At 71.1% G+C, this 52,940-nt stretch carries 60 protein-coding genes and 3 pseudogenes (2 of these 63 only partly in view); 31 read left to right on the top strand and 32 right to left on the bottom strand.

From position 1 onward, the window contains the following. A protein-coding gene (locus QF032_RS02010) for an AfsR/SARP family transcriptional regulator (protein WP_307054604.1) crosses the window boundary here: on the top strand, positions 1-863 show its 3' portion. Its footprint begins 2,266 nt before the window's first position; 863 of the gene's 3,129 nt are visible here — the last part of the coding sequence; the start codon falls outside the window, past its left edge; it ends in the stop codon at positions 861-863. A gap of 99 nt (positions 864-962) precedes the next feature. Here the strand turns inward: QF032_RS02010 and QF032_RS02005 are convergent, their stop codons facing one another. After that, a complete protein-coding gene (locus QF032_RS02005) occupies positions 963-1,892 on the bottom strand; it encodes a hypothetical protein (protein ID WP_307039444.1) in 930 nt (309 codons plus the stop codon). 253 nt (positions 1,893-2,145) lie between these two features. Between QF032_RS02005 and QF032_RS02000 the strand changes: the two genes are divergently transcribed. Beyond that, entirely contained in the window at positions 2,146-2,418 is a 273-nt protein-coding gene (locus QF032_RS02000) for a DUF3253 domain-containing protein (RefSeq protein WP_307039443.1), read from the top strand. Positions 2,419-2,706: 288 nt separating this feature from the next. Here the strand turns inward: QF032_RS02000 and QF032_RS01995 are convergent, their stop codons facing one another. From QF032_RS01995 to QF032_RS01985, 3 genes are all read right to left on the bottom strand, one after another. Continuing rightward, the gene (locus tag QF032_RS01995) at positions 2,707-3,156 is read right to left on the bottom strand and encodes a spore-associated protein (protein ID WP_307039441.1); all 450 of its coding nucleotides are present in this window, start codon (positions 3,154-3,156) and stop codon (positions 2,707-2,709) included. Positions 3,157-3,367: 211 nt separating this feature from the next. Then, entirely contained in the window at positions 3,368-4,030 is a 663-nt protein-coding gene (locus tag QF032_RS01990; RefSeq protein WP_307039439.1) for a response regulator, read from the bottom strand. Further along, positions 4,027-5,154 carry a sensor histidine kinase gene (locus QF032_RS01985; RefSeq protein ID WP_307054601.1) on the bottom strand — a complete coding sequence of 376 codons (1,128 nt, stop codon included), beginning with the start codon at positions 5,152-5,154 and terminating at the stop codon, positions 4,027-4,029. The genes QF032_RS01990 and QF032_RS01985 overlap by 4 nt, the downstream gene beginning before the upstream one ends. 228 nt (positions 5,155-5,382) lie before the next feature. Here QF032_RS01985 and QF032_RS01980 point away from each other — a divergent pair, with 228 nt between their 5' ends. From QF032_RS01980 to QF032_RS01975, 3 genes and pseudogenes are all read left to right on the top strand, one after another. Continuing rightward, on the top strand, positions 5,383-5,832 hold the full coding sequence (locus QF032_RS01980; protein ID WP_307039435.1) for a DUF6223 family protein: 450 nt from the start codon (positions 5,383-5,385) through the stop codon (positions 5,830-5,832). A 149-nt stretch (positions 5,833-5,981) separates the two neighbouring features. After that, positions 5,982-6,086 (top strand): annotated as a pseudogene (locus tag QF032_RS40540) (IS5/IS1182 family transposase); the annotation flags it as partial. After that, positions 6,071-6,184: pseudogene (locus tag QF032_RS01975) on the top strand (IS5/IS1182 family transposase); the annotation flags it as partial. The pseudogenes QF032_RS40540 and QF032_RS01975, both read left to right, overlap by 16 nt. Before the next feature lie 69 nt (positions 6,185-6,253). On the opposite strand, the gene QF032_RS01970 reads toward QF032_RS01975, so the two are convergent. Next, positions 6,254-6,682: a VOC family protein gene (locus QF032_RS01970; RefSeq protein WP_307039433.1), complete on the bottom strand. Its 429-nt coding sequence runs from the start codon at positions 6,680-6,682 to the stop codon at positions 6,254-6,256. A 176-nt stretch (positions 6,683-6,858) separates the two neighbouring features. Between QF032_RS01970 and QF032_RS01965 the strand changes: the two genes are divergently transcribed. From QF032_RS01965 to QF032_RS01955, 3 genes are all read left to right on the top strand, one after another. After that, complete coding sequence (locus tag QF032_RS01965; protein WP_307039431.1) at positions 6,859-7,032, top strand: hypothetical protein; 174 nt, start codon at positions 6,859-6,861, stop codon at positions 7,030-7,032. Between the two features lie 7 nt (positions 7,033-7,039). Beyond that, positions 7,040-7,666 (top strand): class I SAM-dependent methyltransferase, encoded by a 627-nt coding sequence (locus tag QF032_RS01960; RefSeq protein WP_307039429.1) that lies wholly within the window; start codon positions 7,040-7,042, stop codon positions 7,664-7,666. A gap of 106 nt (positions 7,667-7,772) precedes the next feature. Beyond that, positions 7,773-8,717, top strand: coding sequence for a hypothetical protein (locus QF032_RS01955; RefSeq protein WP_307054599.1), 945 nt, complete (start codon positions 7,773-7,775; stop codon positions 8,715-8,717). Positions 8,718-8,749: 32 nt separating this feature from the next. Here the strand turns inward: QF032_RS01955 and QF032_RS01950 are convergent, their stop codons facing one another. The 3 genes from QF032_RS01950 to QF032_RS01940 form a co-directional block, all read right to left on the bottom strand. Continuing rightward, entirely contained in the window at positions 8,750-9,190 is a 441-nt protein-coding gene (locus QF032_RS01950; RefSeq protein WP_307039425.1) for a hypothetical protein, read from the bottom strand. Further along, positions 9,187-9,681, bottom strand: coding sequence for a hypothetical protein (locus tag QF032_RS01945; RefSeq protein WP_307039423.1), 495 nt, complete (start codon positions 9,679-9,681; stop codon positions 9,187-9,189). Before QF032_RS01945 ends, QF032_RS01950 begins: the two co-directional genes overlap by 4 nt. Positions 9,682-9,768: 87 nt before the next feature. After that, positions 9,769-10,803 carry a L,D-transpeptidase gene (locus QF032_RS01940; protein WP_307039421.1) on the bottom strand — a complete coding sequence of 345 codons (1,035 nt, stop codon included), beginning with the start codon at positions 10,801-10,803 and terminating at the stop codon, positions 9,769-9,771. Positions 10,804-11,136: 333 nt separating this feature from the next. Between QF032_RS01940 and QF032_RS01935 the strand changes: the two genes are divergently transcribed. Both QF032_RS01935 and infA read left to right on the top strand, forming a co-directional pair. Continuing rightward, complete coding sequence (locus QF032_RS01935) at positions 11,137-11,928, top strand: GNAT family N-acetyltransferase (RefSeq protein ID WP_307039420.1); 792 nt, start codon at positions 11,137-11,139, stop codon at positions 11,926-11,928. Next, positions 11,925-12,152, top strand: coding sequence for a translation initiation factor IF-1 (infA, locus tag QF032_RS01930; protein WP_307039418.1), 228 nt, complete (start codon positions 11,925-11,927; stop codon positions 12,150-12,152). The genes QF032_RS01935 and infA overlap by 4 nt, the downstream gene beginning before the upstream one ends. A 248-nt stretch (positions 12,153-12,400) precedes the next feature. Here infA and QF032_RS01925 read toward each other — a convergent pair whose 3' ends face one another. Then, on the bottom strand, positions 12,401-13,018 hold the full coding sequence (locus QF032_RS01925; protein ID WP_307054598.1) for a TetR-like C-terminal domain-containing protein: 618 nt from the start codon (positions 13,016-13,018) through the stop codon (positions 12,401-12,403). 67 nt (positions 13,019-13,085) lie between these two features. On the opposite strand from QF032_RS01925, the gene QF032_RS01920 reads away from it, so the two are divergent. Together QF032_RS01920 and QF032_RS01915 are read left to right on the top strand one after the other, a co-directional pair. Then, entirely contained in the window at positions 13,086-14,441 is a 1,356-nt protein-coding gene (locus QF032_RS01920) for an alpha/beta fold hydrolase (RefSeq protein ID WP_307039414.1), read from the top strand. A 157-nt stretch (positions 14,442-14,598) separates the two neighbouring features. Beyond that, positions 14,599-15,510, top strand: a complete 912-nt coding sequence (locus tag QF032_RS01915) for an SGNH/GDSL hydrolase family protein (RefSeq protein ID WP_307039412.1) — start codon at positions 14,599-14,601, stop codon at positions 15,508-15,510. A gap of 175 nt (positions 15,511-15,685) precedes the next feature. Here the strand turns inward: QF032_RS01915 and QF032_RS01910 are convergent, their stop codons facing one another. Continuing rightward, positions 15,686-16,003 (bottom strand): hypothetical protein, encoded by a 318-nt coding sequence (locus QF032_RS01910; protein WP_307039409.1) that lies wholly within the window; start codon positions 16,001-16,003, stop codon positions 15,686-15,688. A gap of 216 nt (positions 16,004-16,219) precedes the next feature. On the opposite strand from QF032_RS01910, the gene QF032_RS01905 reads away from it, so the two are divergent. After that, positions 16,220-17,566 carry a hypothetical protein gene (locus QF032_RS01905; protein ID WP_307054595.1) on the top strand — a complete coding sequence of 449 codons (1,347 nt, stop codon included), beginning with the start codon at positions 16,220-16,222 and terminating at the stop codon, positions 17,564-17,566. Positions 17,567-17,836: 270 nt separating this feature from the next. On the opposite strand, the gene QF032_RS01900 is transcribed toward QF032_RS01905, so the two are convergent. Next, complete coding sequence (locus tag QF032_RS01900; protein WP_307039405.1) at positions 17,837-18,241, bottom strand: hypothetical protein; 405 nt, start codon at positions 18,239-18,241, stop codon at positions 17,837-17,839. Between the two features lie 119 nt (positions 18,242-18,360). Beyond that, the gene (locus tag QF032_RS01895) at positions 18,361-19,668 is read right to left on the bottom strand and encodes an NlpC/P60 family protein (RefSeq protein ID WP_306955457.1); all 1,308 of its coding nucleotides are present in this window, start codon (positions 19,666-19,668) and stop codon (positions 18,361-18,363) included. Positions 19,669-20,293: 625 nt separating this feature from the next. Between QF032_RS01895 and QF032_RS01890 the strand changes: the two genes are divergently transcribed. Further along, positions 20,294-20,848 (top strand): GtrA family protein, encoded by a 555-nt coding sequence (locus tag QF032_RS01890; RefSeq protein WP_307054593.1) that lies wholly within the window; start codon positions 20,294-20,296, stop codon positions 20,846-20,848. Between the two features lie 170 nt (positions 20,849-21,018). Here the strand turns inward: QF032_RS01890 and QF032_RS01885 are convergent, their stop codons facing one another. Together QF032_RS01885 and QF032_RS01880 are read right to left on the bottom strand one after the other, a co-directional pair. After that, the gene (locus QF032_RS01885) at positions 21,019-21,390 is read right to left on the bottom strand and encodes an MOSC domain-containing protein (protein ID WP_307054591.1); all 372 of its coding nucleotides are present in this window, start codon (positions 21,388-21,390) and stop codon (positions 21,019-21,021) included. Beyond that, positions 21,390-21,872, bottom strand: a complete 483-nt coding sequence (locus tag QF032_RS01880; RefSeq protein ID WP_307054589.1) for an MOSC N-terminal beta barrel domain-containing protein — start codon at positions 21,870-21,872, stop codon at positions 21,390-21,392. The genes QF032_RS01885 and QF032_RS01880 overlap by 1 nt, the downstream gene beginning before the upstream one ends. 135 nt (positions 21,873-22,007) lie before the next feature. Between QF032_RS01880 and QF032_RS01875 the strand changes: the two genes are divergently transcribed. Next, positions 22,008-22,298 carry a hypothetical protein gene (locus tag QF032_RS01875; protein WP_307054587.1) on the top strand — a complete coding sequence of 97 codons (291 nt, stop codon included), beginning with the start codon at positions 22,008-22,010 and terminating at the stop codon, positions 22,296-22,298. Positions 22,299-22,441: 143 nt separating this feature from the next. Here QF032_RS01875 and QF032_RS01870 read toward each other — a convergent pair whose 3' ends face one another. The 7 genes from QF032_RS01870 to QF032_RS01840 form a co-directional block, all read right to left on the bottom strand. Further along, on the bottom strand, positions 22,442-22,675 hold the full coding sequence (locus tag QF032_RS01870; RefSeq protein WP_307054585.1) for a hypothetical protein: 234 nt from the start codon (positions 22,673-22,675) through the stop codon (positions 22,442-22,444). A 128-nt stretch (positions 22,676-22,803) separates the two neighbouring features. Then, a complete protein-coding gene (locus tag QF032_RS01865; RefSeq protein WP_307054584.1) occupies positions 22,804-23,301 on the bottom strand; it encodes an RICIN domain-containing protein in 498 nt (165 codons plus the stop codon). A gap of 174 nt (positions 23,302-23,475) precedes the next feature. Continuing rightward, a complete protein-coding gene (locus QF032_RS01860; protein ID WP_307039393.1) occupies positions 23,476-24,198 on the bottom strand; it encodes a VOC family protein in 723 nt (240 codons plus the stop codon). A gap of 148 nt (positions 24,199-24,346) precedes the next feature. Beyond that, positions 24,347-26,608, bottom strand: a complete 2,262-nt coding sequence (locus tag QF032_RS01855; protein WP_307054582.1) for an ATP-binding protein — start codon at positions 26,606-26,608, stop codon at positions 24,347-24,349. A gap of 255 nt (positions 26,609-26,863) precedes the next feature. Then, the gene (locus QF032_RS01850; protein ID WP_307039389.1) at positions 26,864-27,313 is read right to left on the bottom strand and encodes a spore-associated protein; all 450 of its coding nucleotides are present in this window, start codon (positions 27,311-27,313) and stop codon (positions 26,864-26,866) included. 254 nt (positions 27,314-27,567) lie between these two features. Further along, positions 27,568-27,792, bottom strand: a complete 225-nt coding sequence (locus QF032_RS01845; RefSeq protein WP_307039387.1) for a helix-turn-helix domain-containing protein — start codon at positions 27,790-27,792, stop codon at positions 27,568-27,570. Beyond that, complete coding sequence (locus QF032_RS01840; protein ID WP_307039385.1) at positions 27,792-28,277, bottom strand: DUF2975 domain-containing protein; 486 nt, start codon at positions 28,275-28,277, stop codon at positions 27,792-27,794. Before QF032_RS01840 ends, QF032_RS01845 begins: the two co-directional genes overlap by 1 nt. Positions 28,278-28,591: 314 nt before the next feature. Here QF032_RS01840 and QF032_RS01835 point away from each other — a divergent pair, with 314 nt between their 5' ends. Further along, positions 28,592-29,581, top strand: coding sequence for an aldo/keto reductase (locus QF032_RS01835; RefSeq protein ID WP_307039383.1), 990 nt, complete (start codon positions 28,592-28,594; stop codon positions 29,579-29,581). A 65-nt stretch (positions 29,582-29,646) separates the two neighbouring features. Here QF032_RS01835 and QF032_RS01830 read toward each other — a convergent pair whose 3' ends face one another. Beyond that, positions 29,647-31,602 (bottom strand): amino acid transporter, encoded by a 1,956-nt coding sequence (locus QF032_RS01830; RefSeq protein ID WP_307039381.1) that lies wholly within the window; start codon positions 31,600-31,602, stop codon positions 29,647-29,649. A gap of 145 nt (positions 31,603-31,747) precedes the next feature. Further along, a complete protein-coding gene (locus QF032_RS01825) occupies positions 31,748-32,023 on the bottom strand; it encodes a hypothetical protein (RefSeq protein ID WP_307039379.1) in 276 nt (91 codons plus the stop codon). Positions 32,024-32,151: 128 nt separating this feature from the next. On the opposite strand from QF032_RS01825, the gene QF032_RS01820 reads away from it, so the two are divergent. From QF032_RS01820 to QF032_RS01805, 4 genes are all read left to right on the top strand, one after another. Beyond that, on the top strand, positions 32,152-32,670 hold the full coding sequence (locus tag QF032_RS01820; RefSeq protein ID WP_307039377.1) for a toxin-antitoxin system HicB family antitoxin: 519 nt from the start codon (positions 32,152-32,154) through the stop codon (positions 32,668-32,670). 110 nt (positions 32,671-32,780) lie between these two features. Beyond that, entirely contained in the window at positions 32,781-33,623 is an 843-nt protein-coding gene (locus QF032_RS01815) for a DUF4097 family beta strand repeat-containing protein (protein ID WP_307054580.1), read from the top strand. Positions 33,624-33,713: 90 nt separating this feature from the next. Beyond that, positions 33,714-34,700 carry an ATP-binding cassette domain-containing protein gene (locus tag QF032_RS01810; protein ID WP_307039375.1) on the top strand — a complete coding sequence of 329 codons (987 nt, stop codon included), beginning with the start codon at positions 33,714-33,716 and terminating at the stop codon, positions 34,698-34,700. Beyond that, entirely contained in the window at positions 34,697-35,488 is a 792-nt protein-coding gene (locus QF032_RS01805; protein ID WP_307054579.1) for an ABC transporter permease, read from the top strand. Before QF032_RS01810 ends, QF032_RS01805 begins: the two co-directional genes overlap by 4 nt. Positions 35,489-35,681: 193 nt before the next feature. Here the strand turns inward: QF032_RS01805 and QF032_RS01800 are convergent, their stop codons facing one another. Further along, positions 35,682-36,119: a RidA family protein gene (locus tag QF032_RS01800; RefSeq protein ID WP_307054577.1), complete on the bottom strand. Its 438-nt coding sequence runs from the start codon at positions 36,117-36,119 to the stop codon at positions 35,682-35,684. A gap of 62 nt (positions 36,120-36,181) precedes the next feature. On the opposite strand from QF032_RS01800, the gene QF032_RS01795 reads away from it, so the two are divergent. Further along, on the top strand, positions 36,182-37,150 hold the full coding sequence (locus QF032_RS01795) for a helix-turn-helix transcriptional regulator (protein ID WP_307039371.1): 969 nt from the start codon (positions 36,182-36,184) through the stop codon (positions 37,148-37,150). A gap of 134 nt (positions 37,151-37,284) precedes the next feature. Here QF032_RS01795 and QF032_RS01790 read toward each other — a convergent pair whose 3' ends face one another. Then, positions 37,285-37,455 carry a hypothetical protein gene (locus tag QF032_RS01790; RefSeq protein ID WP_057577173.1) on the bottom strand — a complete coding sequence of 57 codons (171 nt, stop codon included), beginning with the start codon at positions 37,453-37,455 and terminating at the stop codon, positions 37,285-37,287. A gap of 143 nt (positions 37,456-37,598) precedes the next feature. On the opposite strand from QF032_RS01790, the gene QF032_RS01785 reads away from it, so the two are divergent. Next, positions 37,599-38,090 (top strand): hypothetical protein, encoded by a 492-nt coding sequence (locus QF032_RS01785; RefSeq protein WP_307054575.1) that lies wholly within the window; start codon positions 37,599-37,601, stop codon positions 38,088-38,090. 8 nt (positions 38,091-38,098) lie between these two features. After that, positions 38,099-38,434 carry an alpha/beta fold hydrolase gene (locus QF032_RS01780; protein ID WP_307054573.1) on the top strand — a complete coding sequence of 112 codons (336 nt, stop codon included), beginning with the start codon at positions 38,099-38,101 and terminating at the stop codon, positions 38,432-38,434. A gap of 112 nt (positions 38,435-38,546) precedes the next feature. On the opposite strand, the gene QF032_RS01775 is transcribed toward QF032_RS01780, so the two are convergent. Then, complete coding sequence (locus QF032_RS01775; protein WP_307054571.1) at positions 38,547-39,458, bottom strand: DUF4436 family protein; 912 nt, start codon at positions 39,456-39,458, stop codon at positions 38,547-38,549. Positions 39,459-39,631: 173 nt separating this feature from the next. Between QF032_RS01775 and QF032_RS01770 the strand changes: the two genes are divergently transcribed. After that, complete coding sequence (locus QF032_RS01770; RefSeq protein ID WP_307060558.1) at positions 39,632-40,051, top strand: hypothetical protein; 420 nt, start codon at positions 39,632-39,634, stop codon at positions 40,049-40,051. 378 nt (positions 40,052-40,429) lie between these two features. On the opposite strand, the gene QF032_RS01760 is transcribed toward QF032_RS01770, so the two are convergent. From QF032_RS01760 to QF032_RS01740, 5 genes are all read right to left on the bottom strand, one after another. Beyond that, positions 40,430-40,915: a VOC family protein gene (locus QF032_RS01760; RefSeq protein ID WP_307054569.1), complete on the bottom strand. Its 486-nt coding sequence runs from the start codon at positions 40,913-40,915 to the stop codon at positions 40,430-40,432. A gap of 118 nt (positions 40,916-41,033) precedes the next feature. Then, positions 41,034-41,780, bottom strand: coding sequence for a hypothetical protein (locus tag QF032_RS01755; protein ID WP_307054567.1), 747 nt, complete (start codon positions 41,778-41,780; stop codon positions 41,034-41,036). A gap of 100 nt (positions 41,781-41,880) precedes the next feature. Next, positions 41,881-42,783: a hypothetical protein gene (locus tag QF032_RS01750; protein ID WP_307039361.1), complete on the bottom strand. Its 903-nt coding sequence runs from the start codon at positions 42,781-42,783 to the stop codon at positions 41,881-41,883. Then, positions 42,776-43,396, bottom strand: a complete 621-nt coding sequence (locus QF032_RS01745) for an RNA polymerase sigma factor (protein ID WP_306955502.1) — start codon at positions 43,394-43,396, stop codon at positions 42,776-42,778. Before QF032_RS01745 ends, QF032_RS01750 begins: the two co-directional genes overlap by 8 nt. 41 nt (positions 43,397-43,437) lie before the next feature. After that, on the bottom strand, positions 43,438-43,827 hold the full coding sequence (locus QF032_RS01740; RefSeq protein WP_307039359.1) for a hypothetical protein: 390 nt from the start codon (positions 43,825-43,827) through the stop codon (positions 43,438-43,440). Positions 43,828-44,161: 334 nt separating this feature from the next. Between QF032_RS01740 and gdhA the strand changes: the two are divergent. After that, a pseudogene (gdhA, locus tag QF032_RS01735) lies at positions 44,162-45,509 on the top strand (NADP-specific glutamate dehydrogenase). Positions 45,510-45,705: 196 nt separating this feature from the next. Here the strand turns inward: gdhA and QF032_RS01730 are convergent. Continuing rightward, positions 45,706-46,386 carry a ScbR family autoregulator-binding transcription factor gene (locus QF032_RS01730; protein WP_306955508.1) on the bottom strand — a complete coding sequence of 227 codons (681 nt, stop codon included), beginning with the start codon at positions 46,384-46,386 and terminating at the stop codon, positions 45,706-45,708. A 125-nt stretch (positions 46,387-46,511) separates the two neighbouring features. Here QF032_RS01730 and QF032_RS01725 point away from each other — a divergent pair, with 125 nt between their 5' ends. The 6 genes from QF032_RS01725 to QF032_RS01700 all read left to right on the top strand — a co-directional run. Next, positions 46,512-47,498: a ScbA/BarX family gamma-butyrolactone biosynthesis protein gene (locus QF032_RS01725; RefSeq protein ID WP_307054565.1), complete on the top strand. Its 987-nt coding sequence runs from the start codon at positions 46,512-46,514 to the stop codon at positions 47,496-47,498. Further along, complete coding sequence (locus tag QF032_RS01720; protein WP_307054564.1) at positions 47,492-48,607, top strand: oxidoreductase; 1,116 nt, start codon at positions 47,492-47,494, stop codon at positions 48,605-48,607. Before QF032_RS01725 ends, QF032_RS01720 begins: the two co-directional genes overlap by 7 nt. 285 nt (positions 48,608-48,892) lie before the next feature. Next, positions 48,893-49,879: a helix-turn-helix transcriptional regulator gene (locus tag QF032_RS01715; protein ID WP_307039351.1), complete on the top strand. Its 987-nt coding sequence runs from the start codon at positions 48,893-48,895 to the stop codon at positions 49,877-49,879. Positions 49,880-50,211: 332 nt separating this feature from the next. Further along, on the top strand, positions 50,212-51,237 hold the full coding sequence (locus QF032_RS01710; protein ID WP_307039348.1) for an enolase C-terminal domain-like protein: 1,026 nt from the start codon (positions 50,212-50,214) through the stop codon (positions 51,235-51,237). Positions 51,238-51,616: 379 nt separating this feature from the next. Then, positions 51,617-52,798 carry a LeuA family protein gene (locus QF032_RS01705; RefSeq protein ID WP_306955517.1) on the top strand — a complete coding sequence of 394 codons (1,182 nt, stop codon included), beginning with the start codon at positions 51,617-51,619 and terminating at the stop codon, positions 52,796-52,798. A gap of 92 nt (positions 52,799-52,890) precedes the next feature. Then, on the top strand, positions 52,891-52,940 hold the beginning of the coding sequence (locus QF032_RS01700; RefSeq protein ID WP_307054562.1) for a response regulator transcription factor. It continues 676 nt past the right edge of the window; the window shows 50 of its 726 coding nt (coding positions 1-50); it begins with the start codon at positions 52,891-52,893; the stop codon falls past the right edge of the window.

The raw sequence follows: 52,940 nt of genomic DNA, 5'->3' as shown, positions 1-52,940 counted from the left end.
GCGTCGGCGCGGTCCACCGGCGGCTCGGCGACTACGAGAGCGCCCACCGCCACCACGCGGACGCGCTGACGCTGTGCCGTCGGGTGGGATACCGGGCCGGGGAGGCGCGTCACCTCACCAACGTGGGCGTACTGCACGAGCTGCAGGGCCGGTACCAGGACGCGGCCGACCACCACGAGCAGGCGGTCGAGCTGTTCCGCGCGGTCGGTGACGTCCACGGCGAGGCCGACGTACTGAACAACCTCGGCATCGTCCAGGAGTTGCTCGAGGACTACCAGGCGTCCATCGAGCGGTATCAGCAGGCCCTGGCGCTGTACCGGCAGACGGGTCACACGGTCGGGGAGGCCAGTGCCCTCGGCAACCTCGGGATCGTGCTGGCGCGACTCGGCGACCACGCGGCCGCGGCCGCACGCTTCGAACAGACGCTCGCTCTCTTCCGGCGGCTCGGGCACACGGGCGGAGAGGCCCACGCCCTGTCCAACCTCGGGGACGCGCTGTGTCACCAGGGCGAGTACGAAAAGGCCGCCGAGCACCAGCGGCAGGCCCTCGGCCACTTCCGGCGGACCGGGGAACCCTACGGCGAGGCGGGCGCCCTCAACGGCCTCGGCGAGGCTCTGCACGGCGCCGGACGGTACACCGAGGCCCTGGACGCTCACGCGTCGGCGCTGGAAGTGGCCCGCGGGATCGGCGAGCAGGAGGAGCAGGCCCGCGCACACATCGGCGCGGCGCTCGTCCGGCAGGGCGGTGGGGAGCGGGCGCAGGCCGTCGACCACCTCCGCCAGGCCCTGTCCCTGTACACCGCGCTGGGATCCCCGCGTGCGGAGGAGGCGCGCAAGATGCTGCTGTCGGTGACTGCCGGCTAGAGGCTGTTCACCCCCGAAGCGGCGCGGCGCCGACGCGCTCGGGCCGGGCACGCCCCTCGTCCGGGCACGGCGCGGTGGGACGAAGGGCCGCCCGGTCTCTCAGTCGGGCCGGCCGAGGTCGTTGGTCTGGTCGCTCGTCCAGGGGCCGGTGGTCCGCCATTGCGCGGGACTCAGCAGACGGGTCCGCGCGGCCAGTCGGCGCAGGGCGTCGACGGCTCCCCGGTCGAGGTGCGCGCCGCTGTAGCCGACGTACGCGACGACGCCCGGCGCAGGCTCCCAGGCCAGTGCGCCGTTGCCGCCGAACGCCGACGTGAGGACCGCGGGTCTGCCGTGCACGGTCCCGGCCGGCTGGGCGCCGGTGGCGTACAGCGCGTCCTCGAAGCCGCCGCACCGGGCCACGCCGGTGAAGGTCAGGCCGCCGGAGAGCTCGTCGGTCTCCCCTGTCACGCGGGAGCTGTAGCGGGTCTCGTTCACGTGGACCGGCCACAGGGTGCCGGTGGCCGCTACGGACAGCCCGCGCGGTGCCTCGACGCGGGGGCGGCCGGATGCGACGCGGGTGGCGGCCGCGACGGCGATCAGCTCGGACCGCGGCAGATCACCTCGGACCCGGGCGTACGAGCCTGCGACCGGCCAGACGACCTCCCGCGCCAGGGCCCTCCCCGACACCTCGCCGACCCGGACCGGGCTTCCCCGTGACGGCGCCGCCACGGGGAAGGTGACCACCGCGCCGTGCCGTCCCAGAGAGCCGCTTCCGTCCGAGCGCCGCAGGACCACGGTCGACGGACCCGCGCCCGCAGAGCGGTCACGTCTGATCAACGTCGCGTCCCGCGGCAGCGGTGCTCCGGCGATCACCAGGCCCGGCGTCTGCCCCGCTCCGACAGGCGCGTCCGGGCCGTGGGGAAACGCACTGCCGGAGGGCGCCGCCGCCGACGGGCTCTCGGGTGCCCGCGGGCGTCGACCGTCGGGCTCGTTCACGACGGCGACGATCCCCACGACGATCACCGCGGACGACACCACGGCCGCGGTCACGGCGGTCAGCCGGCGCGACGGTCTCCAGGGCGGTCGGTCCGGTCCACTGCTGAGCACATCCCCCATGCCCGCAGTCTTCCCCACTCACCGGCACGGAGAAAGGTCTTCAGGGATCCGGACGTGCGTCGTCGCCGTCGGGCGCTGTTCCCGCTGTTCCTGCTCGCCGGAACGGACGACGTCTGCACCGGCTCACGGCCGCCTGCGCGCGGGACCGCCGCTGTCCTGCCACGGGCCGGCGGCGGACAATGGCGGTATGACGGACATCGCACGGCAGACGAGCCGCCGTCTGGAGCGGGCGATCCTCGAGCTGCTGGAGCGACGCGGCCCGACGGCCACCATCTGCCCCTCCGACGCCGCACGGGCGGTGTACGAAGGGGACGACGACGGCTGGCGCGCGCTCATGGAACCGGCCCGTCGTGCCGCCCGGCGGCTGGTCACGGCCGGCGAGGTGGAGATCACCCAGGCCGGCCGTCCCGTCGAGCCGGCCGAGGCCAGGGGTCCCATCCGCATCCGGCGCACCCGCTGAGCGGACAGCCGCCCCGGATGCGGGCGCGCCCCGCGGGCCGGTCCGTGTCCAGCGCGAGCGCTCGACACGGAACCGTCCTACGGACGCGCCGGCCTCGGAGTCTCCGGCGTGCGGACCATGTGCGCCGCCCTGGCGGAACCGCGCGAGTTCCACCAGGGCGGGCCGAGCCGACACCCCCTCCTGTGCGGCCTTCGGCACGATGTCGCCCCGTCGGTCGCCGTCGGGCGTTCCCCGCAGGACGGAGCCGACGGCACGCCGGACACGGCGGCCGGACAGGAGGAGCGGTTGTCAGCGGGTGTAGGTGACCCGGTGCTCCCGCAGGGAGCCGCAGTTGGAGCCGGACACCTGGACGTACACGTTCTTGATGTAGCCGCCCCAGTCGACGCACTGGCCCTTGCCGTAGATGTACGCCGGACCCGCGTAGGAGGTGTACCTCCCGTAGTCACCGTCGCTCTGGTCGGTGGCGGGGATGTAGATCCACGCGGACATGTCCAGGGCGGCGCCGGGGGTGCTGCGGATGGTCGTGACGCAGTTCTTGCCGTTGGCCGCGTTGTACGTCAGGTAGACGGTGCCCAGCGAGCCGACGGGCGCGGAGTTCACGGTCTTGTAGGCGCTGCCGCACACCTTCTGGGGTGTGGTGTTGGGTGCGGCGGACGCGGGTGCCGCCAGAGCGGTCGTGGCGCCCAGCGACAGAGCCGCCAGCGCCGCGGCGCCCAGCATGGAGTGAGTGAAGCGCATATTTCCCCCTTGTGATCTTACGAGTTGGTTACTCCTGCCTTATGTGACCCGCAGGCCATCTGGATGGTTGTGCCGGGTTGGCCGGGGTTTTCAGCCATAACTCTCGGCGCAAAAGGCTGAATTGGGGCGCAACCAGAGGCCGCTTCCCGGGGCGGGGCCTTCCGGCGATAGGGCGCCGCAGCGTGCCGGCACGGTCCACGGTGTGCGGCGCTCAGGAGCTGCGCGGCGTCACCAGGCCGGCTTCGTAGGCGAGGACCACCAGCTGAGCGCGGTCTCGGACGTGGAGCTTTGCCATGGCCCGGTTGATGTGGGTCTTGGCGGTCGCCGGGCTGATGACCAGTCGGTCGGCGACCTCGTCGTTGGACAGACCGTGTGCGGCCAGGGCGACCGACTCGCGTTCGCGGCTGGTCAGAGCCTCCAGCCCGCTGCCGGTACGTCCGGGCGGCGGCTGGGAGACGTATCGGTCGATGAGCTTGCGGGTGATGGCGGGCGCGAGCAGGGCGTCGCCGCGGGCGGCGACACGGACGGCGTGCAGGAAGTCCTCCGGCAGGATGTCCTTGACCAGGAAGCCGGCGGCGCCGGCGCGCAGCGCGTCGAAGACGTACTCGTCCATGCCGTAGTTGGTCAGCATGACGACGTGCACGTCGGCCAGGGTCGGGTCCGCGGCGATGAGTCGGGTCGCTTCGATGCCGTTCATGACGGGCATCTGGATGTCGATGAGAGCGACGTCGGGCAGTTGCTCCTTGACGAGGGCGAGGCCCTCCCGGCCGTCGGCGGCCTCGGCCACCACCTCGATGTCGTCCTCGAGGTCGAGCAGCGCGCGGAAACCACTGCGGATGAGCGGCTGGTCATCGACCAGCAGGACCCGGATCACGAGGCTTCGCTCGTGGGGAGTTCGGCCTGGACGGTGAAGCCGCCCGCGCCGCGCGGCCCGGTGCGCAGGCGGCCGCCGAGGGCCGTGACGCGTTCGCGCATACCGAGCAGCCCGAGCCCGGACGTCGGCGCGGGGTGGGAGGAGGCCTTCCCGTTGTCGTCGACGCGGACGGCGAGGGCGTCCGGCCGGTAGTCGATGATCACTGAAGCGGTGGTTGCCGCGGTGTGCCGGGCGACGTTGGTGAGCGACTCCTGAACGATTCGGTAAGCGGTACGGCTCACCGCCGCCGGCACGGCGTGCGGATGTCCTTCTATCGTCAGCGTCGTCTCCAGGCCGGTCGTCCGGAACCGTTTCACCAGGCTGGGGATCTGGTCGAGACCGTGCGGCGGGGTGGTCTCGTCGTCGCGCAGCGCCTCAAGGGTCGCACGCAGCTCCCGGCTCGCCTCCCGGCCGGCTTCCTGGATCGCGAGCAGGGCCTCCGGCACCTGCTCGCCGCGGCGCCGAGCCACATGGACGGCGACCTCGGACTGCACCTTGATGACCGAGATCTGGTGGGTGAGCGAGTCGTGCAGCTCCCGCGCGATGCGCAGCCGCTCCTCGTCTGCCCGGCGGCGTGCGGTCTCCTCGCGGGTGCGTTCGGCTTCCTCCGCCCGCCGTTCGGCCTGCCGCACCGCCTCCCCGGCGGCGAAGGCGGCGATCAGCCAGGCGAGCTCAAGGGTGTTCCGGGCCTGCGTCACGACCTCGCGCGGGGGCCCGTCACGAACGACCAGGGCCGTGAGGTGGAGCACGGCCACCAGGCCCACGGAGGCAGCCAGTGTGACGGCGCGGTGCCCGGCGCGTACCGCGCCGTAGACAGCGACCAGGTATGAGACGGCGAGCGCCTCGAACCCGGCCCCCAGGTAGCCCACCGCGCACAGTCCGGTGACGGTCAGGACCACCAGCGGTGCCCGGCGGCGCGCGGCCAGCGCCAGCCCGCCGGCCGCCAGCAGCGCGGAGCCGAGCAGCTCGCGCCCTCCCGACGGGTGTGACCCGGACAGCCCGGCGCTCAGCAGCAGTGCCGCCACGCCCAGGGCGGTTGCCCAGTCGGTGACCCCGGCCGGGACAGCGAACCGTCCTTTGTCCATGGGCACACCGTAGCCGGACGCACGGGTGGGCAAGTCCGGCTCGTGGACGAGCGGTTGGCTACCGCATGTGCGGTACCCGCACGCCGCCTGCCGCATCCGCGGTATCCGGGTCCCGCGGATGCGGCAGCCGGAAGTGCCCGCATCTGCTGGACGACCGGCCGGGAGGCCGGAGTACATGCTCGACGCACATCGGACCTCGCAGTCAGCGACGGAGAAGAGGAGAGCGGCATGAGCGCTTCAGCAGCCCTGATGGCGGCCGCCGAGGGCGGGATCATCGGCGACGGGCGGACAGGGGCCAACCTGGCCCTCGGAGCGGGGGCGTTCGGGCTGGCCGTCGGCTGGCTGGCGCTGGCCCGTGCCGGCCGCCGGATCGGCACCGGCAACGCGCGCGCCGGCGGGATGGCGGCCATCGTGGTGGGAACGGTCGGCACGGTTCTCGCAGTGCTGCACCTTGCCACCGTCAGCGGCGGTCCCGGCACCGGCAACGGACTCGTCGGCGCTGTCGTGGCCGCCCCGCTGGGGGTGGGCGCCGTACTCCTCGGCCGCCAGGCCCTGGCCCGCTGCCGCCGCGCGCCCGACCCCGAAGGGGGCGATGCCGACGGGCGGCACCGCAGCCCCGAAGACCATCGAGGACAGGGGGAGGGCGAAGGCCCGCAGGTCGATCGTCTCTTTCTCTAGGAGGTGCACGCGCTGCTGCCGCGCCCGTCCTTCCGGCTTCGCCGTGAAGACCTGCGGCTCAGGAGCCAGCGGCACCACAGTGGGTCCGCCTAAAGGGCGTTGCACAAGGCTCTGAGCCGGGCATCTCTTCTGTATGACCGGGGTCTTACGTGGACGGCACCCTGGTCCCGGTCCGCGACCGGCACGACGGCTCATCGTCACGCAACTACCGGTTCTCCGCGAACGTGCAGGTCATTGTCGATGCCGGATGGAGACCTGGAAGATCCTGCCGGACTGCCGCCTGAAGGGCGACGGCGTGCACTACGCCATGCTCGGCATCGCCCGGCTGCACAACCTCGCCCTCACGGGATAATTCCCGCCCTGTGCGAGGTCAGAGAGGTCCAAGGGAAGCGGTCTCCCACCTCGCCGGCTCGAAGGAGGCTCAGTCGATGCAGAACTCGTTGCCCTCGATGTCCAGCATCGGGATGCAGGCATCATTGCCGTCGTACAACGTCTGCACGTGTACTGCACCAAGCGGCTCCAGGCGCGCGCGTTCAGCCTCAAGTGCGGCGAGGCGCTCTTCACCCACGAGACCGGTGCCGACCCGTACATCAAGATGCACCCGGTTCTTGACAGCCTTCCCCTCGGGGACGCGCTGGAAGAACAGTCGCGGGCCCACCCCTGAGGGATCTATACAGGCAAACCATGAATCCTGCTGCTCAGAGGGCTGCGAACGCTTGAAATCGTCCCAAGTCGCAAACCCCTCCGGTGGCGGCGGTACGACGTACCCCAGCACCTCGCACCAGAAGCGAGCGAGGCGCTCGGGTTCCGCGCAGTCAAAGGTGACTTGGAACTGATTGATCGTCGACATCGGCGCACCGTACCAAGGGGCGCTGTTGCTCGTTTCCCGGGGTGGACCCGCAGGCTGTCGAGAGGACGCCCCAACCCCACCGAGACCACCCTCACTCCAAAGATCAGTTACGGGACAAGCCTTAAGATCGCCGCTCGAGGGGTGGTGGCATGACCAGGAGGAACCATCGGTGGTGCGTGGCGATCGCGGCGGCACTGCTGCTGGCCGGCTGTGTCGATGGCGCGGAGAGCGGCAGCGGGACACCGGCCGGTGTGTTCGTTCCGACGACCAGCCACGCCGAGAGTCGCATGATCATCAGCTTTTTGGCAGGACCTCTCAGCACCGATTTCTTCGGCTCCACCGGAGGGTAGGCAGACCATGAGCAGCCAGGACGACCGTTGGGCGAAGCTGACAGGCGGGCAGGCCGGGGAGGAGTACGCCCGGCGGTTCGCGCGGTTGGCCGAATCGGGGCAGGACGTCCACGGCGAGGCCGCCTTCTGCGACGCGTTGCTGGAGCCTGCCGCCCGCGTACTCGACGCCGGGTGCGGCACCGGGCGTATCGCGATCCGGCTGGCCCAACTGGGCTACCGCTGCACGGGCGTGGACGTCGACCGCTCGATGCTCGCCGTCGCCCGCCGCGACGCCCCCGCACAGGAATGGCTCCACGGTGACCTGGCGCACCTGGACGGCCTCGGCCTGGAACCCGGCTTCGATCTGGCGCTCGCCGCCGGAAACGTCGTCCCGTTGCTGGCCCCCGGTACCGAACCGGCTGTCGTGCGGCAGCTTGCCGCCGTCCTGCGTCCCGGCGCACTGCTGATCACCGGCATGGGGCTGGACGCGCGCCACCTGCCGCTGCCGGAACCGACGGTGACGCTGGAGGAGTTCGACGACTGGTGCACGCAGGCCGGACTGACGCTGCGCCAGCGCTTCGCCACCTGGTCCGGTGACCCCTACCGTCCGGGCGGCGGCTACGCCGTCAGCGTGCACGCCCGCCCCGTCGACTGAACCCGAGCCCCTGCGGGCCCCGGCGGCCCCGTCATGCGGAGCGGCCGCCCGAAGTCCGTCGGCCTTCTGCCGGAACCGAGGAACGTCCCGGGCTAACCTGCGGGGCGTGGATCAACTCCTTCACCACCCGCAGATGATCACCCGGCTCGTCGACGGACGCATCTGCGCCTACGACCTGGCGGCCGGCGGCCGGGGCGTGCTGTCGCCGGTCCTGGTCTGCCGGCCGTCCGCCGACGAGGACGTCGTCGACCACGCCGTCGCCGCCGGCCTCGCGCACGTCTACTACACGACCCTGGACGGGGTCGTCTGCACCACGGCGGACGGGGCCGAGGTCTGGCGGTCGGGGTTCGAGCCGCGGTCGGGCCGGCGGTTCGGGCACCGGCCCAGCTGTGTGCTGTCGTCGGACGGACTCGTGGTGTGGGTCTACCGGCCCGACGCCATGGCCGGACGCGACCGCGCCGACCAGTGGGTCGCCCTGGACGCCGGGACCGGATCGGTCCTCGCACAGGCTGACCTGCGGACCGTCGGGCACGGCGGGCAGCAGTGGCTGCACCCGGCGGGCGAGGAGGTCCTCCTCGACGTGGGCGAAGGGCAGGACGGCTCCGTCATGTACCGCGCGTCGCTGGCCGGAGACGGGATGGAACTCATCGGCTATCCGTGGGACGACCGGTGCCTCATCGCCCTGTCGCCCGACGGACACCACTTCATGACCGTCCACCACGAGCAGGCCGACGTCGCCGTCCACGCCTACCCCGAGGGCGAGGTGAGGTTCGCCCTGTCCGTCGACGCCTTCGGACACGACCCCGGCGAGGTCTACGTGGAGTGGAGCGGCGGCTACCTCAGCCCGGACACCCTCATCGTCACCCTCGGCGGCGAAACCGAGGACGAGGAGGAGTGGTTCCGCCACTACCGCGTGGACGCGCGCTCCGGTCAGGTGCGGACCGAGTTCGACGCGCGCACGGACAATCCGTACGACATGCGGCCCCTCGGAGACGGGTCCTGGCTCACCACGGACGCGTCGGGCCACCCGATCCGCTGGACCGACTCGTAGGGTGCCTTTCCCTGCCGACGCTCAGGTCGTCGTCACCAGTACCGGCCGCCGATCTGGCGCCAGTACGGTGCCCGGCCGTCCCCGGCGAGCACGATCTCGCCGTCCTCGCCCCCCGGGTCACCCCAGTAGCGAAGGCGCCCGCGGAATTCGTGCGCTGTGCCCATGCACGCCGACAGGCCCCGGATCCGCTCGTCGGCGGCGAGCGAATCGATTCCCGGGTCCTTCACACGAAGGTACTTGACAGCCTGCGGACGATCCTGCCCGTCGTCCGTGCCCGCACCGGCGTCCGCGTCGGGAACGAGCACCCAGCGGGCCCGGTCGACCAGTTCGGTGAGCTCGGACTCGTCCAACCCGTGTGGCGCGACCTGGAATCCTCCCCGGGGCGCGCCCTGGTCGAGCAGTTCCCGCAGGCGTGCGAACGGGACGGGCGGGCACAGTTCGACGGTCCCCTCGACGAACCAGGGGTAGCTCATGACGGCTCCTTCGTCGGTGCGGCGCAGCGCGGTGCGGCGGTGGGGGTCGGGATCGCCGCCCGTTCCGCCGCTCGAGTGGTCCGGTCGTGCCGGCCGATGAAGGAGCGCAGCTGTGCGCGCCGACGGGTGGAGGTGCTCAAGGCGTTGTCGAGCGATTCCGCCGAGCGGATGCCGGTGAGGAGCATGTCGCGCATCTGTGAGACCGCCTCGCTCCTCGCGGCGCGGACGCGGGCCCGCCCCTCCTCGGAGTCGTCAGCGGACACCAGTACGTGGACCAGTTGCCGCTGCCAGGCGCCGAGGCGGTCGAAGGCGTGCATCTCGCCCTGCGCGGATCCGGCGTTCTGCAGACCGACCAGATCCCATCTCCGGTCCTGCGACAGGGGAGTGTCGGCGGAGACCCAGCTCGTGGCCAATTCCGCCACCCGCCGGGCCAGTTCCTCGTCGGTCGGCCCAGCGGTCCCGCCGGTGGGACGTGAAGGCGTCGCGTTCATGATCCCAAGGTTATCGTCGTAGCGACGATAAGACAAGGTGTGCGCCCGGCCCCGTCCCGTGCTGCCTCGCCGCGGACGACTCGGCGGTCAGGCGCCGTTGGCGCTCGGCGCGGAGGAGGCGGCAGGGGCGGTCGCGGCAGCACGCACCACGGTCGTCCCCTCTCCGGAGGCGCTGCCGGCGAGCCACTGGTCCCATCCCAGATTGAAGTCGGCGTAACCGTTGTCGGCCGACGCCTTGGCGCGCGGGGATCCGGTGATGGTGACCGGATCACCCTGCTTGACCTGGTCGTAGAACCACTTGGCGTCCGAGAGGGACAGGTGGACGCAGCCGTGCGAGCCACGGGCGCTCCCACCGCCCGGATTCGGGTCGCCGGTCGAGTAGTGCACGTAGGTGCCGGACTGGGTCAGATGGACGTCCCAGGGCAGCGTCAGGTCGTAGTAGTCGGAGCTCCCCTTGTCGCAGCTGATACCGACGCTGCAGGAGGTCATGTGGACCTTCTCCTGCTTGTCGATGACGGCCATCGTGCCGTTCCACGTCGGGTACTGGGCGCTGCCCGCGTTGATCGACAGGTTGCGCAGCGTGCTGCCGTTGCGGGTCACCTTCATGGTGTGGCCGGTCACCGAGACGTCCGCGCGCACGTCGTCACCGATCTTGAAGGTGTGCGTGTAACTGCGCACGCCGAAGCGCCCGTTGCCGTTGCCGACGCCGTTCATGTCGGCGTCGATCTCCACTGTCGTACCGGAGGGCCAGTACGTCTTCGGGCGCCAGTCGGCGCGCTTGTCGCCGAACCAGTGCCAGGCGCCGACCACCGGTTGCGAGGTGCTGACCTTCATGTGCTTCTCGACCGTGGCCCGTGCCTTGGCCGCCACCGGATTCGTGAAGACGACCGAGATGGGCATGGCGACGCCGACCGTGGTTCCCGTCTGCGGGGTGATCGTCTCCAGCAGCATCGGCGGGCCCGCGGGCTTCTTCGGCGAGGGCGAGGAACTGGCGCTCGCGCCTCCCGGCGCCTTCGCGTCGCCTCCGCTCGCCTTGTCGCCGCCCCCGCCGCAGGCGCTCGCGCCCACCAGCATCACACCCGTGACCAGTGCGATCCCTATGCCGCCCTTGCGCCGTCCCACGACGTGCCCCGCTCTCTCGGTCCTCGGCCCTGACAGGCCCGACGCAGGGTGAGACAGACGTGGCACCGCCCCCAGTTGCACGTGTCGCGTAAAACGTGTCCCAAGACTCGGCGCGACCCCATCCGTGAGGGGAGCCGCGATGGGTCGGAAAAGGGTTTGAGCGAGGCGGAGTCCGCTGCTACTTTCGCGGTGGACCGTGCAATCGTCGTATGGAGGTGAGACCCGTGAACACAGTTACCCATGGGTGCTCCCTCAACCCGTCACGGTCCGGCGGCTGACGTTCGGTGTCGCCAGGAGCGCCTGAGATCGAGGCACTCCTGGAGGGAGACTCCGATGAACACAAAGCCTTTCACATCTGCCCCGGGCGAGAACGCGGTGATGATCACACGCGTCGCGGAACGGCAATGGCATGCCCTGGATGACGACCTGGTGGTCGGCCGCGGGCATGCGGGGCACAGGCCCGACGGACGCCTGTTCGTCAGCATCGACGCCTGGCACGGCGCCGTCTTCGACCGGCTCGCCGAGGCGATGGTGGCGAAGCTGCCGGCGCCGCTGTACACGGTGGTCGACGAGGCCGACAGCGAGCTGACGGCCGGCTGGCGGCGCGCCGGGTTCACGATCCGCCGCCGCGAGTGGGAGTACGTCGTGCCGACCGATCCGCGGGTCACAGGGCTCGAGGCGGTCCTGCCGCCTCCGGGCGTGACGATCGTGCCCGCCGGGCAGGCGGACGAGCGTCTGCTGCGGGAGGTGGACCGGGCGATCCGTGACGAAGTCGAGGCGACCGTCGGGTGGCAGTCGATGCCCGCGGAGGTCGTCACCCGCCCCGAGGGCGACACCGTCGGCGACCCGTCGAAGTACGCGGTGGCCGCGGCGCGGGACCGCTACCTGGGTCTGATCCGGGTGGTGACGGCGATCCGGCCACGCATCGGGCTGATCGCGGTCCGGGCCGGCGAGCGGCGCCGCGGCATCGCGCGGGCGCTGCTGGCCCACGCGCTGGGGACGCAGCACCGATCCGGCTTCGCCGCGGCCTGGACCGAGGTCCACGAGTCCAACCAGGCAGCCCAGGCGTTGTTCGAGGGCGTCGGCGGGCAACCGATGAGCAGCAACCTGGAGTTGGTGCGATGACCAGGAACAAGAACGTCATCGAGGTCGAGGGCCGGATCGTCGAGTGCCTTCGCAGCGCCATGTTCACCGTGGAGCTGGACAACGGCCACCAGGTCCTCGCGCACATCAGCGGGAAGATCCGCAAGAACTACATCAAGATCCTGCTGGAGGACCGGGTCCTGGTGGAACTCCCGCCCTACGACCTGACACGCGGCCGGATCGTGTTCCGGTACCGGAACCAGTAGCGGTCGGCGGCTTCCGCGGAAGCTGACATCGAGACCCCGGCCGCGGCGTGTCCGTGACCGGGGCCTCGACGACCGGGCACCTGGCCATGAGCGGGACGCGGCCCACGGAAAACGGGTGACAGTTTCGAGCTGTTCACCTCAGGGACGGGGCGGCAGGAGCGCCGCCATCCCGAAGTGCCGCCCCTGTCCGCGGACCTGACCGGGATGCCGCCCGCCCGGAGCGCCGCAGGCCGGCGGCAGGCCGGCGGTCAAGGGGCGAGGTCGCCGTTCCGAAGGCTGACGAAGACCGCGGGAGTCGACCAGCCGCGCAGCGCGGCGTGGATCGTCGACCGGAACGTGACGTCCGCGGTGGGGCCGACGAGGGCCCCGGCGAGTTCGAGTGTCACCACTCCGTGGAGGGTCACCCAGAGGGAGACGGCGATCGACGTCGCTTCACCCTCGAGGACGGACGCGGCCACGGCGCGATCGATGGCCGCGATGAGCGGCCGGACAGGGTCGCCCGTGCCGACCGTCCCGGACGGCTCGAAAGACTGCACGCCGCCGAACAGCGTCGCGTACAGGTAACTGTGTTCCCGGCCCCAGCGTCTGTACGCGGCGGCCAGTGCGTAGATGTCGGTGAGGGCGTTCTGGGAGGCCGGCACCGCCGTCACGGCCTGGAACAGGCCGGCGACGGCTCTGTCGCGCACCGCCGCGATCAGACCTTCCTTGTCGCCGAACAGGGAGTAGACCGCCGCCGTCGACGTCCCCGCGGCCGCGGCCACGGCGCGGACGGTGACCGACTCCTGGGGGCGAGTCGCCAGCAGCTCGGTCGTGCACTCCACCAGCCGCTCTTTGACGGTCGTGTCGTTCGTTCTCGGCCTACCCATGACGAGGAGTCTACCTCTTTTGGTAACGTTGTTTTGAAACGCCGTTATGAAACTTGGGGGTACCGCCTTGTCTTCGTTCACCCAGCGCTCCGCTCGCTTCGGCCGGCGCTCTGCCCGCTTCGCCCGGCGCTTACTCCTGGCCGCGGCAGCCGTCGCGGCACTGGTCGTCGTCTTCCTCGGCGCACTCGTCCTGACCGACGGGGCAGGCTCAGGACTCGCCGCATGGTTGACGACCCTGGGGATCGGGGCGGCCGGGGCCCTGTGGCGGGGGCGGCGTCGCGCCCGGACCGCACGCCTCGCGGCGTTCCTGCCGTTGGCCGTCGCGGCGGCGTTGACGGCCTCGGTCTGCATCCCCACCGTGCCCACGTCCCGGCAGTACCCACCCGCCCTGCCGTTCGTCGCCGCACAGTACTGGAGCCTGAGCACCGGCAGCAGGGTCGCGGTGTATCACCACCCGCCCGCGAACACCGGCACCCGACGCACCGTTCCGCTCGTGTACCTCCACGGCGGCCCCGTTCGCGGCATCTCGGTTCTCGACCACCGATTCCTGCAACTCCTGGCGCGACAGGGGTACGACGTCTACGCCTACGAACAGGCCGGCGGCGGACGAAGCGACCTCCTGCCCATGGACCAGTACACGATTTCCAGGTCGGTCCGCGACCTCGCCGCTTTCGTCGACCGACTGGGAAAGGGCAAGGCCGACATCCTCGGATTCTCCTCGGGCGCGGTCGTCCTTACGCGAGCGCTGGCCGACCCCGGCGTCGCCGCACGCCTGAACCGGGCGGTCATCGCCGAGCCCGGGCCGATGGACGGTCCCACCGCGCGCGTCAGCGGGCACAAGGGCCGGCCGTCCGCGCGTGGCCTCGCACCGGCCGTGCCCGGACCGCGGTCGACGCGCATCCCGCGGTACGCCGTCGCCTTCGGCCTCATGCGACTCGGACTGCTCACCCCCGGGACGGGACTGATCGGACAGGCCGAAGGCGACAACGCGTTCACCGCGGCCGATCTCGGCGGCGACACCGCATCCGCCTACTGCGCACGCGACGCGCGGCGCATCCCGCAGGAGGACACCCCGCAGAACTTCTCCTTCAGCCCCGCCGCGAGCCTCCGCGTCCAAGAAACGATCAAGGACTCACCGTCCGTCGCCCCGGAACTGAGGCGCTCCCGGGTCCCCGCGATGCTGATGATCGCCGAATGCTCCTCCCAGATCCGCCAGTGGGCCACCGCCGTCCTTCGCGACGATCCCGCCATCCGGCGCACCCAGTTCATGCGCGGAGTCGGACACCGCATGTGGAACGGCCTGGACGACAACAACGACCGGGCCGCCGCCGTCATCACCGCGTTCCTCGAGGGCGGGCCCGCACCGCTGCCCGACCACCCGACCCGAGACGAGATCCCCGGCTTCCTGCGCGATCGCGAGTGACGACCCTGCCTGTCCGCCGACCGACGGCTCATCGGCGAAGGTTCGCTCCTGGTTCTGGCCTCCACGGCCTACTCGGCGGTATACAAGCCTGGTCGAACGGAACGACGGCCGTGCGGACGGCGTCGCCGGTGGACGTGGGTGACCAGGGGGAGGCTCGATGCGGCACGACGTGCGTACGGGGAGAACGGCCCGCCGGGGCAGAAAGGGCGTCACCTTGCTTGCGGCGCTGGGCAGTTGCGCCCTGGTGGCCGCCTCCGCGGCACCCGTCGCGGCGCACGGCGGGGGAGCACCGACGAGGTACGTCGCGCTCGGAGACTCCTACACCTCCGCCCCCCTCGTTCCCCGGCAGGTGGACGCCTACTGCGCCCGCTCCGATCACAACTACCCCTCCGTCGTGGCGGGTCGGCTGCGAGCGGCCGTCCTGAAGGACGTCAGCTGTGGCGGGGCCACGACCGAGCACATGTGGAAGCCGCAGGGAGTCAAGAGCCCTCAGCTCGACGCGGTGGGCCGCAACAGCGACATCGTCTCCGTCCAGATCGGCGGCAACGACATCGGCTTCGGCTCCATCATCGGGACCTGCGCCCAGTTGGCCCCGCAGGACCCCACCGGCAACCCGTGCCAGCGCCACTACAGCGCCTCCGGCGTGGACGAGCTCACCGTGGCGATCGCCAGGACCGGTCCGAAGGTCGCCCGGGTGCTGCGGGCCGTGCACGACAGGGCGCCGCACGCGCGCGTCCTCGTCGTCGGCTACCCGGACCTGCTGCCCGACGACGGCAGCGGCTGCGCACCGTCGGTGCCGTTCGCGACGCGCGACTTCCCCTACCTGCGGGACACCGGCAAGCGCCTCAACCTGATGCTGCGTCTGGTGGCGCGCTGGAGCGGCGCGGAGTACGTCGACACCTACGGTCCGACCGTCGGCCACGACATGTGCAAGCCCGCCGCCCAGCGGTGGATCGAACCCCTGCAGCCGGCCTCGCCCGCCGCGCCCGCACATCCCAACGCCAAGGGTGAGGAGGCCATGGCGGGGGCGGTGTTCGAGCGCCTGTCGCACCGGCACGGGGGCCGCTGACCGGGAGGGCGGTGCCGGGCGGCCGGGCCGGCAGCCCCTGAAAGGACGGGCGCGGTCCGCGGGTTCCGTGCGGTCCCCGCCGTCTGTGCCGTCCGTCCTCGGGACTTCCGTACCGTAAAAGCGCCCGTTCGTTCCCGGTCGCGCCGCCCCGCCCCGCGTCGTCCCCTCCGACCGGCTACACCCCGGAGTCGATGCCCGTGACGACCGCCGGTCCCAGCGGTGCACTCGTGTCGTCGAGGCCCGCGTCGTGCAGGGCCGCGTCCGCGAGCCGGCGGGCGTCCTCCTCGGCGTGCGTGGCGCTGTCCGCCTCGACAGCGAGCCGGATGGTGAACGTGTCGTCCTCGTTGACGGTGAGAGGGTCGAGGTCCTGGGCCTCTCCCATCCGCGTGTGGTGCGGATCGGCGGGGCGCAGGGCGCGGCCCAGTCGTGTCCGTGCGGCGTCCCCGACGGTGGTGGTGAAGGTGCCGGGCACGGTGATGACGTAGGTCGTCATGGTCTTCCCTTCCTCGCTTTCCCACCCGCTTACCCCGTGGCACCGCGGACACGATCTCCGGGTAGCCGTCGCCGCCATACCCCCTGCCCCTGCCCGCCGCCATCGGGGGAGTCCTCATGATCTATGATTATCGTCGATAGGACGATAACGCGGGAAGGTTGCGCGTGCGGGGACCGGGCGCTGAACGGGACCTGCACGTCGAGGGAGTTGAACGACATGTCAGGTGGGGACGACGAGCCGGCACCCGGTTGCACGGTCCGTACGACGCCGCAGGAGCTGGCGACGGAGTTGGCGGTACTGACGGAGGTCGACTGGCGAGAGGTCTGGCCGGGCGCGGGCAGAGGCCACGAGCCCGACCCCGCGTGGCTCGCCCGGTTCGACTGGCAGGTCGTCGACTTCCAGTGGCGAAGCAACGACTGGGGCCCGATAACGGTGCAGACGCGCACGGGCAAGCGGCATCATCTGTCGACCACGACCTCCCATTCGATGGAGTACGCCTACGCCTCGCACCGGTTGTGGGTCGGCAGCACAGCCGACGACCACGAGGGAGCGCACGAAAGGGAAGCAGTCGAAGCAGCCGCCGCGTGGGAGGAATACCTGGCCTCGGCGCAGGGCGTCCTCGGCGCACCGACGTGGTCGGGTGCCTGGGACAGCGCCGACTTCCCGGTCAGCTTCGGCGACAGGGCCGGCGCGCTCGAGCAGCGGCGCGAGTACAACCCGTACCGGCTCGCGGTGTGGAATCCCCGGGGGCCCGAGGACGCGGTGATCGTCCTGCGGATCTACGCGGACATCTACGGCGGGCACTCCGTCGATCTCAAACTGCACGACCCGGCGCTCATCGTGCTGGACGAATCCGATGCCGAGGTGGAGACGAAGGTCCGTGCCGTCAGTTCCTGGGGAGAGGCGCCAGGGGCGCCGCGGATTTTCGGTGATCCGGAGCCGACGGACAAACCCGACACGACCTGGCAGGACGTGGCCTCACAACTGAAGGCGGTCTCCGCATGGGACTGGGACGCCATCTTCGGCGCCCATCCGTGGAACCGGGCGTTCGCCTCGATGGGAGAGCTGGAGCAGTGGGCCCGGCGACTCCGCTGGACCGTGGCCGACGTCGACGACTCGGGCCGCGTCTGCGTCGTCACCGAGGACGGCCACTCCGTCTGGCTGCCCCCGCTGCTGCGGTATCCCGCACGGGTGAACTGGCTGGAGTCCAAACTCTGGAGGATCACCTCCCGGCCTTCCTCGTCCTTCCACCGCAACGTGCTCGAGCCCGCCGACGCGCTCTGGGCGGACTGTACGGCAGCGGCCCGCGAGATCCTGGGCGAGCCCGGACACTGCGGTGATCCCGACAGCCCGCACTTCCCGAGGGAGTGGCAGAGCTGGCGCGAAGAGAGCCGCGGCTTCAAGATCCACACGCGCTGGTCGGCTCTGTGGCCCTCGGCAGGTGATCCCGCCCCGGCCATCGGACTGTTCATGCAGGGCGGATTCCTGGAGCGGGGATTCGAGAAGGAAGCGGCACAGCTCGATCTGCGCATCTGGCGTCCGGCCGCCTCCCGCTCCCTCTGACCGCTCGGCCACCCTGGCCTGCCCCCCCGGCAGGACCTGCTGTCCCGGCAGGACCTGCTGTCCCGGCAGGACCTGCTGTCCCGGCAGGGCCCGCCGTTCCGGCCCGGTCGTGGAGGACCGCACAGGCACCGACATCTACGGCTTTCCCGCCCTGGACGGCCCGGACGGCGGCGCCACGGTCGTGTTGCACGACAAGGGCGCCGCCGTCGACCCCGATCAGGTGGACCGTGAGATCCACCGGTCGGTGGTGCGGGGTCGGCAGGTGTGCTCTCAGCAGTGCCGCAGGCCGTACCTGCTCGGGTCGGCGTCGAACCAACTGGGCGTGAACACCCAGTCGGCCGGCACGTAACCCTCCCTGCCCTCGCTGATCCAGTCGGGCACCGTGCGGTACCAGGTCGTGTTCCCGCCGCCGTGCAGCCCGCCCGTCGACCAGCAGGTGAAGTAGCTGAACGTCGACTTCAGCAAGCCGTTGAAGGGGCTCTCGTGGAACGGGTCGAGCCGGGTCGGTGCGTCACCGCGGTTCCCGCACCACAGCCGGCCGTCATGGGCCCGGACGCCGCACTCGGCGGCCGCCGCCGACGGAGCCGCGTGCGCGGAGGGGGCGGCCAGCGTTCCGGCCAGGACCGTGGCCAGGCCGACGGACATCATGGCTGCCTTGACGTGTTTGCCGAACATGGTTCTCCTTTTTCCCGGTGCATGGACGGGCGTGATCGTCGGTGGTCGGGCACGCCGTAGATCACGCCCGCGATGCCGTCGAAGCGGTGGTGGGTCGTCCCGTCACGAGGCGACGGAGTTCAGTACCAGCCCGTGCAGACGATGGAGCCGCCCTTGCCGTTGGTCCCGCAGGCGCGCATCACGACGCCGTTGTCGTTCCACTGGGTGGTGTACGCGTCGCCGCCCGAGGTGACGGTCGTGTAGCCGAGCATCGGCTCCCAGTGGTCCCCGCCGTCGTTACTGCGGTCGACCCAGATCTCGTCGCCGATCGTGCCGCCGGTGATACGGCCCCAGGCGCACGCGGTCGTGCCGTTGTAGCGCAGCTCGACCGTGCGGCCGAACACGGTGGCGGACTTGGCCGTCCACGCACCGGCGGATTCGGGTGGGGTGCCGTCACCGCAGGAGGTGTTGGAGGAAGCGCCGTCCAACGTGCCGCCGATTCTCGAGTACTCCCCGCACGACGGCACACCAGGTGTGATCGCCGGGCCCTGGATGAAGAGGTTGCTGATCCAGCTGCGGTAGTCCGGCAGATAGGTCCAGACGTTGTTGACCATGCCGTCCACGGTGGCCCGTTCCCCGACGCGCTGGCACAGCGCCCGCACGGCGACGGAGATGCCGTTGTCGATGGTCCAGTTGATGTCGCTGCCGGTGGTGGAGTCGTTGCGCAGGTTCGGCTGGCCCCATGTCTTCACCTGCTTGCCGAGACCGTCGTACTCCCACACCGGGAAGACGCCCGAGACCTCGGGCCGCAGCGAACCCCGGTAGCCGGCCCAGGGGATGTCGGAGACCCTGACGACCTGGCCCGACTCGGGCGATTCGAGCCTCTTGCCGTTACCGAGGTAGAGGGCGACGTGCGAGAGGTCCTCGCCGAAGTACATGATGTCACCGGGCAGCAGCGGGGCCTCGCCCTGCGCCTTGGTGAACCTGGTGTGTGCGTAGCCCGGGTTCTGCCAGGTGGACTGCGTGGTGCGCTCGCTGATGATGTCCTGACGGGTGGCCTTGTACCAGGCCCAGCGCACGAGGCCGATGCAGTCGAAGCTCCAGTACGTCGGATCGTTGATGGAATCAAGGTCGGTCTCGTCCAGCATGCCCTGGCTGGGACCGGGCAGGCCCCCGGCGTGGCCGCCGCCCCAGGCGTACATCCAACCGACGTAGCGGCAGGCGACTTTGACGGCGTCTTCGGCGGCGATGCTCGCTCCCGCCTTCAGCGGCGCACAGGTGTCGGCGGCCGGTGCGGCCGGTGCGGAAGGCGCGGCGGTCGCCGGTGCCGCGGTCGGCAGAGCCAGGCAGGCCGCGGCGACGGCGGCGGCGAGCAGCAGCCGCAGCGGTCGGAAGCGGTCGTGCGGTGTCCCGTGGCGGTGGCGGTCGCGTTGTCTCTGTCTTCTCATGTCGTTCCCCGTTTTCTCCGGCCGTGGTCGGTCGTCGCGCGGCCGGTCGGCCGGCCGCGTGCTTGTCGGCGTGGGTGACGCAACCATGACGGCTGGTCGGTGCCGTTGAGGGGTGCCCGACAGCAGCCTGTCGGCGGTGCGACCGTCCTGTCGACGCTGAGACGTTGCCCGGCCGCACGGGCAACGGGAAACGCTCGGGAAACCCCCTGTGAGCAGGGTGATCGGCCGACACTCCTCGGGTTGCCGGCGCGCGTCGTCCCTCTTCTGCGACGGAGGTCGGCCCGTGGTCTTCCGCTCCGCGCGAGCGCGCCTCAGGCGAAACGCGAGTGGGTTCGGCTTGGGTGGGACCGGCGACGGGCCCGCCTGCCGACCGCTGCTGGACTCCCGGGTGTAGCGTTCACCTTCACTCGTTGCAACGATGGATGGACAGGGTTGCGTTAGCGCGGCATCATTGCAACATTTTCATCACGTTCACCTGCGCATACTCTGCTCTCATGCGGTAAATCAGTTGCCGAAATAATGAATGCAACGTAGCGTTTCCGGTATGAGGAACGAGGGGGCAGAGGCTTTGAGGGCCGGGAAGAGCGCGTTACGCAACGGTGATGGGACAAAGGGGCGGCGGGTCGTGGAAACGGCGCAGAGCGGGCGGCGGACGGCGTCCGGCGCCTTCGCCTCTTTCGCCCGCTTCGTGCTCTGCGGCGGGGGAGTGGGGGTCGCCTCGAGCTTCGCAGTGGCGGCGCTCGCCTCCTGGACGCCCTGGGTCCTGGCCAACGCCCTGACCACCGCGGTCTCCACGCTCCTCGCCACCGAGCTGCACGCCCGTTTCACCTTCGGCGCGGGCGGACACGCCACCAGGCGCCAGCACGCGCAGTCGGCCGGGTCCGCGGCGGCCGCGTACGCCGTGACCTGTGTGGCGATGTTCGTTCTGCGGCAGCTGGTGGCGACGCCCGGTGCGGTGCTCGAACAGGTCGTGTACCTGTCCGCCACGGGTCTTGCCGGCGTCGCGCGGTTCGCGGTGCTCCGCCTCGTGGTCTTCGCCCGCAACCGCTCGGAGGCGGCGGCCCCCGCGAGCGGCGGCTCGCGGGTCGCCGACGCCGCCGGCGCGGCCCGTCCCGTCCACCCGGCAACGACCCGCGGCACGGCCCCGACCGACCCGGCGACGCTCTGCCGCGCAGCCTGACCGGTCAGCCGCCGGGCGTGCGTCCACGCGCGGCGTCCGTTTCGGTCGGCGGCTGCCCGGCCCGGGGCGGACGGACCGAGGCGAAGGCGGTGGCGAGCCGGTCGGGCAAGGGGACCGCGGCAGGGTGGGGATCCTGACGCGGTGCTGATCGTGTAGTGCCGGCGCCCCGATCAGGACCAGTGGACGGCGTCCCCAAGCACGATCCGGCCGGGGCGCAGTACCTGGGCGTACACGCCGGCGCAGGGCAGTGCCCCCATCGACGCCATGGGGGTGACCCGGTGGTGCTCGGCCAGGACGCGCAGAGCGGTCGTGTCCGTCGGCAGGGAGCCGTGGGCCAGCGTGGGGATGGCGCAGCGCGGTGTGCGCGCGATGACACGCAGGGCGAGGTCGGGGCCGATGCGCAGGGTTCGGTCGAGCCAGTCGTCCTCGGTGAAGCCCGGCGCGTGAGGCGTACGAATCACGAGGTCGGGGCGGTAGCGCTCCGCCTGGGCGTCGCCGTGGGGGGCGAGTTCCGCGATCCGGGCGATCGTCGACGTCGTCATCAGGTGGACGGGCGCGAAGTCGAAGAAGGTTCCCTGGGGGACGCGACGGCGATGCGACCGGTGTGCGCGCCGACCGGCTGCCCCACGCCGTCGCGGCGCAGTACGTCCTCGGGGTCGGCACGGTCCAGGGTCGCCTCGTGCGGCGGGGTGTCGGTGATCACGACCGGGCGGCCGACGATCTCCGACTGCGCATCGTCGACCCCCGGGTCCGTCGAGCGCAGTTCCTCGCCGGCCCACGTGGTGATGCGTACCGCGGAAGTCCCGGCCGTCGCGGTCATGGTGAGCAGACGATGCCACAGGCGGGGTTGCTTGGCGCTGGCGACCCTGCCGGTCTCCTTGTCGACCAGGGCCCGCCTGCGGTCGTGGGCGAGACCCCGTTCGGTGACGTCGGCCGCGGGGATCTCCTCCCCGAGCATCGACTTCACCGGATAGCGCAGGAGCCGGTCGACCACTCCCGGTCGCGTCGATCGCGCCGATGTCATCGGCACACTATCCAGAGCCGGGACGGTGGACGGCAAGCGCCGGTTCTCCACCGCCCGCGGTGCACCAACTTCCCTGACGACGCGCGTGAGTAGCCGAGTTCAGGGAAGCCCGGTCCACCGATTAGGATCTTGATCATGTCTGTGCAGAACTCCGGCAGGACCCTTTCCCGCAAGCAGAGGCTGCAGGAGAAGCAGCGCCGCCAGCTCGCGGTGGTGGACACCGTGGACAAGGCCGAGGCCAAGGTCCGCAAGGCTGAGATCGAACTGGCCGTGGCCGTCACCGAGGCGGTGCAGGTGTTCGGCGACGAGCACGCCGCGTCCGAAGGACTGGACATGCCGGTCGAAGCCATTCGGCGCTTTCTCGGGATGGCGCGGGACGAAGCGGCCGGTGCCGACGACGCTCCCGACGCCTCAGACGGGTCCTGAGGCGGCACTCGCGTCACCGTCCTCGCCTCTGACGGCACAGACCGACTGCTCCGACCCGGTACGACAAGACCGCCGCCTCCCGCGAAGCGGCGGTCTCTCTCACGTCGCGCCCACGCCGGGCGAGATACGTCCGAAGACGTTCCCTAGTCACACACGACGGTGGTGACCGGGCTGATGACCGTCACTCTGACGATCTTGGTGACCCAGTGTCCGTTCTCGAAGACCTGCTGGGTTTGGAGAACGGTTGTCGGGACGTAGCGGACGACGGTGTGGCAGGCCGCGGGGGCGGCGTGAGCCGCACCGGAGCCGATGAGCACGCCTCCACCTGCCAGCATCATCGCCGCGGCCGTCACGGCGGCGGCGCTACGGATACGCATGGTGAATCACCTCGGATGTCGTGGGATGCAGCCGTCTTCGCCCCGGCCCCCAGGAGGCCGGTCTTCGGTGGTGGCGCCCCCGGCCGGACCGGAGGCGCTTGATGCGCCGCGAATTCGGCCGGCGGTGGTCACCGCCAGTTCTGGTGCGGGTTGCCTGCCTGGCATCCGATGGTGCGCAGGCCGAACTGGCTGTCGTCCAGGCATTCGCCGGTCGCCTGGTTCTCGAGGGAGATCGCGCCCCCGCCGCGCTGCCACACCCACCAGCTCTGCTGGGTCGAGGAGTTGCAGGACCGGGTGTCGAGGGTGACTCCGTCGTCGTACAGGCAGCGACCGGTGGCGATGTTGCGGAACTGGCGGGTGCCGTCGTTCCACACGTGAACGCGCCAGTTCTGGAAGTCCTGGCTGTTGCAGCCGAAGCCGCGCAGGCCGTAGGCGAAGCTGTCGTCGAGGCAGGATCCGGTGGCGGCATTGCCGTAGTGCTCGACGGCGTCGGCCGCCTGGGCCGGTGCGGCGAACGCGCCGAGCAGGGAAAGGGCGGCGGCCCGCGGTGGCGATGCCGGCCTGGCGTCGCGCTGTCGGGCGCGGACGGGGGCGGGTGTTCTCGGAATGGGGCATGGCGGGTCCATTCAGCAGGGGGGACGCCTGGAACGTGGCGTTGGACAGCGGCGTACTGTGCACCGCACAACGTGCTGTCACGGGAACCATCGTGCTGACGTGCCGGACGGGCTGACAGGTCACCGACCGTTCACCTGTGACCGGTCGGCCGGGTCGGCCGGTCGCCGTGAGCCCCGGAGCCCCCGCTAACGAAGCCTTCGCAGGGCGAACTCGTTGCCGTCCGGGTCGAGCATGAGCAGCCGGCCGCCGTCGCCCTCACGGGTGTCGGTTCGCGTCGCGCCGAGCGAGATCAGGCGGTCCGTCTCCGCCTCCCCATCGGCGTCGGCGGGGAGCGCGAGCTCCAGGTACAGCCTGTTCGCCCCCGTCTTCGGAGCCACCGGCGGGCCACCCCACGTGATCTTCGTACCGCCGCTCGGCGACTGGATCGCGGTCTCCTGGTCCTGGTCCCAGACCAGCGGCCACCGCAGCGCCTCGCTCCAGAAGTAGCCGACCTCCTGCGTACCGTCACAGGCCAGCGCCCCGATGAAGCCGGTGTCGGCGAGGAACCTGTTGCCCGCCTCGATGACGCAGAACTCGTTGCCGTCCGGATCGGCGAGCACCACGTGCCCCTCTTCCGGGAGTTGGCCCACGTCGATGTGGTTCGCGCCGAGTTCCAGGGCCCTGGCCACGGTCCGCCGTTGATCCTGCGGGTCGATGCTCGTCAGGTCGAAGTGCGCCCGGTTCTGGCCGGTCTTCGGCTCCTGGCCGGGCAGGAAACGGATACGGAATCCGGCGGGATCGGGGGGCAGGATCGCGATGTCGCCGTCCGGACCGCCCGCCGGTTCCCAGCCGAGGACCCCGGACCAGAACCGCGCCAGTTCCGACGGTCGGGTGGCGTTGAAGCAGATTGCGAACAGCTGGCCGGTCATGAAAGCGTGCGTCTCCGATCCACTGACGTTCGATACGGCGTCTCGCACCCCGCGAGCGCAGCCTAGGGTGGCCGTGCGGCACCCGCATCCGAGTTTCCGTCGAGGGGGCGCGGGGGCCGCTGGGGCCGGGCGTGTCCGGAGCGTGACGTCAGCGGGCGCCGTCCGGGTGGCCGCCTCGGCTCAGTGCGTCGAGCTGTCGGTCCACCTGCTTGGCTTCCTGATCGCGTCCTTGTCGCCGGTACAGATTCCGTGCTTGCCGCCATACGTCGAGAGCCCGGTCACGATGGCCCAGTGCGGCATGGGTGTGACCGAGCCGGTCGAGTGTGTCGGCGGTCTCGTAGGTGTTGTCGAGGTCACGGTAGAGGCTCATGGCCTGGAGGTAGTGCCGGACGGCGTCGTGGTGCCGTCCGCTGTGGTGGTCGATGTAGCCGAGGCTGTCCAGGGTCTGCGCCTGGCCGTTCACGTCCTGGTGCTGCTGGTAGAGGGCGAGGGCGGACCGGCAGTGCTCGCGGGCGGTGTCGTGTTCTCCCAGGCGTGCGGCGTACCAGCCCACGGCGTTGAGCGCGTTGGCCTCGCCGATCGGCTGGTCGAGTCCGCGATACAGGTCGAGTGAGCGTCTGGCGTGCTCGAGAGCGCGCCGGCCGTCGGGCCAGATCGACGCGAGTGTGTAGTGCGCCTGGGCCTGGAGGGCGCGGTCGTTCTGCTGCTCGCTGAGGGCGAGTGCCCGGTTCATGGCGGCGATCGCCTCCTGATGGTGCCCGAGCACGACGTGGGCACGGCCCAGAAGCCGGTAGGTGAGGATCTGGGCGCCGGAGTCGGGCAGCCGGCCCGCGGAGTCGACTGCGATCTGCCACACGCCGAGCTGATCGTGGCGGTGACCTCGCCGGTAGTGGAAGTCGTACAGCGCCCAGGCCAGCTGCCAGGAGGTGTGGTGGAAGGCGTGGGCGACGGCGGTGCGCTGGGCCGCGAGCAGGTTCCTGTGCTCGGTGTCGAACCACTCCATCGCGGCCGGGATGTCGGGCAGCGGCTGTGGACGGCACGCGGGCAGCGGCGGGGCGAGCTCGATGGGGTCGCGGTGGGAATCCAGGAGACGGTCGGCGGCGTACGCGGTGTGGGTGTAGAAGTCGAGCACCCGCCGCAGCGCCGTCTCGCGTGTGGTGTCGGCAAGATGGTGGGCGGTGGCGGCGTAACGGCGGATGAGGTCGTGCATCCGGTAGCGGCCGGCGGCGTCCTGGTCGACCAGGGACGCCTGCTCCAGTCGGCGCAGCACGGCCCTGGTCCGGCTCCTGCCGAGGCCGGTGAGGCTGATGGCGGCGGGCAGGCCGATGTCGGGTCCCGGGGCGATCGCGAGCAGGGCGAACACCTCGGCTTCCTCGGCGGTCAGTGCCCGATGGGACAACGAGAGCACGGCGGGCAGGCTCGCGGCGGGGTCGGCGTCGTCCAGTACGTCGAGTGTGCCGTCGCGGAGTTCGTCGGCCAGGTCGGCCAGGGAGAGGTGGGGATGGGTGTGGGCGCGGCCGGCGACGATGCTCAGCGCCAGCGGGAACCCGCCGCACAGACCGACGAGCTCCGCGACCGCCGAGGGCTCGGTTTCGACGCGGGCGCTGCCGAGTCGGGCGACGAGAAGCTCATCGGCCTCGGTGTCGGTGAGCGTGCCGACGGGCAGGTGGCGGGCGCCGTGGCCGGTGATCAGGCCCGACAGCCGGTTGCGGCTGGTGACCGCCACGGTGCAGGTGTGTCCGCCCGGCAGCAGTGAAGTGACCTGGGCGGTGTCCGCGGCGTTGTCGAGCACCAGCAGCATCCGTTTGTCCGCCACCAGGCTGCGGAACAACGCCGCCTGGGCGTGTGGGGCGACGGGGATGCGGCCGGGGTCGACGCCCAGCGCGTCGAGGAAGCCGCGGACCGCCACGGCCGGGTCCATGGGGTCGCCGTCGGGGCTGAAGCCCCTGAGGTCGACGAAGAGTTGCCCGTCGGGGAATCGGTCGGCGTTGCGGTGCGCCCAGTGCAACGCCAGCCATGACTTGCCGACGCCGCCGGACCCGGCGACCGCGGTGATGACCACGGGGGCCGCCGCACCCGAAGCGGACCGCAGTGCGGCGTCCAGCCGGTCCAGTTCGTCATGGCGGCCCACGAACGGGGCTGGTGGGGCGGGTAGTTGGCGCGGGACCGGGATCGTCGTGCGTTCGGCCGCGCCCGCCGCCGCGGTCAGCAGTTCGTCCAGCTCGGCCGGCCGTAGGTCGAGTGCGGAGGCCAGTTGGCGTACCGACGCGAGCTGTGGGTTGCGCCGTTTGCCGGTTTCCATGCCGCGGATCGTGCTGACGGAGACGCCGGAACGCTCGGACAGGGCTTCCTGGGTCAGCCCCGCACGTAACCGGAGCCGGCGGACCGTCGTGGCGAAGGCACCTTGCATATGAACCTTTCTACCGGGCAGATCGGCCACGGGCGACCTGCCGCCTTCTCTCACACGTCGATACGGCCGGGGCGGTGCGACAGGGCGACGACGTCATCTGCCGGTGCACGCCGGAAGTCGCTGCCGCCCGTTCCGGCGGCCGGCGGGCCCGACGCCCGCCGGGGCAATTCGGCCGACGGCCCCCACCTCGTTCGACCGTGCGGTCGGCGGTCGTGAGGCGGGGGCCGGCGGTCTGCCCGGGTGGCGTCGGACGGGTCAGCGGGTGTGGGTGGTCCGGTGCTCGGTGAGCGAGGCGCAGTTGGAGCCGGTCACCTGTACGTAGGTGTTGTCGATGCCGCCGCCCCAGTCGACGCAGTAGCCCTTGCCGATGACGTAGGACGGCCCGGCGTACGAGGTGTAGCGCCCGTAGTCGCTGTCACCCTCGTTGGTGTCCGGGACGTAGATCCAGGCGGACATGTCCACGGCGGTGCCGGGGTTGTTGCGGATGGTGACGACGCAGTTGTTGCCGTTGGAGGCGTTGTAGGCCAGGTAGACGGTGCCCAGCGAGCCGACGGCCGCGGAGTTCACGGTCTTGTAGCCGGTTCCGCAGACCTTCTGGGGTGTGGTGTTGGGTGCGGCGGACGCGGGTGCCGCCAGAGCGGTCGTGGCGCCCAGCGACAGAGCCGCCAGCGCCGCGGCGCCCAGCATGGAGTGAGTGAAGCGCATATTTCCCCCTTGTGTGCTTAGGAGTTCATTACTCCTGCCTTATGTGACGGGCGTGGCGTACGGATGGTTGTGCCGGAGTTACTGGCATTTTCGGTCACAACTGGCAGGGCAGTTGGCTGAGTTGGGACGCAACCGGAGGGGCGGGAGGGGTGTGTGCCGGGCCCGGCGTCGCGGCCTGCCGCCCCGTGAACGTCCCGCGCCGGGGCCCCGGACACGTCATCCGTCCGCGGTCAGTCGCTGCGTCAGTCGCTGCGTCAATCGTCTGCGGTGGCGTCCTCGGTCTCCCAGCGCAGCAGGTCGCCCGGCTGGCACTCGAGCGCCTCGCAGAGCGCGGCGAGCGTCGCGAAGCGCACCGCCCGTGCGCGGCCGTTCTTGAGTACCGCGAGGTTGGCGGGCGTGATCCCTATGCGGTCCGCCAGTTCGCCCACGGACATCTTCCGCTTGGCCAGCATCACGTCGATGTCGACGGCGATCGGCATCAGATCACCTCGTCCAACTCGGCCTGCATCCGAACCGCTTCGACATCGCGCGCGACGGCCTGGACGAGCAGCATCCGCAGCACGAGCACGATGAGCGCGATCCCCAGGATGGCCACGCCGACCCCGCCCATGATGACGGTGACGCCGGGGTCGTCCCGCTGGCCGGGCGCATTCACGGCCGTCACCGCGAACCACACGAGGGCGGCCGCCACGATCGCGCCGATCACTCCGTCCACGTACCGGAAGGCGGAGTGGGAGAACACGGTTCCGCGGCGCACCATCGTCACCAGCCGCCATACGCACACCAGGGCGACCTGGACCGACACCATGCCCGCGATCGTGAGCACGCGCAGCGGGGTCAGCGGGAGGGATCCGTCCTCCGGGTCGGTGGCCAGTGCCCACACCATGGACGCCTGGACGAACACGGTGCCGGCGAGCACCACCACGAGCACGGCGCGCAGCGCACGCACGGTCAGTTTTCCCACGTCCCGTCCTTCCATCGAGTTGCGATGGAAACCTATCGAGATTCGATAGGTTGAGCAAGGGTTCCGGGAGGGCGGAGAGCGGTTTCGCATCGTGCGGGGGCGGCGCCGGGCCCGGACGGGATCCCCGGAACGAGGACTTGCGTTGGAGTGCGCTCCAGGGCATAGCGTCGCGGACACCGCGGCTCACGAAACCCATGCGGCACAGACCTCTCACAGGATGCCGAGCGGTGGAATCCGTCGCTATATGGATGAGGGCGTGGGCCGCGTGGCGTCCGAACGATGAACGAGTATGCAGGGAAAGGCTGGGAAACGGCATGCGGAAGCGCAGTCTGCGGGACCTCCAGGTATCGGCCGTCGGCCTGGGGTGCATGGGCATGTCCGCCTTCTACGGGTCCACCGATCAGGACGAGGGGATCGCGACCATCCGGCGCGGCCTGGAACTCGGGGTGAACTTCCTCGACACCGCGCAGATGTACGGGCCGCTCACCAACGAGTCCCTCGTCGGCGAGGCGGTCCGGGGACATCGCGACGAGTACGTGATCGCGACGAAATTCAACTACCGGATGGACGACGCGGTACCCGGCGACATCAGCACGGTCGGCCCGCAGGACGGTTCGGCCGAGCACGTCCGCAGTTCGGTGCACGGTTCCCTGGAGCGACTGGGCACCGACCACATCGACCTCTACTACCAGCACCGGGTCGACCCGAACGTCCCCATCGAGGAGACGGTCGGCGCGCTGGCCGAGCTGGTCGCCGAGGGCAAGGTGCGCCACATCGGCCTGAGTGAGGCGAGCGCGGAGACCATTCGGCGCGCCCACGCCGTGCACCCCGTCACGGCGGTGCAGAGCGAGTACTCGCTGTGGTCGCGGGACGTGGAGGCCGAGGTGCTGCCCGCCTGCCGTGAGCTGGGCATCGGGTTCGTCCCGTACTCGCCGCTCGGCCGCGGTTTCCTCGCCGGGCGGTTCGCCTCGCTGGACGAGCTGGACGCGAACGACTGGCGTCGCGAGAACCCGCGCTTCCAGGACGCCAACCTGAAGGCGAACCTGCGGCTGGCGGAGAAGGTCAAGGAGATCGCCGCCGAGAAGGAGGTGACTCCGGCCCAGCTGGCCATCGCCTGGGTGCTGGCGCAGGGCGAGGACCTGGTGCCGATCCCGGGCACCAAGCGCCGCAGTTACCTGGAACAGAACGCCGCCGCGACCGCCATCGCGCTGAGCGAGGACGACCTGGCCCGCATCGACGCCGAGCTGCCCGAGGCGGCGGGCCAGCGGTACGACGAGGCAGGGATGCGAAGCGTCAATCGCTGACGCCGCCGCCGGACGTGTCCACCACGGGGCCGTGACCGGTCCCGTGGTGTCTGCCGCCGGCGGGCTCAGCCGGTGTGGACGCGGGGGCGGCGGGCGCGGTCCGGCTCGGCCTCGCGCAGGACCTCCCGGGTGACCGGGGCGACCTCGCCCTGGCCGAAGAGGAAGAACCGCAGGAAGTTGGCGAACGGGCCGCCCTCGGTCCACTCGAAGTAGATGTGCGGGACGCGGCCCGTCTCGTCGCGGACGTGGAGGAGCAGGGCTGCGAGGGCGTTGGAGATGGAGGATGACTCCAGGGTCAGCACCCGGTAGCGGCCGTGCAGGACCTCGCCGCGTACGGCCAGGCCCGACTCGAACTCGGAGGGGTCGGTCACCGTCACCTCGACGAAGACGAAGTCCTCCTGCTCCGGCATGTCGTTGTCGGCCCGGATCTGCTCGATCTTGTCGCGGTACTCGGCCTTGTCGCGTTGGCCGGGCTCGTTGGCGATGAACCGTATCCGGCGGCTGGCCATGTCCCGGATGAAACGTTCCGCCATCGCGTCCAGAGTGACGCTGGTGACGCGGAGCTCGAAGGCCCGGGCCAGCCGGGAGAGCAGCGAGACGAGGATGATGCCGGCGATGAAGCAGGCGCCGATCTTGACACCGTCGGGGCGCTCGATGACATTCGCGACGGTGACGTAGAGGAACACCGCCGAGATGACGCCGAAGCCGATCGTCCAGCCCCGCTGGCCGGCCTTGCGGGCGGCGATGGTCACGGCGATCGCCGCCGAGCTGATGAGCACCAGCACGCCGGTGGCGTACGCCCCGCCCTGCGCGTCCACGTCCGCGTCGAAGATCCAGGTGACGAGGAAGCCGATGAGCGTGAAGACGATGACCATGGGGCGGACGGCCCGTGCCCAGTGCGGGGCCATGCCGTAGCGGGGCAGGTAGCGCGGCATCAGGTTCAGCAGACCGGCCATCGCCGAGGCGCCCGCGAACCACAGAATCGCGATCGTCGACACGTCGTAGACCGTGCCGAACGCGTTGCCCAGGTACTCGTGGGCGAGGTAGGCGAGGGCGCGGCCGTTGGCCGGGCCGCCGGACTCGAAGTCCTTCTCCGGGATGAGGAGGGTGGTCACGAAGCTGGTGGCGATCAGGAACACGCTCATGATGAGAGCGGCGGTCGTCAGCAGCTTCTTGGTGTCGCGGATCCGCCCCCGGGGGTGTTCCTCCGTGTCACCGTCGTCGCCCTTCACATGGGGCATGACCGCGACGCCGGTCTCGAAACCGGACAGTCCGAGCGCCAGCTTGGGAAAGACCAGCAGCGCCACGCCGACCATGGCGAAGACGTTGCCGTGCTCGGCGGTGAGCGCGCCGGACCAGTCGGTGATCACGTGGCCGGCTGTGGCGACGTGCCACACCCCGACGGCGACGACCACGACGTTCAGCGAGAGATAGACGCCCACCAGGGCGACCGCGACACCGATCGCCTCCAGGAAGCCCTTCAGGAACACCGCGCCCAGCAGCGCGACCAGGATCAGGGTGATCAGGAGTTGCTTGTCGTGCAGCGTGTCGGTCAGGTGCGGGTTCTCGACGAGGTGTGTCGAGGCGTCGGCCGCCGAAAGTGTGATGGTGATCAGGAAGTCGGTGGCGGCGAAGCCCAGCAGGGTCAGGACGAACAGCTTGCCCTGCCAGAAGGACAGCAGCCGCTCGAGCATCGAGATCGAGCCTTCGCCGTGCGGACTCTCCTCCGCCACCCGGCGGTAGACCGGCAGGGCGCCGGCCAGGGTGACCACGACGAGCACGATGGTCGCCACGGGGGAGAGCAGACCGGCCGCCAGGGCGGCGATCCCGGGCTGGTAGCCCAGGGTGGAGAAGTAGTCGACGCCGGTCAGGCACATCACCCGGTACCAGGGCCGGCCCTGGTACGGGGCTTCGGGCGCGGCGTGCGGACCGGTGTGCCCGCCGGACCTGCCCATCTCGGACAGGCCCTGGAGCATCCACGCCCGCAGACGGCTCGGCGGCGGGTGTTCGGTGGTGGCCATCGGCGTGCTCTCCCGGTCTGCGGTACGGCGTGTGGTTTCGGCCATCACCCGGACGGCGGCACCAGCGTATGCAGAGTGTGGCGCGCGGGCCGAGGGATGGATCACACGTCGGCGTCAGGGTTGCGTCAAGACCGGCCGTGGCGCGTCAGCGGCACGTCACCGGGCAGCCGTCCCGGGCGCCGTCGACCGGTGTGGCGACGATCGTCGGGACGGCGGGCGGCGTGACGACGACCGGGCTCGAGGGGGTGCCCGGCTGGTCGTGGTCGCGCTCCCGCCGCCGGTGGCGGACGTTCACCGGGAGAGCTGATGCGCGGATGAGCCGGGTGGGGACGACGCCGCAGCGCACTGGCTTGGTGCCATCTGGTGCCATCTGGTGCCATGAGGAGTCACCCCGTGCCCCCTGGGAGGTGTCGGCACTCATGGTGTCACCGTAGCCCAGGGGCGGTGCCGTCAAGTCTGTGCAGGTCAGCGCCATCAATTGTGGCGTCGACCCGGTAGGTGTCGCCTGGCGGCTTGTGCGTGGTGTCATAGTGGTGCCATTATGGCGTCATGGACCTCACCCCGTACGTCGACTCTCTCCGCCGTGAACTCGCGGTGGCCGCCGAAGCCGGCGGCGACGAAGCCCGCGAACTGGCCGAGAGGCTCACCGCGCCGCTGGAGTCGGCCACCCGGCTGACGATGCTCAACGTGCTCTCCGCGGCGATGGACGAGATCACCCGGGACCTCGCCCCGGGGTCGGTCGACGTACGGCTCCGCGGGCTCGACCCCGACTTCGTGGTCACGCCACCGCCCACCTACGGCGGCGCCACCGCGGCGCCGGCCCTGTCGGCCGAGCCGCTCGGCACGTCGCCGCCGGCCGACCTCGACGAGGGCGGCACGGCCCGCGTCAACCTGCGCCTGCCGGCGCACCTCAAGGCCCGCGCCGAAGAGGCCGCCGCCCGTGAGGGCCTGTCGGTCAACGCGTGGCTGGTGCGCACCGTGTCGGCCGCGCTGGACGGCGCCGCCCGGTCGCGTACGCCGGAGAAGACCCCGACCGTCGGGCAGAGCTTCACGGGCTGGGTGCGCTGATCGCGTCCCCACCCCCACCACTTCGGCCGCACCGCTTCACCGGCACCACTTCACCTGCGCCCCGTTCCACCGGCGGGGACAGCCCCAGAACCCATGAGGACGGGACAGCCATGCCTTCTTACGACACTCCCGAACCGATTTCGGTCGCCGCCTACGTGTACGCCGGTTCGATCCAGTTCACCGCGGGCGACCGCCTCGACACCGTCGTCGAAGTGCGGCCCCGCGACCCGAAGAAGGACCTGGACGTCCGCACGGCCGACCAGACCGAGGTCGGGTGCACGAGCGGCATCCTGACCGTCACCACGCCCAAGGCCAATCTGCTCGGACGCGGCGGCACCGTCGATGTGACCGTGGAACTGCCCGCCGGTTCGAGCATCGACGTGACCGGCGCCGGGGTCAGGGTGCTCGGCGAGGGCCGGCTCGGCGAGGTGCGCGTGAAGACCTCGGCCGGCGACGTCCGCCTCGACACCACCGGCCCGCTGCTGCTGAAGGCGTCGCACGGATCGACCGTCGTCGACCGGGTCGAAGGCAGGGCCGACATCACCAGCAGCACCGGCGACGTACGCGTCGGCCTCGTAGACGGCCCCGCCGTCCTGAAGAACTCGCACGGCGCCGTGACCGTCGGCGCCGTGACCGGCGAGCTGCAGGTGAACGGCGCCAATGGCACCATCGACGTCCGGCGCGCCGAGGCGTCGGTCACCGGCACCGCCACCAACGGACTCCTCCGCGTCGCCGAAGTCAGCCGCGGAAGCGTCCGGTTGGAGACCTCCAACGGCTCGATCGAGGTCGGCATCCGCGAGGGGGTCGCCGCCTGGCTCGACGTCAGCTCGAACCGCGGGCAGGTGCGCAACGCGCTCGCCACGTCCGAGCCCCCGGAGCAGGCCGCGGACATCGTCAAGGTCCACGCCCGGACCAACTGGGGCAACATCGACGTCCTCCGCGCCAAGGTCTGAGCGGCCCACCCCCTACCGGCTCCATCGCCAACTCGTCGACTCCCCGACCACTCAGCCTTCGTACGGGAGGGCCACATGCCTTCATCTGTCATGCCCACATCCAATCGACGCGACGGTCACGCGCCGCCGGCCGCCATCTCCACCGCAGGGTTGCGCAAGTCCTACGGCGACAAGACCGTCCTCGACGGAATCGATCTGCACATCCCGGGCGGGTCGGTGTTCGCGCTGCTCGGGCCGAACGGCGCCGGCAAGACCACCGTCGTCAAGATTCTCTCCACCCTCATCACCGCCGACGGCGGGCGGGCCCAGGTCGCCGGCCACGACGTCGCCGGGGCGCCGGACGGGGTCCGCGCGGCGATCGGCGTCACGGGGCAGTTCTCCGCCGTCGACGGCCTGATCACCGGCGAGGAGAACATGCTCCTCATGGCCGACCTGCACCACCTGTCCAAGCGCGAGGGCCGGCGGATCGCCGCCGAACTGCTCGAGCGCTTCGACCTGGCCGAGGCGGCGAAGAAGCCCGCCTCCACCTACTCGGGCGGCATGAAACGCAGGCTCGACATCGCCATGACCCTGGTCGGCGGGCCGCGGATCATCTTCCTCGACGAACCGACCACCGGCCTCGACCCGCGCTCCCGCCACACGATGTGGCAGATCATCCGCGAACTGGTCTCCGACGGCGTCACCGTCTTCCTCACCACCCAGTACCTGGAGGAGGCCGACGAACTCGCGGACCGCATCGCGGTGTTGCACGACGGAAGGATCGCCGCCGAAGGCACCGCCGACGAGTTGAAGCGCCTGATCCCCGGCGGCCACGTCCGGCTCCGCTTCTCCGAACCGGCCGCCTACCGGTCCGCCGCCTCCGCACTGTCCGACGTCACACGGGACGACGAGGCACTGGAGCTGCGGATCCCCAGCGACGGCGGCCAGCGCGCACTGCGTTCCCTTCTCGACCGGTTGGACTCGGCCGGCGTCGAGGCGGACGAGCTGACCGTGCACACCCCCGACCTGGACGACGTGTTCTTCGCCCTCACCGGCTCCGCCGACGTCCCCGACCAGCCCAAGGAGACCGTCCGATGAGCGCCCTCTCCCTCGCCGTCCGCGACTCGAACACGATGCTGCGCCGCAATCTGCTGCACGCGTGGCGGTACCCGTCCGCAACCCTGAACCTGTTGCTCACACCGATCATGATGTTGCTGCTCTTCGTCTACATCTTCGGCGACGTGATGAGCGCGGGCATCGGCGGTGGCGGCGCGGACCGCTCCGACTACATCGCCTACATCGTCCCCGGCATTCTGATGATGACCATCGGCAGCACCGTGATCGGGGCCGCCGTGCACATCTCGATGGACATGACCGAGGGCCTCATCGCACGCTTCCGCACCATGTCGGTCTACCGGGGCTCCGTGATCGTCGGGCACGTCGTGGGCAGTGTGCTGCAGCGCCTCGCCAGCGTGGTCCTCGTCGGAGCCGTCGGCGTGGCGATCGGCTTCCGGTCCACGGACGCCACCGTCCTCGAGTGGCTGGCGGCGTTCGGACTGATCGCGCTGTTCGCCCTGGCGCTCACCTGGATCGCGGTCGGGCTGGGCATGGCCAGCCCGAACCCCGAGGCGGCCAGCAACAGCGCGATGCCGCTGATTCTCCTGCCGCTCGTCTCCAGCGCCTTCATCCCGGCGGACACGATGCCCGGCTGGTTCCGGCCGATCGCCGAGTACCAGCCCTTCACTCCGGCCATCGAGACTTTGCGCGGCCTGCTGCTCGGAACCGAGATCGGCGACAACGGGTGGATCGCGACCGCCTGGTGCGTCGGCCTGACCGTGCTCGGCTACCGCTGGTCGACGGCCCGGTTCAACCGCGATCCGAAGTAGCACCTGACGACCCGGGCCGTCGCGCGCGGCTCGGCCCACCCGGGCGGCGTACTCCGACACCCCGTCGGCGTACGCCGCCCGGGCCACGTCACCCCGCCGCACAGCGGGGTGGCGCGGCAGAACACGGCGACCGCTCCCCGGTTCGCCGACGCCTGCTAAGAGAGGGTCCACTCCCGAAGCGGGCGCCTGGGCGTCACGGGCGGGCGGCCAGGGCTTCGACTTCGAACAGGACGTCAGGCGTGGCCAGGCTCGCGACACCGACGAGGGTCTGCGTGGGCGGTTTCGTACCCCAGCCCGCCCGCACGGCCTCGGCGATCGGCCCCAGTTTGCCGACGTCATGGTTCACCACGTACGTCCTGAGCTGGACGACGTGGCTGAGGTCGAGCCCATGGGCGGCGAGGGCCACACCGATGTTGTGGAAGGTCCGCCGCACCTGCTCGGTGAAGTCGGCCGAGACGACCGCGCCGTCCGGGCCCGACCCGTACTGACCGGCGACCAGCACCAGTTCGGTCCCCGCGGGGACGGTGACGGTGTGGCTGTACCCCATCGGGGCCGGGTCGTGCAGACCTTCCGGATCGAGCAGGGCGGGGGATGTGCGGGTCGCCTCTCGGGGGCGATGGATCTGTGTCATGCCGGTAAGCCTCGCAACGCATACACGACATCGAGTGTCATGTATTCCGATAGGGTTTTCGCATGCGCGCCGACCGGTTGGTTTCGCTGGTGCTGCTCCTGCGGCAGAACGGCCGGCTCTCCGCGACCGCGCTGGCCCGCGAGCTGGAGGTGTCCACCCGCACCGTGCTGCGCGACATCGAGGCGCTGTCCGCAGCCGGCGTTCCGGTCTACGCCGAGCGGGGGCGGCACGGCGGTTTCGCGTTGTTGCCCGGCTTCCAGACCGAGCTCACCGGACTGAACCACGACGAGGCGCTTGCCCTGCTGGTCGCCGGATCACGCCCCGGCGCGCAGGCGTTCGGCCTGGGCTCGGCGCTCGCTTCGGCCATGCGCAAGGTGGTCGACGCCTTGCCCGAAGGCCACCGCGCCATCGCCGCCGGGGCGGCCCAGCGCGTGCTCATCGACCCGGAGACCGACCTCCTCGCGCGCCGGCTGGTCGCCGAGGAGGTGCCCGACAGCGTGGTCACCGAGGTCCGGCGCGCGGTGTTCGCCGGACACAAGCTGCGCATCCACTACGCGGCCGTCGACCAGAGCCCGAAGTGGCGCACGGTGGACCCGATCGGCCTGGTCACCGTGCGCGACCAGGGCTACCTGCTGGCCACCCGATCCGGGACGGAGCGCACCTACCGGCTGTCCCGCGTCCTGGCGGCGGAGGAACTCGCCGAGCCGGCACAACGGTCCGACCGGGTGGATCTGGACCGAGTCTGGCAGGAACGCGGCACACGGTTCCGCACCGGCGGCGACCAGGTCACCGTGCTGGTACGGGTGAGCCCGGCGAGGAGGGAGGATCTGGTCCGCACCGCCCTGGCCGTCGCCGCCGAAGTGACGGACGCGGACGGCTGGTTGCGACTGGAGGCGACCTTCCAGGATTCGCGGCACGCCGAATGGGCGCTGTGGCAGCTCGCCACGGACGCCGAGGCTCTGACCCCGAACTGGCTGCGCGACGCCCTGCGTGAGCGAGCCGCCGCGATCGCCGACCGCTACGAATCGTGATCCGGTGAGTTGTCGCCTTGAGCGGGCCGTCGGCCGACACGACGAGGTCTCCCGGCAGAAGTCCCTCGAGGCGCCCGGACATGGCGGTGGGCCCCGGGGGTCTTCCCGGGGCCCACCGAGCGGCTGCTGACGGGTTACCAGCGATACCAGCGGCCCTTGCGGCCGCCGGTGTCCGCGCTGCGCATGACGAAGCCGAGCAGCCAGACGGCCAGCACGATGACGGCGATCCACCACAGTGCCTTCAGTGCGAATCCCGCGCCGAAGAGAACCAGGGCCAGCAGAAGAACGAGAAGAAGCGGAACCATAGTTATCAACCTCCGTTGGTCCTCGTGCCCGGTGAATCGAAGAACACGCGGTGAATTCACCTGGTTTCTTCACCATTCTTGCGGGTACTGGTCCGTGCTTCTCCACCGGACGGGTGGCGGGTTGCTCCGAGTGGAGTCCACCGGTGGTGGACCTCTGGCCCCGAAAGCAGTCTGGAACGAAGACGATCGTCACGGATCTCGCCCTCACCCCTCTGCACCGTCATCCCCGGGGAATCCGCTCGGGGGCCATCGACTCGGCCGTGCCTCCGCAGATCGTCAGCCTGCCGTGGACCTGGGACAGCGCCCGGGAGGGAATCGGCGCGATCTTCGCGGCGTGCGAGGCCCAGCCCCGCTGCAGGAGCCGCAGCCCGCACCTCGCGCGCACACTGACGCAGCAAGTCCGGCGCCTCGAGGCGAACCCCCTGACGGTGCGGCCGCCCGGGGGCGGCAGCCCGGTGAGGGTCGTCCTCGACGGGGGCACGCTGGTGAACCTGCTGGTCGCCGACGGCGTCGCCCGGCCGGCCGTCGACGTCCCCGCGGCACTCGACGCACTCGCCCACGGGAATCCGCAGCGCCTCGCGCAGGTAGACGCCGCCGGAGCGACGCCCGCCATCGGGGAGTTCGCCACGGACTGACGCATTCCATGGCCTGCGCCGAGTGGGTGCCCGGCTATACGAAGTCCGACCTCCTCGCGGCCGGACGCCGGCCATTTCCCGGGTGGCCGGACTCGGTGCTCGCCCAGGCGCCGCAGCTTCCCTTCGAGCACGAGCTGTACCGCGTCTGGAACGTCCCGGACCGCACCCCGTTCCAGCGCGTGGCCACCGTCAGCAAGGTGCCGACGCTGATCGTCTCCGGCACGTTCGACGCGAAGACGGGGGCGAGGTGGGGGCCGTACACAGGCCGCACGCTGGCCCGCTCGACCGCCGTGCGGATTCCCGGGGTCGGCCACTTCGTGGTCCCCCAGTCGCCCTGCGCGTAGCGCGTCCTGGCCTCCTTCCTGGCGCGCCCGACCGCGCCCCGGTCGCCGCCGGCGTGTCCGCGCTCGTCCGGGCGACCGCCGCGGACGGTGATCGACGACGTCTGGACGACGTCTACAGGACTGGGGTGTCGTCCGCGTGGAGGGCGGCCCTGAGCGCGGAGCGCACGCCGGTGATGACCACGGTGATCAGGCACAGAGCGATGACGGTCTCGGCCCACAAGAAGGCGAACCAGTCCAGCACGCAGCCGATCGGAGGTGTGCCGGGGGCGGTGTTGCGGAACGCGGCGAGAGCGAACAGCGTGGCGGCCATCCAGGCGAGGGCAGGCCAGACCAGGCCCTCGCTGCGGGTCGTCAGGTACCAGGCGCCGAGCAGCACGGACGCCGCCAGCGCCCACATCACGACCATCATGAAGACCGCGAAGACAAGCAGACTGCCCGATCGGGACAGTCGGAGTCCCACGACGGCCTCGCGCCCGGACGCCGCGGGTGTCGTCGTGGACACGGAGAAGAGCGTGGCGTTGTTGGAGAAGAGCATCCGCACGGGCACCTGGTCCCCGCCCAGCAGTGCCCAGAACTCGATGTCGGTCGCGTAGGCGTCGAAGGGGTAGTCACTGATCGATCCACCCGTGAGCGCGACCTGCACGTCCTTGGGCGCGAGTCGCTGGTGCGCCCCGAACGTCAGGTCGCTGAGGGTCGCCTCGGAGGTCTGGAGGCTGAGATCGGCCACCGGGGCGGTCCCCGCTTCCTCACCGAGAGCCCCGCGCGGTGTGACCCGGATCCGCAGGACGAGCTCTCTGGCCGCGGCGTCGACGCTCTGGACGGTGGCCTCCACGTCCACCCGGTCGGCGGCCGCGGATCCGACCGCGTGGACCGTGTCGTTCGCCTGCCGCTCGGTGAACTGCAGCCACGAGCCCACGGACACCGCCACCAGGATCAGGACCGCGAGCAGAAGCAGGATCGGCAGGATCGACGTCCTGAAACGACGGGGGCGCGATGGTCGGGGCGGGCGTGCGGACGGGGCCATGGTGACTCCGACGAGGGGAGAAGGGCGAAGGGCTGGTCCCGCGCGGCGCCGGGAGCGGACCGTCCGCCCGCACGGTGTGTGCAGGCACTCACTGTAGGTGTTCGGCGGCCCGTCGCCGCGGAGGAGGAAAATGAACACGCGCTTCCATGAGGGCGCCTGGCATCCTGGGACTTGTGCCAGCCCGTAACCGCAGACTGCCGCGCGATCTGTCGTGGCCGCTCACTCCGTCCGACATCCGCGCCGCTCTTGGCGAGCAGGTTGCCGACGCTGCCGACGTGAGCTTCGTCGACCAGCCACGCGGTGACGGAACCCTTCTGCACGTCGAGTGGACCCCGCCGATCTCCTCGAACTACGGCAGCGGTATCCACCCCGCTCTGTGGTACAGCGTCAGCATCCGTGTCGCGCCACTGCCGTCCACCGAACGGGCCGCAGCCCGCAGCGTTCTGCGGGAACACGCCCTGCCCGAACTCGCCGCGTGGATCAGAGCCGCGCAGCGCGCGCCGGAGGCGTGGACCCTGACGCGACACAGCAGATCCTGGCGTACGGCCGGGAGCACCGCGGTCTGCACGGATGACCGGCAGCCATACCGTTGACGATCCGTCACGCGGTCGACTCGTGCACGCCGTGAGGCGGTTCCGGACGTCGTCAGTGCCGTCGCGACGGCGTCGGGCGGACCCACGACGACCGGGACACGGTGGTGCCGGAGGAGGGTGACGCGTCCGTCGGGAGAGGCGAATGCGCCGCGCTCGGCCAGGCCCAGGACATCGCGGGAGAAGGGCAACGCTCGTCGTAGTCAGCTGCGGTGACCACCGGGCGCAGTTCGCGGACGGTGGGTTCGTCGGTCGGGCCCGCTCCTCGGGGATCTCGGGTACGTCCATGGTCCCTGTTCGGGGCGCCGAGCCGTGGATCCTGCCAACGGCCCTTACTGACGCGGGTGTTCGGGATCGCCGCCCGCGCGGGGGAGCGGGCAGTCACTCGGCGGCGGCCAGGCGACGCCGTAGCTCTTCCCGCGAGACGTCCTCCTTGTGGCTCAGGAACACCCACATGTGCCCTGCGGGATCCTTGATGACGGCGGTGCGATCACCGTGGAACATGTCCGTCGGTGGCTGGAGGATCTCGGCGCCGGCGGCCTCGGCGCGCTCCGCCAGGCTGTCGACGTCCGGTACGAAGACATGCAGCATGACGGAGGTACCCCCGCCCAGTGAGGTCGGCGCGGCGAAGGAGGCGGCGTCCGACGCCTCCGCGCCGGCGTCGCCCAGCATCAGGGCCGACCGTCCGACGGTGATCTCTGCGTGCAGGATGCCGCCGCTCGGAGCGTCGATCCGGAAGTCCTCACGGGCGCCGAATGCCCGCTGGTAGAAATCGATCGCAGCCGCGGCGTCGTCGACCATGATGTGCGGGATCACGGCATAGCGGTAGCGGTCGGGGATCTCGATGTGGGCTGTGCGCTCGGTCATGGCGAACCTCTCTGCAGGGCGCCGCTGGTCGGTTCCCGCGGCCCTGGAGGGAACCTAGAAGCTCAAGTTCGGTTGAGGTCAAGGGCCGGCCTCGACCGGTCCCCTGGGCGCGTCCGGGTCAGGAGTCCAACAGCTCCTGACGGGGTTCCCGTGGTGGTGCGGACCCGTGTCGGGCCGCGGCACGGCGTCGGCGGAGCGTGGCGCCTTCGAAGCCGAGGAGCAGTCCGAGGGCCAGGGCGGGAATCGCCCAGCCGGCCCGGTCGATCAGATCGGGCGGGCCCGCCGTGGCGGGCGCGTCGGTGGCCGTCCCGCCGGGGCCGGCCCCGGTCTCCGGGAGTGCGTCGGCCGTGGCCGCGGTCTCCTGCGGTTCTCCGGCCGCCGCGCGCAGCACTCCGAGGCCGTCGAGCAGCGCCCGCAGTTCCGCCGATCGCTTCGCCCTGTGCCAGCCCCTGACGCCCGAAGAGGCGGTGTCCTGCGGGAGTTCCAGCGTCGTGTGGATCCAGATGTCCTCGGTGCCGGACGCGGACGTGTACACCTCGTCAGTCCGCCACGGCCTCGAGTCAGGGAGCATCCACGACACGGTGACCATGTCGCGGACCTGGTCCATCCAGGTGTCCTCCGCTCCCCGGTCCGGAGCCTCCTCCGCACGCTCGTCGAGCTCGGAACCCGCCTGCGGGAGGAGTTCTTCCATGCGGGTGTACACCTCGTCCGTGCCGTACGACGACGCCGTTCGCCGGCTGGTCGGTGACACCAGCAGCACGCTGCCCGGGCCGCCCGCGGCGGAGGGCGGAGCCATCAGGAGCAGCAGGACCAGAGCGGTCGTCAATGCGCCTGTCGTCGCCGCCAGTTGTCGCAGTCCACGCATCCGACACCTCGATCCGTCCCCGTGCGGGCCGTCCGCACGCGCCGTGCCACTTCGGGTACACCGCTCGTTCCGCCGGAGTTCCCTCGCCGACGGTGTCCGCTCAGCCCAACGACTCGGCGATCTCCCGCGCCCGCGTCCTCGACGCCACGCCCTCCAGTCGCAGCGTGAACGCGTGGTCGTGGACCCACAGCAAGGTGGGTCCCGCCGTGCGCTCGGAGCGGGTGAGGCGGGAGCCGTCCGCGGAGGTCATCCAGAAGCGCAGGAGGTGGGGCTGCGGGAACCACAACGCGCTACCCCTCCCGCCGGTCAGCTCGACCCACTCGACCTGCTGCTCACTCGCCACCGTCTTGCCGTACTCCGGCGCCAGCCGGGCCGCGAACTCGTCGAGCCGGACGGTGCGGCCGCGTTCGTCCCAGCAGAGGGTGATGACGTAGCGGTCCTTCGGCGCGCGCGTCACGGACACCGCGTCCGGGGTGCCCAGCGCGGCCGGCACGAGCGGAGCGAACCCTGCCTGACGGCCGGCCTCGGCGAGGGGGACCGGGTGGGGGCAGCCCGGCACCCTCGCTCCCGGCGAAGGCGTCGCCGACGGGTCGTACCGCACGTGGATCCCGCCGAAGTCGAACCAGTCCGCGACCGCCGCCCGCACCGGAGGGGTCAGGACGAGCACGGTGAGCAGCCCGCACAGTGCCGCCGCCAGCGTGCGCCGACGGAGCCCGGCCCACCGGCGCAGCGCCCGCAGCCGCTCGCCGGCGCCTCGGGGCAGGGCCACCGGCGTCGGGACCCGCTCGGCGACCAGCTGCCGCAGGACCCGCTCGGCCATGGCCTCGTCCTCGTCCGCCCAATCCGCCTCGTCGGCGTCCGGCCGGTCCAGCGTCCGCCCGAGCGCCCGCAACTCCTCCCGCAACCGCACGTCACGACCGGCGCTGTCCGTGACCCCGTCACCCCGACGCCGCTTCCGCTTCGCGATTCCGGCCGGCCCTTGGGGCCTGCCCGGCTCACTCATCCCCCTCACCTCCGCCCTCGTGCGCGAGGGACGTGCCCGGCTCCCACTCCGGCAGCAGTCGGCCCAGTCTGCGCAGCGCCCGGCTCAGGCGGGACTTCACCGTGCCCCGGGGCCAGCCCAGGGCCGCCGCTGTCTCGGGCTCGTCCATTTCCAGCAGGTAGCGGTAGGTGACGACCAGCCGGTGATCCTCGCTCAGCTTCTCCAGCGCACCGAGGAGCGCGGCGCGGCGTTCGCTCGCCAGCGCGGCGACGGCGGGGTCGGCCGAGGGCGATTTCAGCGGCTCGGCCTCGACGAAGGCCGCCTCGCGGTCGGCCAGAGACCGTTGGCGCCCTGCCGTCCGCACCGTGTTCCTCGTTTCGTTGGCCACGATCGACAGCAGCCACGGGCGGAACGCGGCGCCGTCCCGGAAGCGGCCCAGTGCGCGGTAGGCCTTGAAGAAGGCCTGCTGCACGACGTCCTCCGCGTCCGCCCCGGCGCCGAGTGCCCGGGCCGCCCGCAGCGCGATGCCCGTGTGGGCGCGCACCAGTTCCGCGTACGCCTCCGGCTTCCCGGCGCGTACGCGTGCGATCACCGCGGCCTCGTCGACGGTGCGGCCCCCCTCCCGCGTTCTCACGACATGGGTACACCGCCCGCGCCGGATCGGTTCCCGCGACTTCAGCCCGGGTCGTACGGCGGTGACGGTGCGTTCCAGACGGCGTCGCAGCGACTGACGATCTGTCGGAGTTCACGAGCCTGCCGGGGCGACATGGCCTGCATCACGACATCGAGGAGGGCGCGGGCCTCGAAGGGATCGTCGCAGCAGTCCCCGTGGGTGATTCCCCACTCGTGGTCCTGCCACAGTTGACGCTCGGGGCGGTGGACGTAGTCCTTCCACAGGCGCACGGCCGCGCCGACGTCTTTGGGCTTCAGGTAGTTGCGGCTGCGTTCGAGACCGAGGATCTCGGACAGCGCGCGCGAGGACAGGCCGTCGACGACCGTCGTCGCCTGTCGTGTCCGGTGGCGGGGAACGCCGGCCCGGATGCGGGCCGACCGCCTACGCGGCATGGACCTTTCGGTTCGTCGTCATGCCGTCCATCGTGGCTTCGACCGCGCACGGTGTCGAACGGATTAGCGGTCCGCGGTTCGCCGGACGTGTCGGGCGGCGGCCTGTCGGCACGCGTCGAACTCGCCGTCGTCGGCCACGGGCTGACGTCCGGTTCCTTGCCGTCCCGATGGTCGCGGGGTGTCGGTCCGACAGGACGGGCAGCCGCCGGATACCGATATCGGTGACGTTGTTCGCTGACACAGCGACTCCTGGCGTCCGTATTCGTTGTCAGGACAGTGGCCAGGCACGCTGGACAGGACGAGTGCCTGGCGGACCACAGGAGAGCAGGCGCGCATGAACCCCAGTGCTCATATCGAGGCCGTCTATGCACAGGTCTGCCGGCGCAACGCCGGTGAGAGCGAGTTTCACCAGGCGGTGGGAGAGGTGCTGCACACGCTGGCGCCGGCGTTGCAGGCGCATCCGGAGTACGTCGACGCGTTGATCGCCGAGCGGCTGTGCGAGCCCGAGCGGCAGCTGATCTTCCGGGTGCCGTGGGTGGACGACGCGGGACGGGTTCAGGTGAACCGCGGCTTCCGGGTGGAGTTCAGCAGCGCGCTCGGTCCCTACAAGGGCGGTCTGCGCTTCCACCCGAGCGTGAACCTCGGCATCGTCAAGTTCCTGGGCTTCGAGCAGATCTTCAAGAACGCGCTGACCGGACTGGCGATCGGCGGCGGCAAGGGCGGCTCGGACTTCGACCCCAAGGGTCGCAGCGACCACGAGATCATGCGCTTCTGCCAGGCGTTCATGACCGAGCTGTACCGGCACCTGGGCGAGCACACCGACGTCCCCGCCGGCGACATCGGGGTGGGCGGGCGCGAGATCGGCTACCTCTTCGGCCAGTACAAGCGGATCACCAACCGCTTCGAGGCAGGGGTCCTGACCGGCAAGGGGGTCTCCTGGGGCGGCTCGCAGGCCCGGACCGAGGCCACCGGCTACGGCGCGGTGTACTTCGCGCAGGAGATGCTGGCCACGCGCGGACACGGGCTCGACGGCCGCAAGGCCGTGGTCTCCGGTTCGGGGAACGTGGCGCTCTACGCGATCGAGAAGGTGCACGCCCTGGGCGGGTCCGTGGTGGCCTGCTCGGATTCGTCGGGAATCCTGGTCGACGCGGACGGCATCGACCTGGAGCTGCTGAAAACGGTCAAGGAGGTGCGGCGGGCACGCCTGTCGGCCTACGCGGAGGCCAAGCCTGGGGCGCGGTTCTCCGACCGGGGCTCGGTCTTCGAGGTGCCCTGCGACATCGCGCTGCCGTGTGCCACGCAGAACGAACTGGGCGGACAGGAAGCCGGGGCGCTGGTGAAGAACGGCGTCCTGGCCGTCGCCGAGGGCGCCAACATGCCGTGCACCCCCGGAGGCGATCGAGGTCTTCCGCGAGGCGGGCGTCCTCTTCGGTCCCGGCAAGGCCGCCAACGCGGGCGGCGTGGCCACCTCCGCGCTGGAGATGCAGCAGAACGCCTCCCGCGACGTGTGGACCTTCGAGCAGACCGAGACCCGTCTGGCGGCCGTCATGCGGGGCGTCCACGCTCAGTGCCGGGCCACCGCCGAGACCTACGGAGGCACCCCCGACGACTACGTCCTGGGCGCCAACATCGCGGGCTTCCTGCGGGTGGCGGAGGCGATGACGGCTCAGGGCGTCGTCTAGCGCGCCCGGATCCCGGCTCGCGGGCACACCGTTCAGGGACGGTGTGCCGCACCGGTGTCGCCGCAGGGACACCGGCCGCAGTGCTGCGGCCCCTGCTCGCGTCCTCTCCAGGAAGCGCGGGGGGCGCCCCTCCTGGGGCGTGTTTCAAAAGTCCCGCCTGCCCGGCGGGCGGGCGACGCTACTTTCGCATCACGCCCTAGGCCCGCAGGGCCGCGAAAATCAGGTCCCGGGAGTCGGACCAGCGTTGTACGAGGTCGGCGCGACGGGTGAGCCGCGCGGAGATGTGCTGGGTGCCGAAGAACGCGGAGACCAGCGTGTGGGCCGCTGCGGCGGGCGAGACCCCTTCGCGCAGCTCCCCGGCCTCCGCCGCCTCCGCCAGCAACTCCGTCAGCAGGCTGATCCAGCCGATGTACGGCTGCGGCAGCAGGCCGTCCGGGAGGGGCTGCTCCATCTGCAGCCGCGCTCCGCCCTGCACGACCACGTCGTCCTGGAAGGCCTGAGCGGTCCGGTCGAGCAGGTCGCCCACGGTGTCCAGCGGGCCGAGCCCCTTGGCCTGGGCGGCCTCCAGAAGTGCGGGCCAGCGGTGGTAGTGCGCCTCGACGACCGCGATCGTGAGCGCTTCCTTGGTGGGGTAGTGGAAGTAGACCGCGCCCTTGGTCATCCCCACGTGGTCGGCGACGTCCTTGACGGACGTCTTGCCGTACCCGCGCTCGTCGAAGAGCTGCGCGGCGGCGTCCAGGATCTGCTTGCGGGTGTGCGCGGCCCGCTCCTGCTGCAGCTCAGGGCTGCGGCCGTGCAGGGCGATGCTGCCCGGGCTGCGCTCGGGTACCGGGAAGGTGGCCCGGTGCTTCTTCAGTTCCACGATGTCTCCGCTCACGGTCGCGTCCAACCCCCGTTGCAATATACCTTCCCGCAGGTATATTTTTCACCCGAACAGCCGGTGACCGACCACCACGCATGGTCACGACTGTGCGGTACAGCCGCTTCCGGAGGGGGATATTCATGTATGACACCGACATAGCGCCCGGCGACACGACCGCCAGGCACTGTGCCGATGTGCATGTTCCGCGTGCTCTGGTCCACAAGAGCGCGGACCGTGAGGTCCTGTTATCGACCGTGCGTCCACTCGGCGACGACCGCTTCGCGGTCGTGCCGCGCTGGCCGCAGGACCACCTGCTGCACCACCGCGCCGGCGACGGGACCCGGGACTCCCTGGTCGTCGTCGAGACGATGCGGCAGGCGGGCATATGCCTCTCGCACCGCTTCCACGACGTCCCGGCGGACCACGCGTTCGTCCTGCACGGTTTCGACTTCCGTCTCGACGCACCGCTGCGCGACAGCGGCGACGGAGCCGACGTCCTCTTCGACGTCGTCCTGCGCCGCGTGCCCGGCAGCCCGCGCCGCTTCCGCCTGACGGCCGAGGCGGACCTCGTCGTCGGCGGCCGTACCGTGGGCCACGCGAGCATGCGCTGGGACGCGCTTCCGCCCGCGCAGTACGCCCTCGTACGCAGCCGCAGCGCCGCCGCCGCGGCACCCTTCGACGTCACCGACCTCACCGCCGAGGCCCGGGCCCTGCCACCGGCCGCCGTCGGCCGTGACCGTGACGACGCCGTGCTGCTCGCGAACCTGGGTGACCCGTCGGCCGGATGGCAGCTCAGAGCGGACACCGGGCATCCCGCCCTCTTCGACCACGGCAGTGACCACGTCCCCGGCATGGTGATCGTCGAGGGGTTCCGGCAGGCCGTCCTCGTCCGCGCCGCCGTGGGCGGCGCGGGCGCCCTGTCCATCGACTCCCTGCAGACGTCGTTCCTCGCGTTCGGCGAGCTCGGACAGCCCGTCACCATCACCGCGAAGCCCGAAAACGCCCACACCTACCTGCTCGCGGCCCGCCAGGGCACGCGCACCCTGGCCACCGCGCTGGCCTCCGTCGGCGCGGCCGCCGCCCCGTTCGGCGACCTCCTCGCCAGGGCCGGTGCTGTCGCGTGCTGAGCGACCTGGGCAAGACGCTGGACATCGCCCGCGAGGACCGCCTCCTCCTGGACGAGACGTGCCGGCTCACCGACCGGCTCGCGGACTCCGTGGTCGACAACGGATTCGCCCGGCACTTCGTGCCCGAGCGCTGGAACGGCGGCGCCGGCACCTTCACCGCGCTCCTGGACGCGGTCTCCGAGCTGGCCGAGACCTGCGCGTCCACCGCCTGGTGCGCCGCGTTGTACGCGGCCCACGGCAGGCTCGCCGGCTATCTGCCCGAGGCCGGGCAGCGGGAGATCTGGTGCGAGGGTCCGGACGTGCGCGTGGCCGCGTCCGTCGTGCCGCCGCAGGGCAGTGCCGTCCGCACGGACGGCGGCTGGCGCCTGACCGGCAGATGGGCCACGGCCAGCGGGGTCGACCAGGCCGAGTGGATGCTGCTCGCCTCCTGGGCGGCGCTGGACGACGACCCGGCCGGCGAGACGCGGGAACACCGGATCTTCGCCGTGCGGCGCCAGGAGATGAAGGTGCTGCACACGTGGCGGCCCGTGGGGCTGCGGGGCACCGGCAGCAACACGGTGGAGGGCGACGTCCTGGTCCCCGACCACCTCACCTTCACGCTGGGGGACCTGGGGCGCGTCCAGCCGCACGCCGCCCGCTGTCACGCCGTGCCGTTCGCCCTGGTGGCCTCCCTCGTCTTCGCGGCGCCGGTGCTGGGAGCCGCCGAGGGAGCCCTGCGCACCTGGTGGGAGACGCAGATCCGGCGAGCGCGCCCCGACGGCGGCACCGCTGTCCAGCCGCTGGTGCTGGCCAGGGCGTCGGCGCACATCCAGGCCGCGCGACTGCTCCTCGAGCGGGTCGCGCAGCGCGGCGACCATGCGCCGGTGACACCCGTTCTCGTCGCCGAGAACCAGCGTGACGTCGCTGTGGCCGTGGAGCTGTGCGGCACGGCCGTCGACGAGCTCTTCCGCACGGCGGGGCTGCGCGCGCTGGAGGAGGACGACGCACTTCAGCGCCACTGGCGCGACATCACCGCGGCCCGCACCCACGGCACCCTCGACTTCGGTTCGGCGGCGTCCGGTTACGCGAGCGCTCTGCTGGCCGCGCGCGCCGGGGAAGAGACCCGATGACCCGCCGTGCCGCCCGGTGGTGGCCGGCGAGGAACCGGTGCTCGCCCCCCGGAGCGTCGCGTGGATCAGGCTCCCTCCGCATCCGAACCGGTCCGCGCCACGAGCGGAGCGGGCTGCCGCAAGTGAGTTGAGTGGTTTCTCCCCGGCCGGCCGTGGGCCGGCCGGGGTCGGACCTCAGATCGAAACATACCTTCGGGAGGGTTTTTTGTTGAGTGGCAGAGACGACCACCCGCCCTCACCATCCCCGGCCCCAGTACGTTCCCTGTAGGAAGGCAGCAGACGGACATGAGTGCACCGAGCATCGGGCCCCAGGCCCTGAGACTCTTCCAGTACGCCTCGGCCCGCAGCGACTGGTCCGTCCGCAGCGCCTGCGAGCAACTCGACACGACCGCCGACGAGATCGAGCACGCCCGCGGGCAGCTGATCGACCTGGGCCTCCTCGTCGAGTCGTCCGACGGCGGACCGACCGCCAAGGCCACCGCTCCCGAGGCCGCGCTGCTGAGGCTGCTCACCACCGAGGAGGAGGCCACCGCCCGCCTGGCCGACCACATCCGTCGCACCCGCGAACGGATCGACGCGATGCGCGAGGTGTTCCTCCCGCTGCACGTCGCCCGCAGCGGCACGCTCGGCGACGAAGTGATCACCGGCGCCGACCGGATCGCGCGCGTGCTCGGAGACACGGCCGACATCGCGACCTCGGAGATCCTCAGCATGCACCCGGGGCCCGTGCGGCCGTCGGAGGTGCTCGCCGAAGGGCTGCGGCGCGACATCCAGGTCCTGGAGCGCGGCGTGACCATGCGCAGCATCCACCTGCGGCCGATGACCCGCATCGTCCACTCGATGAACCATCTGCGGGAACTGCGCGCCGCGGGCGCCCAGGTCAGGATCGCCAACATCGTGCCGTTCCGCTTCATCCTGGTCGACCGGGTACAGGCCCTCGTGCCCGCGCTCCACACCAACGCGGCCAACGCCATGATGGTGCTGCGCGGCGAGGCCGTCACCGCCCTGCTGGTCAAGGTCTTCGAGATGTGCTGGGCCTCCTCGGTGCCCCTGGACGACAGCGGCGCCGATGAGGAGTCCGGGCTCACCTCCCAGCAGTTGTGCGTGCTCCGGCTGATGTCCACCGGACGCAAGGACGAATCCATCGCCCGCGAAATCGGCGTGTCCGTCAGGACGTTGCGCCGCGTGATGGCCGACCTGATGGCGCAGCTCGGCGTGGAGAGCCGCTTCCAGGCAGGAGTCAGGGCCGCGCGGACGGGACTTCTCGACTAGCGCGTGGATCGAAAGTAGCGTCGTCCGCCCGCCGGGCAGGCGGGACTCTTGAAACACGTCCTAGGACGGACCCCCACCCGACTGCGGCGCGATCCGAACGGCCGGCCCCTGGCGCAGCCCTGGGCGGCGGCCGACCTCCACTCGCCCCGTGCCGTGCCGCCTGCCGCGCGCTTCCGGGTCGCACCGCGGTCGCCGCGCGGCTGCGCAGCCTGCCCGCGCCGCCCTGTCCGCTACCGGCCACGCCGCAGGGTGCCGCGCCCGCGCTCTGGCGGCCCGTCTCCGCCGCTCACACGATGGGGTTCCGGCTGCACGTCCGCGAGTCAGGAGCCCTCGTGTTCGACCCCGCACTCCTCCGGTCCCTCACGGGCACCCCGATGCAGGTCCGGTGTGCCGTCCTGCCCGCCAGTCTGTCCGCCGCGGGCGCCGTGCCGGGCGCGAGCGGGTGGGCCGTACTGCGGGTGACCGTGCGCAACGCGGGCCGCACCGGACAGGGCGAGGCGGCGCTTCGGCCTTCCCACGACCCACACGGACCGGACGTCCTGCGCGACCAGTTCGCCTCCGCGAGGGACGGCCTGGAACGGATGATCAGCCCTCTCCAACTGCCCGGGCTGCTGTCGCCGGGCCCCCTGCGCAGCGCCCTCGACTCCGCGCTGTGGGACCTGCTCGCCAAGCGCAGCGGACAACGCGCGTGGGAGCTGCTGGGCATGCCGCCGCCACGACCGGTGCCCGCCGTCCGCACGGTCTCCCCGGTGGCGACCGAACTGCTGGAGCGGGAGCTGCGGGACGGTGCGGACTTCGCCTCCCTCAAGCTCGAGCTCGGTGCGGGCGGCCTCGCCGACGACCTCGCGCGGCTGAGCGCCGTACGCCGACTGCGGCCCGACGCCTGGCTGATGGTCGACGCCCGAGGGGCCTGGGACGCAGACCGGCTGCGGGTGATGCTGCCGATCCTCCACGCCCACGGCGTGCGCATGCTCGAACAGCCGCTGCCGCAGGCCCGGTCCGCGGCGCTCACGGCGCTGCCCCGCCCCTTCCCGATCATCGCCGACCTGACCCACGAGCAGAGCACCGACCTGGCGCGCCTCGGGGAGCGCTACGACGGCGTCAACCTCTCACTCGACGCCTTGGGCGGCCTGACGGCGGCCCTGGGCCTCATGGAACAGGCCGGCCAGCGGGGCCTTGCCGTGCTGCTCGACTCACCCCCGGCGACCTCCCTGTCCTGTGCGCCCCTGCTGCACGCTGCGCCGGGCGCCGACCACGTCACCCTGCCGCGGTGGCTGGACGCCTCCGGAGCCGGTGCGCCGACACTGCAAGGGGAGGGCGGGATGCTGCTCCCGCCCTCCCCTGCGCTGTGGGGATAGGCCCTTGCCCGCGGGCCGCTCCTCAACCCCAGATCAGATCGTCGTCGCTGAGCCGGCGGATGACGACGGCAGTCGGTTCGGCCATGGAATCACGCACAGGGATGACCTTTCATCAGGGAAGTCCGGACGCTTCGCAGCGCCTTCGTCAAAACTTTCGCATTTCACCTCCACTCCCCGGCAAGCGGTCGAGCTGACCCAGAGCTGACGTGGCCCGAACCGGCCACGGGTCACCGTTTCCGGTGATTGTCCGAGGGGTGCCCGACGCATAGGGGTCATGGCCCCCGAAGGCCAGCGCCAGCGGCCCTCGCATTGCACCGACTCCGCCTAGCCTCACCGGTGTTGAACTGCTCCAGCAGTATCGGGCGAGAAAGAGGACACGATGTCAGTGCACAAGGAATCACGCCGGGTGTCTGTTTTCGACACCACTCTCCGGGACGGCGAGCAAGCGCCCGGAAACACGATGACACCACGTCAGAAACTCGATATGGCGCTGCGTATAGAAGCGCTCGGCGCGGATTACATCGAATCGGGGTTCCCGGCCTCCTCGCCCAGCGAGTTCCAGGCCACCCGGCTCATTTCCCGGAACCTGACCTCCGCGCGGTTCACCACGTTCTGCCGGGCCGTACGGTCCGACGTGGACACGGCCGTCGAGGCGGGCGGCACGGCACGCCACCAGGTGCAGGTCATGGCCACCGGCAGCGATCTGCACCTCGCCCACAAACGGGGCATCAGCCGTGACCAGGCCGTCCAGGAGGTCGCCGACACCGTCGCCCACGCCTACGCCCTCGGAGTCGAGGAGGTGTCCGTCGGCATCGAGGACGCGAGCCGCGGCGAACGCGACCTGCTGCGCGCCATCACCCTGGGCGCCGTCGAGGCGGGGGCCGTGTGCTTCGCCGTCGCCGACACCTCCGGATGTCACCTCCCCCAGGAGTACGGGGCGTTGATCACCGAGTTCCGCTCCTGGCTGCCGGACGGCGTCCGCGTCGCCACCCACTGCCACGACGACTTCGGGCTCTCCCTCGCCAACGCGGTCGCGGGCTTGGCGGCCGGCGCCGACGAGGTGCAGGTCACCCTCGGCGGCATCGGTGAACGCGCGGGCAACACCCCGCTCGAGGAGGTGGCCGCCCTGCTGACCTACAAGGGCGCTCTGCTCGGTCTGCACACCGACATCGACGTGGCCGCGATGTACGAGGCCTACACCGCGCTGCGTGCGGTGATCGGACTGGAGGAGCCCCGCAACAAGGCGATCTTCGGCACCTACGCCTTCGGCACGGCGGCCGGCATCCACCAGCAGGGCATGCTGCGCAACCCGGCGACGTACGAATACGTGGAGCCCGCCCGCTTCGGCCGTGAACGCTCCCTGCTGATCGGACGGCACTCGGGCCGGGCCGTGCTCCGGCACATCCTCGACGAGCTGGGGATCGCCGTGAGCGAGGACGACCTGGCGGGGCTCTACCGGACCCACATCGCCGAGCGCACCGGCGGCGACTGCGAGGACATCTCCGTGGTCAAGGACCGTCTGGCCCGTGAACTGACGACACGGCAGCCCGCCGCCGCCTGAGCGACGCCCGGACCGGGGCCGGCCGCACGCCGGCCCCGGTCCGCTCGTCCGCGGCGCACGCTGCGCAGCGGGAAAGGAGACAGCGCGTGGAGATGACCTCGCGAAGCACCGAGAACGGCCGGGTCCTGCTGTACGAGCCGGA

The organism is Streptomyces achromogenes (genome assembly GCF_030816715.1).
In the GTDB taxonomy this organism is placed as follows: Bacteria; Actinomycetota; Actinomycetes; order Streptomycetales; family Streptomycetaceae; genus Streptomyces; species Streptomyces achromogenes_A.
Note: the sequence above shows the minus strand (reverse complement) of the source record. Positions and strands in the feature narration are given on the sequence as shown.

What these genes read in the sequence shown, in the direction of transcription:
- QF032_RS02000 (WP_307039443.1), top strand. Translation starts at nt 2,146, where the DNA reads ATGACGGACATCGCACGGCAGACGAGCCGCCGTCTGGAGCGGGCGATC.
- QF032_RS01995 (WP_307039441.1), bottom strand. Translation starts at nt 3,156, where the DNA reads ATGCGCTTCACTCACTCCATGCTGGGCGCCGCGGCGCTGGCGGCTCTG.
- QF032_RS01985 (WP_307054601.1), bottom strand. Translation starts at nt 5,154, where the DNA reads ATGGACAAAGGACGGTTCGCTGTCCCGGCCGGGGTCACCGACTGGGCA.
- QF032_RS01980 (WP_307039435.1), top strand. Translation starts at nt 5,383, where the DNA reads ATGAGCGCTTCAGCAGCCCTGATGGCGGCCGCCGAGGGCGGGATCATC.
- QF032_RS01970 (WP_307039433.1), bottom strand. Translation starts at nt 6,682, where the DNA reads ATGTCGACGATCAATCAGTTCCAAGTCACCTTTGACTGCGCGGAACCC.
- QF032_RS01960 (WP_307039429.1), top strand. Translation starts at nt 7,040, where the DNA reads ATGAGCAGCCAGGACGACCGTTGGGCGAAGCTGACAGGCGGGCAGGCC.
- QF032_RS01950 (WP_307039425.1), bottom strand. Translation starts at nt 9,190, where the DNA reads ATGAGCTACCCCTGGTTCGTCGAGGGGACCGTCGAACTGTGCCCGCCC.
- QF032_RS01945 (WP_307039423.1), bottom strand. Translation starts at nt 9,681, where the DNA reads ATGAACGCGACGCCTTCACGTCCCACCGGCGGGACCGCTGGGCCGACC.
- QF032_RS01935 (WP_307039420.1), top strand. Translation starts at nt 11,137, where the DNA reads ATGAACACAAAGCCTTTCACATCTGCCCCGGGCGAGAACGCGGTGATG.
- infA (WP_307039418.1), top strand. Translation starts at nt 11,925, where the DNA reads ATGACCAGGAACAAGAACGTCATCGAGGTCGAGGGCCGGATCGTCGAG.
- QF032_RS01925 (WP_307054598.1), bottom strand. Translation starts at nt 13,018, where the DNA reads ATGGGTAGGCCGAGAACGAACGACACGACCGTCAAAGAGCGGCTGGTG.
- QF032_RS01915 (WP_307039412.1), top strand. Translation starts at nt 14,599, where the DNA reads ATGCGGCACGACGTGCGTACGGGGAGAACGGCCCGCCGGGGCAGAAAG.
- QF032_RS01910 (WP_307039409.1), bottom strand. Translation starts at nt 16,003, where the DNA reads ATGACGACCTACGTCATCACCGTGCCCGGCACCTTCACCACCACCGTC.
- QF032_RS01905 (WP_307054595.1), top strand. Translation starts at nt 16,220, where the DNA reads ATGTCAGGTGGGGACGACGAGCCGGCACCCGGTTGCACGGTCCGTACG.
- QF032_RS01900 (WP_307039405.1), bottom strand. Translation starts at nt 18,241, where the DNA reads ATGTTCGGCAAACACGTCAAGGCAGCCATGATGTCCGTCGGCCTGGCC.
- QF032_RS01895 (WP_306955457.1), bottom strand. Translation starts at nt 19,668, where the DNA reads ATGAGAAGACAGAGACAACGCGACCGCCACCGCCACGGGACACCGCAC.
- QF032_RS01885 (WP_307054591.1), bottom strand. Translation starts at nt 21,390, where the DNA reads ATGACGACGTCGACGATCGCCCGGATCGCGGAACTCGCCCCCCACGGC.
- QF032_RS01880 (WP_307054589.1), bottom strand. Translation starts at nt 21,872, where the DNA reads ATGACATCGGCGCGATCGACGCGACCGGGAGTGGTCGACCGGCTCCTG.
- QF032_RS01875 (WP_307054587.1), top strand. Translation starts at nt 22,008, where the DNA reads ATGTCTGTGCAGAACTCCGGCAGGACCCTTTCCCGCAAGCAGAGGCTG.
- QF032_RS01870 (WP_307054585.1), bottom strand. Translation starts at nt 22,675, where the DNA reads ATGCGTATCCGTAGCGCCGCCGCCGTGACGGCCGCGGCGATGATGCTG.
- QF032_RS01865 (WP_307054584.1), bottom strand. Translation starts at nt 23,301, where the DNA reads ATGGACCCGCCATGCCCCATTCCGAGAACACCCGCCCCCGTCCGCGCC.
- QF032_RS01860 (WP_307039393.1), bottom strand. Translation starts at nt 24,198, where the DNA reads ATGACCGGCCAGCTGTTCGCAATCTGCTTCAACGCCACCCGACCGTCG.
- QF032_RS01855 (WP_307054582.1), bottom strand. Translation starts at nt 26,608, where the DNA reads ATGCAAGGTGCCTTCGCCACGACGGTCCGCCGGCTCCGGTTACGTGCG.
- QF032_RS01850 (WP_307039389.1), bottom strand. Translation starts at nt 27,313, where the DNA reads ATGCGCTTCACTCACTCCATGCTGGGCGCCGCGGCGCTGGCGGCTCTG.
- QF032_RS01845 (WP_307039387.1), bottom strand. Translation starts at nt 27,792, where the DNA reads ATGCCGATCGCCGTCGACATCGACGTGATGCTGGCCAAGCGGAAGATG.
- QF032_RS01835 (WP_307039383.1), top strand. Translation starts at nt 28,592, where the DNA reads ATGCGGAAGCGCAGTCTGCGGGACCTCCAGGTATCGGCCGTCGGCCTG.
- QF032_RS01830 (WP_307039381.1), bottom strand. Translation starts at nt 31,602, where the DNA reads ATGGCCACCACCGAACACCCGCCGCCGAGCCGTCTGCGGGCGTGGATG.
- QF032_RS01825 (WP_307039379.1), bottom strand. Translation starts at nt 32,023, where the DNA reads ATGAGTGCCGACACCTCCCAGGGGGCACGGGGTGACTCCTCATGGCAC.
- QF032_RS01820 (WP_307039377.1), top strand. Translation starts at nt 32,152, where the DNA reads ATGGACCTCACCCCGTACGTCGACTCTCTCCGCCGTGAACTCGCGGTG.
- QF032_RS01815 (WP_307054580.1), top strand. Translation starts at nt 32,781, where the DNA reads ATGCCTTCTTACGACACTCCCGAACCGATTTCGGTCGCCGCCTACGTG.
- QF032_RS01810 (WP_307039375.1), top strand. Translation starts at nt 33,714, where the DNA reads ATGCCCACATCCAATCGACGCGACGGTCACGCGCCGCCGGCCGCCATC.
- QF032_RS01805 (WP_307054579.1), top strand. Translation starts at nt 34,697, where the DNA reads ATGAGCGCCCTCTCCCTCGCCGTCCGCGACTCGAACACGATGCTGCGC.
- QF032_RS01800 (WP_307054577.1), bottom strand. Translation starts at nt 36,119, where the DNA reads ATGACACAGATCCATCGCCCCCGAGAGGCGACCCGCACATCCCCCGCC.
- QF032_RS01795 (WP_307039371.1), top strand. Translation starts at nt 36,182, where the DNA reads ATGCGCGCCGACCGGTTGGTTTCGCTGGTGCTGCTCCTGCGGCAGAAC.
- QF032_RS01790 (WP_057577173.1), bottom strand. Translation starts at nt 37,455, where the DNA reads ATGGTTCCGCTTCTTCTCGTTCTTCTGCTGGCCCTGGTTCTCTTCGGC.
- QF032_RS01780 (WP_307054573.1), top strand. Translation starts at nt 38,099, where the DNA reads ATGGCCTGCGCCGAGTGGGTGCCCGGCTATACGAAGTCCGACCTCCTC.
- QF032_RS01775 (WP_307054571.1), bottom strand. Translation starts at nt 39,458, where the DNA reads ATGGCCCCGTCCGCACGCCCGCCCCGACCATCGCGCCCCCGTCGTTTC.
- QF032_RS01760 (WP_307054569.1), bottom strand. Translation starts at nt 40,915, where the DNA reads ATGACCGAGCGCACAGCCCACATCGAGATCCCCGACCGCTACCGCTAT.
- QF032_RS01755 (WP_307054567.1), bottom strand. Translation starts at nt 41,780, where the DNA reads ATGCGTGGACTGCGACAACTGGCGGCGACGACAGGCGCATTGACGACC.
- QF032_RS01750 (WP_307039361.1), bottom strand. Translation starts at nt 42,783, where the DNA reads ATGAGTGAGCCGGGCAGGCCCCAAGGGCCGGCCGGAATCGCGAAGCGG.
- QF032_RS01740 (WP_307039359.1), bottom strand. Translation starts at nt 43,827, where the DNA reads ATGCCGCGTAGGCGGTCGGCCCGCATCCGGGCCGGCGTTCCCCGCCAC.
- QF032_RS01725 (WP_307054565.1), top strand. Translation starts at nt 46,512, where the DNA reads ATGTATGACACCGACATAGCGCCCGGCGACACGACCGCCAGGCACTGT.
- QF032_RS01715 (WP_307039351.1), top strand. Translation starts at nt 48,893, where the DNA reads ATGAGTGCACCGAGCATCGGGCCCCAGGCCCTGAGACTCTTCCAGTAC.
- QF032_RS01705 (WP_306955517.1), top strand. Translation starts at nt 51,617, where the DNA reads ATGTCAGTGCACAAGGAATCACGCCGGGTGTCTGTTTTCGACACCACT.